The organism is Streptomyces sp. NPDC048419 (assembly GCF_043200415.1).
Taxonomy (GTDB): Bacteria; Actinomycetota; Actinomycetes; order Streptomycetales; family Streptomycetaceae; genus Streptomyces.
Window position 1 is genome coordinate 50,767 of the sequence record NZ_JBICXT010000011.1, and the last position, 57,671, is coordinate 108,437.

The window sequence follows — 57,671 nt, forward strand, 5'->3', positions numbered from 1 at the left end:
ACGAGGCGGTCGCAGTCGTCTCGGTCAGACGAGGCGGTCGCAGTCGTCTCGGTCAGACGAGGCGGTCGCAGTCGTCTCGGTCAGACGAGGCGGTCGCAGTCGTCTCGGTCAGACGAGGCGGTCGGACGAGGCAGTCAGCCGATGTAGGGGAACGTCCGGGTCCAGTCCATCGCGTGGTCGATGCGCAGGCGCATGGTCGGATGGATGTCGAGGCCGGACAGGTCGTCCGCGGCGACCCAGCGGACGGCGGGGGTCTCGCTGCTCGTACGGAGTGCGCCGCCCGTGGGACGCGCCCGGAAGCAGATGCTGAACTGCTGGCGGCCCTCCCCGTCGTCGTAGCGCATGACGTGGCCGGGATCGGTGTAGACCCCGGAGAGGCCGACGACCTCGACGTCGACCCCGGTCTCCTCCCGGACCTCGCGCACCACCGTGTCGCTGATGGACTCCCCCACCTCGTGCCCGCCTCCCGGCAGTGCCCAACGGCCGTTGTCGGAGCGCTGGATCATGAGCACGTAACCCGCACCGTTCTGCACGAACGCCACCACGGGGGGCACCACCGAGTTCGCCGGCGGGGCGGCGGGGTCGTGCAGGTAGTCGATCCGTCCCATACCGGGCAAGGTACCCCGGTTTGCCCGGGGCATGGCGAAACGGACGGTGGCTCGCAGCGATCCGGAGGCGCCCCCTGACCCTCTTGCTTAAGTCAATCAACTGACTTAGCTTGGGGCTGTCGCGCGCGCCCGACGCCCGTGCGCCCATGCCCGACGCCCAATGCCCACGGAGGCCCGGCCCATGTCCCACGCACTTCCCCGACCCGCCGAAGACGACGGGGTGGTGACCGCGGCGCCGCGGGTCAATGCCGTCGTAGCGGTCCTGGCCTTCGGCGGGATCGTGGTCGCGCTGATGCAGACCCTGGTGATCCCGATCGTCCCGGAGCTGCCGAAGCTGCTGGACGCCCCCGCGTCCGACACGGCGTGGGCCGTCACCGCGACACTGCTGGCCGCCGCCGTGGCCGTCCCGATGATGGGGCGGCTGGGAGACATGTACGGCAAGCGCCGCATGCTGCTGGCCAGCCTGGTGCTGCTGATCGCCGGTTCGGTCACGGCCGCGTTCAGCGACTCGCTGACCCCGATGATCGTCGGGCGGGCGCTGCAGGGCACGGCCAGCGGCGTGATCCCGCTCGGCATCAGCATCATGCGCGACGAACTGCCCGCGGAACGGCTCGGCTCGGCCACCGCCCTGATGAGCGCCTCCCTCGGCGTCGGCGGCGCGCTCGGCCTGCCGGCGGCCGCGCTGATCGCCGACAACTTCGACTGGCACGTCTTGTTCTGGAGCTCGGCGGGGATGGGCGTCGTGGCGCTCCTGCTCGTCCTGTTCGTGGTGCCCGAGTCGAAGGTGCGCACGGGCGGACGCTTCGACTTCGTCGGCGGTATCGGGATGGCGGCCGGCCTGCTCTGCCTGCTGCTGCCGATCTCCAAGGGCGGTGACTGGGGCTGGGACAGCGGCACCACGCTCGGCCTGTTCGCCGCCTGCGTCGTCGTCCTGCTGCTGTGGGGCTGGTACGAACTGCGCACCGACCAGCCGCTGGTCGACCTGCGCACCACCGCCCGCCGCCAGGTGCTGGTCACCAACCTCGCCTCGATCGCGCTCGGCTTCGGCATGTTCGCGATGTCGCTGGTGCTTCCGCAGCTCCTGCAGTTGCCCGAGGCGACCGGCTACGGTCTCGGCAAGTCGCTGCTCACCGCCGGCCTGGTCATGGCCCCGTCCGGCCTGGTGATGATGGCCGTCGCGCCGATCTCCGCGGCCCTCTCCAAGGCCAAGGGCCCCAAGGCCAGCCTGATGCTCGGCTCCCTCATCGTGGCCGCCGGCTACGGCCTCAACATCGTGCTGATGTCCGAGGTCTGGCAGTTCGTGCTGGTGTCCTGCGTCATCGGCGCCGGCATCGGCTTCACCTACGGCGCCATGCCCGCCCTCATCATGGGCGCGGTGCCGCCGTCGCAGTCGGGCGCGGCCAACAGCCTCAACACCCTGATGCGGTCCATCGGCACGTCGACGGCGAGCGCCGTCGCCGGCGTCATCCTCTCCCAGATGACCACCGACCTCGGCGGGGTCGCGCTCCCCTCGGAGGACGGCTTCAAGACGGTCCTCGCGGTGGGCGGCGGCGCGGCACTGCTGGCGTTCGTGGTGGCTTCGTTCATTCCGCGGCATGGGATGGGGGTGGCTGCGGAGAGGAGTGAGGCCGGGGTCGGGAGCGGGATGGAGGCCGGGGCCGATGTCTCGGGGGGCGCTCGGGGGCGTGACGAGGCGAGCGGCGCGGGCGGTGGTGGGCTGTCCGAGACGGGGGCCGGGGTCCTGGCGGCTGGTGCCGGTGTGCCGGTGGCCGGTGAGGGCGTGCCGGTGACCGGTGAGGGCGTGCCGGTGACCGGTGAGGGCGTGCCGGTGACCGGCGGGGGCATCCCGGTGAGCGGTCGTGTGCTGGGGGCGGACCGCGTCCCCGTCGCCGCGGCCGCGGTCACGCTGATCTCGCTGGGCGGGAAGCAGCTGAGCCGGTCGGTCGCGCGGAACGACGGTTCGTACGGCGTCGACGCGCCCGCCGCGGGTTCGTACGTCCTGATCGCCTCCTCCGAGGGCTACCAGCCGCAGGCCTCGACGCTCGTCGTCGACGGCGGGCCGGTCTCGTACGACGTCCTGCTCAGCGGCACGAGCAGCCTCGCCGGGCTGGTGCGGTCCGCGGACAGCGGGACGCCGGTCGCCGATGCCGTGGTGATCGTGACCGATGTGCGCGGGGACGTGCTGTCCACCGGACGGACCGACGTACTGGGCGAGTTCACAGTCACCGACCTGGTCCCGGGAGCGGTCACGCTCGCCGTCAACTCCCCCAAGCACCGCCCGCTGGCGGTGCCCGTGGAGATCGGCGGCAGCGGCACCACGCGTATAGAGGTCGAGCTCCGGCCGGGCGCCCATGTGCGGGGCACGGTGCGCGGTGCGGGCGCGCCGCTGGGCGACGCGCGGGTCACCCTGGTCGACGCCGCGGGCAACGTCGTCGCCACGACGAGGACCGGGCACGACGGCGCCTACGCCTTCTCCGACCTGGACAGCGGCGCCTACACGGTCATCGCGACGGGCTACCCGCCCCAGGCGGCCACGGTGACGGTCTCGGACACCGCCACGGACGACCACGACATCGAACTGGCCCATAGCGGGGAGTAGTTCCGCCGTACGCCGCCGAGAACCCTCGAAGAACGAAGGGGCCCCCTTCTACTCTGCGTCTCCGCAGCGTGGAAGGGGGTCCCTTTCTCAGCGCGGCGGCGCCGGGATGCGGACGTATCCCGGTACGTCGAACCGGGGAAGGCTGAGTCGGCAGATCCCGCGGCCCGGAGACGGCCTGCCCACGATGCGGCTGGACGGGTGTAGTTCGGCACTTGTCTCCAGCGCCGTTCGCCCGGAGTGGCGCACCGCCGGATTACATGGGCCTGCGCCTCGGCGCGGGGTGCGCCGGCGTCCTTCACGGCCCCGGATCCGACGAACGAAAGAGCGCAATGGCAGAGCGCGACCCTCGCAAACGCACTGGCCGCAGCCCGCTACTTCACGGACTCGCCGCTGCCGTGCTCGCGGCCGGCATGCTGGTGGCCTCAGCGGGACCCGGATACGCGACCGGCGCGGCCGCTCCGGCGCCCGGCGCACAGTTCACGCCGTTGACGGCGGCGGTGTTGACCGAACCGACGCCGTTCGTCGCCACGGACGGCAGGACGCACCTCTCGTACGAACTGCTCACCACGAGCTCACTGCCCAGCAGCCTGCCGTTGCGGCTCGATCGTGTCGACGTCCAAGACGCCCGCACGCACCGGGTCGTCGGCTCGCTGAGCGGGCAGGCGCTGGCCGAGGCCGCCAATCCGGTGGGCGACCCCCTGCCGGGTGCGGACGGGTACACCCCGGCGCCCCCGCCGCCGACGCCGACCGTCATCCAGGGCTCCCAGAAGTGGATCATCTGGCTCGACCTGACCCTCGACCGCGGTCAGCGGGTGCCCAGGGTCCTCGAACACCACCTCTCCGGTGCCGTCCTGGCCCCCTCCGGCCCCTCCGCCTTCGAGGAGACGGTGCAGGCCACCCCGACCTCCGGCATCCCGCCGTTGAACCTGAGCCCGCCGGTCCGCCCCGGCGCCTGGTACGCCAGCGAGTCGTGCTGCGGCAACACCCACCACCGGCGCGGCCTCGGCCCGATCAACGGTCGCTTCGACGTTCCGCAGCGCTTCGCGATCGACTGGTACCGGGTCGGCGAGCAAGGGCAGACCTGGGAAGGCGACCCCACACAGCTCACCAGCTACCTGAGCTACCGTCAGCCGGTCGTGGCCGCGGCCGGCGGCAGAGTGGTGGAGGTGCAGGACGGGGTCCCGGACAACCCGCCGCCCGTCACGCCGCCCATCCCGCCGATCGAGGACACTGTCGGCAACCACGTCACCCTGGAAGTCGCACCGGGCCGCTATCTGCTCTACGCCCACCTGGAACCCGGATCGCTCAACGTCCGGGAGGGCGAGCGCGTCCGATCCGGCCAGGTCCTCGGGCTGATCGGCAACAGCGGCAACTCCACCACGCCGCACCTGCACTTCCAGGTGATGACCACGGCCGAGTTCTTCCCGACCGACAGCCCGCCGTTCACCTTCCGGCAGTTCCGCGTCCTCGGACAGGTCGAACCCCGGATCTGGGACGACAACCTGGGCCTGCAGCCGACCGGCGTGCTGCCGATCACGCCCTCGCCGTACGAGGGCCTTCACCGGGCGCGGTATCCGCTCGACCGCGAGGTGCTGGAGTTCTGACCGGACTCCGTCGGGCGGTGGCCGGTGGCCCGTGGCCGGTGGCCAGCCGCCGGCCACCGCAGCACAAGACTCGATGCTCCGTTCCGGGGGGCCCAGGAGCGTCCCCTGGGCCATCCCGCCACGTTCCGCCTGTCAGCCCGGCGCCGTAATCGGTGAACGGGCGGGATGTCGAGGCCCTGCTGTACAGCAGCCAGATACGGCAACCCCGACGAGCAGTGGTCTCGGAACGCCAAAAGAGTCTGTGATCAGCATTGCTGCTGGTCACAGACTCTTTTGGAACTGTGGCGGCGCCAGGATTCAGATTTACAGCGGGCTCCACCCACCGTATTCGACCTGCGGTGTCCCCTGCGACTAGCTTCGTCGGGGGACACCTGGGGGAAGTAGTGCGTAGACGCGAGCTCAGCGATCCGGCTCCGCAGACATGACCCCAGGAGCTGTGCACAACCTCGTCGGCCCGGCTGGCCGAGCTGCAGTCTGGCGGCGTAAGGCTGGGTTCATCCTCCACATTTTCTAGAGCGGCACGTCCGGCAGCAGGCCGCGCACCAGCAAATTCTCCGGCGAGGCCGGCCGGGACAACACGTCCACCGACGCGCACAACGCAGCCGGGCGGCTGCAAGGAGTCTGACAGGGCCCGCTGCCGGTACGGCTCGCCCCTCCGGATCCGCGTCCCAGGTTGGAACCTCGTCCGCGGTCAAATCATCACACCAGCCCAGACCGGGCGGCAGCGTCCGCCCCATGCACCACCAGCGAACCCGTTCATTATCACGTCACATGAACGACCGGCTGCAGTACTTGGCTTAGCAGCGAGAACCTACTTCAGCCAGCCTTCTTCCGTATTTAGATGAAACGTGACCCGATAGTTTTCTTGCAGCAGTTTCCAAATCTCGTTCCTGCCAGCCTTAACCGCTTCAATGAATTTCTCCATGTCACCACTTTGGAGACTATCGAGAATCGCTTTCCTCACTTCGTAGGGCAGGTTAATATCAACGTCCTTGTTCGAACAAAACTCGAATATCGACGCGGCGGCCCTTTCAGCTCTCGCAGCGTCCAGCGACTTCTGCTCCTTCGTCACCTCTCGATCAGCCTTACCCCCTGACCGTTCAGGCTGGGCTCCGCCTTCCGAGAATTGGGTCGCGGTCCCAAGGAACTCGTCACAAGTTTGGATCCAGTTAACGCTCTCCCCAATGTAATTTGCATTGAAGAACTTTATGACCTTTCGCCGGTATTCCGTGGACTGCCATGCATCGTCCAATGTTGCCGGAGGGGCACTGCTTACACTCACATCCTTTTTCGTGAAGCCGAGCAATTTTCTAACATCGCCCTCGACAAAACCGCTGCCAGGATGAAGATGAACGGTGATGGAACCGCGCGAGAACTTCTTACCTTTCGAGGTCTTCTCCAAATACCCGACGACCTCCCTCGGACCGAGCCATCCCAGATCAGCATCTCCTATGACCAGGAGCACCTCGCCGTTAGGCAATCTCTGCAAGTCAAACTGTACCTTCCCTCCCTGCGGCACTTTTTTCAGTTGAGCCTTATTTGATTCCTCAAGCTGCCGCCTACGCTCCGGCGTGATTGTGCCCGTGAAAGCAGGCCGCTTCTCCTCGATAGGAGCCACGGAAAAACGACGTGCACTCGAATCGCGTCGGCGAGATTCGTCGTATGAACTAACAAACTCCCGCTGTTCCTCCTTCTCCGTCTTCTTCTGCTCCTGCTCCTTCCGCTCAGGCGGCAGCCCCTGTTCCTCCTGTTCCTGCTTCAGCGTCTTCTTCCGCTCCTTCTCCTTCCGCTCAGGCTGCACCCCCTGCTGCTGGCCCGAGGCTAGAGCAGTAGGCATGTCGTCCCTCTTCGGGTCCAGCGGACCACCTTCTGCATCGTCGGGCGGTGGGCTAGGAAAGGCCAGCATGTCAGGAGGTGGTGGAGGAGGTAGCAAGGGCACCTCGGGCCCGTGGGTCAGCGCGAAGGCAACGGCTTGTTGCAGGGACGCTTCATCGGTTTCGACGTGCTCTTCGGGTACCCGCTTTTCTTCATCAGCTGTCCGCTGTTCTTCCTCAACCCGCTCGTCGCCTGAGGATTTCGGCCGCGGCGTCTCATCCGACATCGTCGTCCTCCTCGTCTTCAGCTGCTCGTGAACGGCGCCGCGCGTGTAGACGGTATCTCTGGGTCATGAAGCGATGTCCTACGCCGCCGGCTGCGTCGACCGCCATGCAGGCCCCGCCCATCCCTGCAACGTCCTCATCAGTTTCCGCCCAGCACTGACCACGCGCATCTCGACAGCTTCTGTCAACGCACACACCGGCCGTGCGCCTCCGCGGGGCTCCGCGCCGGTCCTCTCCCGACAGGCCGGGTGCCGGCTGTGGGCGGCACGTGTGGTTCCGTGGTGCTCGGTTCAGCCACCGGCTGCAACTCCCCAGCCGCCCCGAAATCAGAATGTGCTCCGGCGGCGGAGGCGGCATCAACGACAACCGCGGCGCAGCGACACTCGACGACCCAGTGGCCCGAGTAAAACTTCCCCCACGGTCGTCAGCGGAGTGGTAATTGGGTCGCTGTCACAATCGTGGCCGTGATGGCACGGAGTCGTCTTGACGGACCAGGTTACGCTACACGCTACCGGTGGGCGGAGTGCCCATATTCCCGGTGACGGTGAAAGCGATCGATACCCCCTGAGCTAGTGTCGATGGAAACGGTGGCCTGCGCGGGGACTGGCGGCGCGACAGCATTAGCCCTGGTGGCGACAGGGACGGTGAACGCGCCCACCAGGGCAAGGACACCGAAGGAGGCAGGAAGCCGCCGATGGGAGCGGCGCGATGTCCCGCGCCGGAAAATAGAAAATTTCATGGCTAAGGGACCGTGCCGGCCAGTGAGCACCGATCTTCGAGCCGCCATAGTCATTTCTGTCGCGTTCTGTGCGTTAGGAGCAGTTGACACAGTTGTCCGGAATGTTGTAAATGACTTGAGAGAAGGTGTTGAGCGTCACCGTGCCGCTGCTGTTGTTGATGCCGCCACCGCCGTTCCTCGCCCTGTTGAGGGTGACGAGGGACATATCCAACGTAATGTCGCCAGCGAAATTGTTGATGCCGCCGCCGTTGTCGGACGCGGTGTTGCGGGAAACGATGGATTTGTCGAGCGTCAGTTGACTGGAGCTGTTGTTGTCGATTCCGCCACCGTCTCCTGCCGAAGCCCTGTTGTTGGCGACCTGCGAGTGAGTGAGGGTCACCGTACCGCCCGACACGCTCGCGTTTTCAATTCCCCCACCGCTGACAGTTGCGGTGTTGCGGCGGATTAGTGAGTTGCTAACAGTCACTTCTCCGCCGAAATTATAAATACCGCCACCGAAGGCCGCCGTATTTCTGGTGATCAGGGAATTTTCGACCGCGAGGGAACCCGTATCGTAGACACCGCCGCCCTCGCCCTCTGCCGGTGTGGTATTACCGGTAATCTGCGAGTTTTTGACTACAAGCGAACCGCCGCTATAAATACCGCCACCCTTCGTTGCCGCGTTGCGGGTGATCCGGGAGGTATTAAGCGTGAGAGACCCCTTCGCGCCTACGGTGATGCCGCCCCCATTTCCCATGTTTGCCCCGTTTCTGATAATGAGATTGGATAGTTGCACTTTCGCGCCGGTGATAGTGATCACGGGACCCGCGTGACCAGCATCGAGTACTGCGCCTGGGGACCCTTGGATGTTTAGGTCACCCTTAATGGTGAAGGTGCCTTCACAGAACCCGGTGACGGTCAGGGTCGGTGTCGTTCCCGCGGCGTTTTCAATGGCGTCGTCAATCGCCGTCTGGAGAGAGTCGCCCCTATTACAGTCGACAACCGCGTCGGCGTGGGCGGGGGTCCCGCCGACGAGGCTGAGTCCTGTGACTGAGGCAGCGACCGTGACCGTGGCCAGTGCTCGCCGAATCTGTCCAATGAAAGCTCTGTGCAACGACATGATGCTCCTTCGCTTGACCGGGCTCATACGACCCGTCGTTCTGTGCAAGCTAAGGCCACGAGCTCTGGTGACGGGGCACAACATCAGCGGTGTCCCCGAAATGCGCGGCAGTGCTGACCGAGATGGCCGTCTAATGCCGCGTGAACAACGCTTCATGTCAATACAGCTGGACTAGACTTCCCGGTCCCGCGTCGGTGCCGGCCGCCGCTCTGCGGGCGTTCCGGCAGTGCCGGGCACCACGCGCTCGAACAGCTCCCACAAACCGTGCGGCACCTTCCGCTCACCAAGCGAAGCAGTCACCGCCCCAGATGCCGCAAGATCACACCAAATGAAAATCGTGAGCTGCGAAGAGCGACGGTCACATCCCAAGTGCTGGTCGTTGCGTTCGCTGTGACTTGACGGTGGCAACGGAGTGCCCGGACCAGGCACCGCTGGGCTCTGCTGACGCCGCGCATGCGGACATCCATGGCTGGCTGTGGGGGGCGACCCGAGCAGGGTACGAGCAGTTGCGAGACAGGTGGGCGGCGTCGATGCGGGCCGAGATGGTCACGGCGCTTGAGACGCGCTCGCTTGTCGCTCGATCAGCCGAGGTCTGATGGCTCTGCGCGTTGCCCGGTGGTGTCGTGGAAAGCACCGGATCCGGGAGGACGATCAGATGGGCCGCCGAAGTCGGGTGTACGCAATGGCAGGGCTACCGCTCGTCGCCGCGACCGCTCTCGGATGCTCCGGCGGATCGGGGCCGTCTCCCGTGCCGACAGGCCCCGCGGCGACGTCCGCACCCGCGACGAATACACCGGCCGGCGCTCCACTCAGCAGGGCCCAGCTTGACGCCGCACGCCTCGAGATCGGTGACATGCCGACCGGATACGCCCAGTCCAACAGCAGCAGCGACAGCTCAGATCTGAAGACGGACGATGTGATCTGCCAGCAGCTGCTGGACACCCTCCGCGCCCGCCACAGCACATTTGCATCGAAATCAGGTGACGCGGAGTTCGAGAAGTCCACGGCGGGCCCCTTCGTCGCAAGCAGCGTTGCCGTCTACACCGGAAGGAGGGCTAAGGACGCGATGGCCAACGTCCGAGACTTCGCCCAGAAGTGCTCGCAATTCACGTCAAAGGTGGACGGCACAGACGTCTCCTTCACTGCGGGCCTACTATCGATTCCCGCCTACGGCGACGAGAGCGCAGCAATGCGATTCACAGGGGCGGTCGACAGTGTGACCGTCGGAGTGAACTTCCTGTTGATTCGCGTCGGGAGTGCCATCACCGCGGTTGAAATTGCCGACCTGGGCACCCCGGACGCGGATCTCACGCAGCAGATGGCCGCTCGAGCAGCCGACAAGTTGCACCAGGTTGAGGCGGGGCAGACGCCTGCCCCGTCACCGCCCTCGTGACAACGGGCGATAGCGCATCGCGGCCCGACTGACATCGAAGCGCGGGGCAAGCAAGTCGATCGACCACGACGGCGTCCGTGGGGCCTGTCGGCCACTACCAAGCCCGCCGCAGGCGATCACCGGGGGCAGGACACCAGCGTGACGCGACCGGCGTACGGCTGCTTGGAATGGCCAGATTTTTCTGAGGCAAGCATGGGTCAGGCAAAAGGACCACCGCAGGCGAGTGAACTCGAGGCACCTCGCGGCTGGCAGCTGTTCCGCAGCGTCGACGTCCAGTCGGAGGGTTGGGAGTATCTGCTCTACAGCGACTCAATGCTCATAGGGGAAGAAGAGGGGTCGGTGGGACCCTTCAGATTCTTTCTCACCGGTGCTGCCGTCGGATCCCAGCCCACGGGACAGCTCATCCTTCGGATTCGACATGCTCACCCTAAGCCAGAACCTACCGGTGGCGAGTTTCCAGCCGTTGCTCTTAAGCGCCGGAAGTGGTGGCTCGGTCTAGACCCGGACGAGGAGATCGCGGCGCTGCCCAGCCTCGCTCTGGGGATCCGGCTACGCTCCGGCGGCCCCGTCCGCCGATTTCGCCCGACCGAAGATCCGGCTGGTGTGCCGCACATGTATAAGCATCATGCTCCTGGGCTTGTACCCGTTCGTCACGGCCGTGTCCAGTACCCCCAGGTCCTCGACGCCTCTTACCCTCTGGCAAATGGCCTTAATTTTCTCCATAAGTACCGTAGTCTCGGGGCTGCGGATGCCTTCGTCCTCGCCAAGGCGGCGCGACAATTTGCAGATGCATTGTGGATCGCCGACAGTGATCCAGAACAGGCGTGGCTGCGGCTGGTGACCGCATTGGAGGTGGTTGCTGTCCACGTACAGACCGAAGAGATCGATGCTACGCAGGCATTCGAAGATGCGTATCCGGCGGCAGCACACTCGATGAAGTCGCTGGAGGGCGGTGCTGATGCCCTACCGTTGATTGCCAAGGAGTTCGAGAGACTGTTAGGAGCCGGTCAACGGCTTCGGAAGTTTTTTAAATCTACCGCCCAGACCCACCGGAAGCCCGGCCCCAAGCGGTGCATCAAGGTGACTGGGCACAGCTCGACGGCGCCATCAAGAAGATCTATAACCACAGGTCGAATGTGCTGCACGAGGGAATGCCATTCCCTCCCATGATGTACGACTCCGTGGAACAGGATGCAACTGGTCGCCCAGAGCGTCCGGATAAAACTGCCACCTATGTTCAGGGCGGCGCTGCCTGGAATCCTGACGAGGTCCCTATCTACCTGTGGTTCTTTACCAACATTGTTCGAGAGACTCTCTTGAAATGGTGTCCTGAATCCGTGTCGTGATCAGGCTCGATTCTTGGTGTTGGTGCCATTCCATGCTGGAAGGCTCTGCGGAACCAGAGCGGTCCCCGCTGCCATCCCGTCCGCCGTCGTCCCACACACGCCCCAGCCACCCACGACCGGCACCCGCGAACGGCGCCCCTTGCCATCCCAGAGTCAGAGCGCCCCCGCCGGAGGCGTCGTCTGTGCGGATTATGGCTGACACCTACCTCATGCCCCCGGTTCTGTCCCGCCTCCCATGGAGGCGGGCCCCTTTCGTGCCTGGAGAGCCATGCCCCTCACGTACGACGTCCGCATCTACAGCATCGAGACCCGGCGCGACCGCCCAAAGCCCTACCGCGTCCGCTGGCTCGTCGGAGCCCAGAAGCACTCCAAGAGCTACACCGTCAAGGCCCAAGCCGACGGGCGGCGTTCGGAGCTGATGACCGCGCTCCGCAAAGGCGAGCAGTTCGACGCGGAAACGGGTCTCCCTGCCTCTGAGTTGCGCGCGCAGAACGGCTCTGTGACTTGGTACGAGCACACCCGCGCCTACGTCGACCGCAGATGGGACCGCCTCCCCGCCAAGTCCCGTCGCAACGACGCCGATTCACTCGCCACAATCACGCCCGCACTCATGAAGAGCACGGCCGGCCGGCCGTCGCCCCGCACACTCCGCACCGCTCTGTACGGATGGGCGTACAACAAGAGCCGTTGGGACCAGGAACCGCCCGCTGAAGTAGCAAGCGCTCTGCGCTGGGTGGAGAAGAATTCTCTGCCGGTGTCCGCGCTCGAAGATCCCGCCACGCTCCGTCTAGCGCTCGATGCCCTGTCGACGCTCCTGAACGGCTCCCCCGCCGCTGGGCGTACGGCTCGCCGCAAGCGAGCGTGCCTGAGCGACGTTCTCGGGCTCGCGGTCGAACGGCGATACTTCAGCGTCCCCGTGAACCCGCTGTCCACGTTGAAATGGACAGCGCCGAAGTCCGCGGAGGAAGTCGACCCGGCGAGCGTCGCCAACCCCCGTCAGGTCCGGGAGCTGCTCGCCGCCGTGCGCAGGCAGGGTGAACGGGGCGCTCATCTCGAAGCCTTCTTCGGATGCCTCTACAACGCGCTCACGCGCCCGGCTGAGGCGACTGGCCTGACCGCTTCGCAGTGCCACCTCCCGGAAGACGGATGGGGCCACATCACGCTCCGCGGCGGCATCGTGCACGCCGGCCACGCCTGGACCGACGACGACCGAGCACACCAGGACCGCCACCTGAAGGCGCGCGCTGAGCGCGACTCACGGGTAGTGCCGATCCCTCCTGTCTTCGTCGCCATGCTCAGGTCGCACATCGAGCGCTTCGGCACCGCTCCCGACGGTCGTCTGTTCCGCACCAGCCGGGGCGGCGTGATCCAGGACACGGGCTATGGCGAGGTCTGGGCAGCCGCTCGCGAAGAGGCGTTGTCGCCGCACGAATTCGAATCGCCTCTGGCACGGCGTGCGTACGACTTGAGGGCCGCTGGAGTCTCTCTCTTGGTCTATCTCGGGGTCGATCCCATGGAGGTCGCGCGTCGCGCCGGCCACTCGGTGGCCGTACTTCTTCGCGTTTACGCCAAGATCCTCGCGCAAGCGCAGGAGCGAGCGAACCGCCAGATCGAGGCTGGCCTGCGCGAATGGGACGGCGATGCCCCGTCCCCCGGGGGACGCCTGGGGGACACGCCCTGATCAGGGCTGGTGCGCACCCGGGACTAAGTGAGACAAGTCGCGCATTTCGCCCTCTGGTCGGTCTGGCGCCTTCGAACAAAAAGAGACCCCCTCCGAACTATGTTTCCGCAGTTCGGAGGGGGTCTCTCTTAGGGTGGCGGCGCCAGGATTCGAACCTGGGAAGGCTGAGCCGGCAGATTTACAGTCTGCTCCCTTTGGCCGCTCGGGCACACCGCCGGGGTTGCTGCCCGTTCGAACCGTCTTTCGGCGGTGCTCCGTGGCAACGACGTAAACGATACCCGATGCCGGGGGGTGCTTCGCCACCTGATTGATCTGCGCCCGCAGGACCGCGGGTGGCTAGGCTTGTGCGGATGCGGCCCGGGAGCACGCCGGGCTCGGCGCCGCCCCCACGTACGCCGATACGCACCCGTACGCACCCCCGTTTACGCACCGATACAAGGAGCCACAGGACATGGCCGACTCCAGTTTCGACATCGTCTCGAAGGTCGAGCGGCAGGAGGTCGACAACGCCCTCAACCAGACCGCCAAGGAGATCTCGCAGCGCTACGACTTCAAGGGCGTGGGCGCCTCGATCTCGTGGTCCGGCGAGAAGATCCTGCTGGAGGCGAACTCCGAGGACCGGGTCAAGGCCGTTCTCGACGTCTTCCAGTCCAAGCTGATCAAGCGCGGGATCTCGCTGAAGTCCCTGGACGCGGGCGAGCCCCAGCTCTCGGGCAAGGAGTACAAGATCTTCGCGTCGATCGAGGAGGGCATCTCCCAGGAGAACGCGAAGAAGGTCGCGAAGATCATCCGGGACGAGGGTCCCAAGGGCATCAAGGCGCAGGTGCAGGGCGAGGAGCTGCGGGTCAGCTCCAAGAGCCGGGACGACCTGCAGACCGTGATCGCCCTTCTGAAGGGCAAGGACTTCGACTTCGCGCTGCAGTTCGTGAACTACCGGTGACCGGCTGACCGCCTGCTCGATGAGGAGAGGGCGTGACGAGGGCGGTCGTCCTCGTCACGCCCTCTCCTCATTCGCCGTCAACTCCCGCGGCGGATCCCGGCAATTGGCGTGACCTGATGGCCCGTCGCCGATGGTGGTGCCACGCTGGTGAGGAACCTGATTCCGCTGCCCGTCGGGCATGGGAGGTAGTTGTGGCCACAGAGTCGGTCGGCACGTCGGCGTCGGGAAGAGACGGGGAGCTCACACTCGAGCTGGCGCTGTACGGGCCCGACCCGGCACCGGAGCAGCTCGCCGAACTGCGCCGGGCACTGACGGCCGCGGGGGCCGCCCGTGTCGAGCGCACGCACCTCACCGCTCCGGAATCGGACCAGCGCGTGGCCGAACTGGTCGAGGTCACCACGCTGTTGGTCGGCGCGGCGGGCAACGTCGTGGCGATCGTGGAGACGGTACGGGCATGGCTCGCCCGGCGTCGGGAGGCGGCCGCGCACAGGCCCACCGCGTCGGGGGCGGACGCCGCCGCACCGCGGGTGATCGTGACGCTGGACGGCGAGACGCTGGAACTCGTCGACCCGCCCGAGCGGGCCATGAACGAGGCGATCGCCCGTTTCTACGACCGACACCGGCAGGACTGAGCGATGACGGTCCTCCAGGTCCGGGTGTCGGAGCCGCGGCGCGGGCGCACCCAGTACTCGTACGAACTCAAGTCCGGTGACGGGTCCGTGCTCGGGCCGCTGGAGCAGGAGCACACCGTCGATGTGAGCCAGGACCTGGTCAAGGACCTGTGCATGGAGATCGACGAGGTGCTCAAGAGCACGGACGCCGCGGCCGCCACGGAACTGCGCGAGAGCCTGGCGAGGCTGGGCAGTCTGCTCTACGACGCGCTCTTTCCGCAGGCCGGCCAGCCCGAGCTGATGCGGCGGCTGCGCGAGTCGACCGGGCCGCTGCTGGTGCAGAGCAACGAGGTGCTCATCCCGTGGGAACTCCTGCACGACGAGGGCGACTTCCTCGGGCTGCGGCATGACATGGGACGCCGGGCGAAGGTCGACCGTCCGGTGGTGACCGGACGCAGCATCGACCAGGTGCGCAGGGCGCTCGTCGTCGGCGACACCCTGGGGGATCTGGCCTCCGCGCGGGAGGAGACCGAGCGGATCAGCGCGTGGCTGAGTGAGAACGGGGTGGCGTGCACGGTGCTGACCGGCCGCGAGGCCACCCTGTCGAGGGTCGTCGGGGAGCTGGCGCGCGAGCAGCGGCCGTACGACCTCTTCCACTACTCGGGGCATGTATCCGGGGTGCCGGACGCGGCCGGGCTGATGGTGCACGACCGCAAGTTCATCGGGATGGACGCGCTCCAGCCGCTGGCTCGCAGGGGCGCGCCGCCCGTCGTCTTCATCAACGGCTGCGCCTCGGCGGACCCGATGCTCGACTCGGCGCCGCGGGCGCAGGCGGAGGCGGCGCAGACCATGAACGCCTGCATGGCCTTCATGGTCGTCGGCGCGAAGACGGTCGTCGGTACGCGTACGGCGGTCGGGGACGCCGGGGCGCTGCGCTTCGCCGAGGCGTTCTACGGGCAGCTGCGCGACCACATGGCGGCGGGCACGGCGGTGCGCAGGGCGCGGGCCCTGCTGGCGGAGCAGTCGGAGGGGGCGTGGGCGTCGTTCGTGCTGTACGGCGATCCAGGCGTCCGGATCACCACCACCGCGGAGCCCGAACCGATCCGTCGCGACGACCGGAAGAAGGCCGAGCCGGGGCGGCCGGGGTTCTCCGCGGAGGCGACCGGGCTGCTGCGGCGGACCAGGCGGTTCGGCTCGGTGCGCGGGATCGTCACGTCGGTCGACCTGCTGACCGCGCTGCTGGAGACGGAGAAGGTGCGGGAGCGGGCCGCGGCGCGGATCGGGGCGAAGCGGCTCCAGCTGCTGACCGAGGTGCTGCGGCAGCTGCAGAGCCATACGCCGGCCGCCGGTGACACGGGGTCGTTCCACACGGGCTCGTACGGCATGAACGGCACGAACGGCACGAAGGTCGGGGCAGGCCCGAAGCCGGACGGCGGCGGCATCGTCCTGTCCGACACCGTCGAGCGGGTGCTGGAGGGGGCCGAGGCGGCCGTGGTGCGCGACGGGCGCTCTGCGGTCGGGGTGGACGACATCTCGACGGCGTTCCTGGAGACGGGGGGCGGCAGTTGTGCGGAGCTGCTCCAGCTCTTCGGGATCCGGCCGGACCGGCTGCTGTCGCCGACGGTCGAGCGGCGGGGACCGCAGACGGGCGACGACGTCTTCAGCCTGGACGGGCTCTCCCCTGCGGTGGCGACGGCGGTGCGGTGCGCGCGGCTGCTGGCGGCGGTGAAGGGCGAGAAGATCAGTACGTACCTGCTGTTGCAGGCCTTCGCGATGACCGGCAGCGAGGTGCTGCAGGAGGCGCTGGCGGAGCAGGGCGAGGAGGGGACGGACGCGTATCACACGCTGGCGCCGCTCGGCGGGGCCCGGCCCCGGGACTTCTCCCGGCGCACCCTGGCCCGGCTGGAGCAGACGATCGCGGAGGCGGACGGCCCCGTCGGCGAGGAGGCGCTGCTGATCGCGCTCCTCACCGAGGAGGACGCCTCGGCCCGACGCCTGCTGCAGAAACTGGGCGTCGAGCCGGAACTGCTCATTCAGGCACTGCGGAATCCACTGGGCTGACGGGGTCGGGCGCGGGCGCCGGCTCGGCGGGCGCCGGCTGGACGGGCGCCGGCTCGGCGGGCGTCGGCTGGGCAGGGTCCGGCTCGGCGGAGACCGGCTCGGCGGAGACCGGCTGGGCGGGCGTCGGCTGGGCGGGGTTCAGCTCGGCGGAGGCCGGCTCAACAGGCACCGACTCGGCCGTCGGCGGCTCTGCGGATGCCGACCGGGAGGGCGCCGGCTGGGCGGACATCGGCGCCGCGGGCTGCGACTGGGCAGGGACCGGTGCTGCAGGCGCCGGTTGGCGCGGCTCGTCCGCGGGCCCGCTCGCCGACGTCAGGTGTGCGATGCCCTGGTGGGCCACCGGGTCGTTCGGGTTTCGGGTCAGGGCGAGGTGCCAGTGGTGGTGGGCCTCGGTGGGGGCGCCGAGGTGGTAGCAGGCCAGCGCCAGGGCGTTGTGGGCCTCCATGTCGTCCGGGTACCAGTGGACGATGGCGGCGAACCGGTCGCGGGCGGTGGCGTGGTCACCGGAACGGGCGGCGGCCAGGCCCTCGTTGAACAGGCGCGCCGCGTGGGCCGACAGCCGGACGTACGCCTGGAGCGGGGTGCCGCAGCGGCGGCAGCTGCCGGCCGTGGGTTCGTTCTCGGCACGGCAGCGGGCGATGGGGCAGACGACCGTCACCGCAGCCCACCGCCCGAGTACGACTCGCCGGTGACGATCGGGATGCCGACCTCGTCCGCACCGCCGTCGCCGAGGAGCAGGCGCGCGAGGTGACGCAGCCGCGCCATCAGCTTCCCGGCCTCCTGCATCACCCGCTCGGGGTCGGTCGCCAGTGACGGCGCCAGCTGCTCCAGCTTGTACCGGATCTCTTCCAGCTCCCGCTGCTCCGTCGTCCTGCCGGTACCGGCGGCCACCCGCAGCAGTTCCTGGCTCCCCTGCATTCCGGCCCGCACCAGCTCCTCCGCCCGCACCGCGGGGGTCAGCTCCGGGGCCGACTCGGTCCGCATCAGCTGCTCCAGGTACCGGTACATCCGGTGCAGCTGCTGGATGACCTCGCCGTACGCCCGCTGGTCGCTGTTGGCCCAGGCCCGCTCACCGCGCTGCCGCTGGTCCTCGATGGTGCGGGACATCTCGGGCGCGTCGAAGGTCTTGCCCTGCGGTACGCCGTTCTGGACGAGGTACGCGTGCAGGCTCTGGCATGCCTCGACCAGGTCGTCGAAGTCCTGCTTGGGCGGTTCGAGGCCGCGGGAGTGCTGGGTGGTCACGGAGTCCGCGAGCTGCTGGAGTTCCTGGAACTCGTGCACGGCCGAGGACACGTCACCGCTGCCGCGTGCCTCCTCGAAGGCCTTGCGCACCATGGTCCACTTCGTACGGGCGATGGTCTGCGGTCCGGCCGGGAGGTAGCCGGCGTTCTCCTCGAAGCCCCGGTACAGCGCGTCGATCTCCGTCTGCTCGGGCATCGGGCGCTCGTCGGGCAGCTCCACCGGCACGTCGAAGGACGTCTCGCCGATGGTGCCGCGCACGGTGATCGCGGCGTTCTCATGCATCGCCACGTTCAGCTGGATCAGGGTGCCGCGCGGTGTGGACGACGGCACCTCCACGGTGATCACCTGGATCGGCGTGCTCTGCTGGAACAGCCGCAGTTCGACCCGCTCCTTGCCGGGGTGCGTGAACTCGAAGTCCCGTTCGTACGGCAGCTGTTGCATCGCCGGCACCAGCCCGACCCGGTCCGTGCTGCCGTCCCCCAGAGCGACCTCCAGCTTCACGGCCTTGGCGTTGAGCGCGGCGCCGCCGGTGCCGCCGGTGGGCCGCTGCTCGCCCGAGCTGTGCGCCATCGGACGGCCGGCGACGGCGCGCAGGTCGCCGTAGGCGTCGTACACCTCGAAGGCGAGCTGGGTCTCGGCGTCCGGCTGCACGGGTACGTCCTGGAAGGCGAAGGTGCCGTCCGCAAGGAGGTCGGTCTCGTCCTCGAAGCCCGGGGTGGTCAGCCGGACCTGTCCGTCGGTGAGGTCAAGCCCCTCGACGAGTGCCTGGACGGTGCCGCCGACGGAGGTCTCGGCGCGGCCGGTGGCGGCGCTGCCGTGGAAGGAGACCCGGACCGTGCGCTGCTCGTCGTAGACGGCGAGTCCGCCGACGGCCGCCGCGCGGACCGCCGCGCCCAGCGCGACCACGGTGTCGACCTGCTCGTACACCGGCTCCGCGCAGGCGGCGCGGACCTGCCGCGGCGAGTCGGGGGCGGCCGGGCCGCACAGTTCGCGGGTCACCATCTCCCGCACCAGCGGCATATGAGTGGAGCCGCCGGCCAGGATGATGTGGTCGACGTCGGCGAGGGTGATGCCGGCGCGCTCCTCGGCGCGGCCGATCGCCTCGTCGCAGTAGGTGAAGGTGCGCTCGATGAGGGGTCCGGCGACCGCGTCGAGTTCAGCGCGCTCCAGGAGTGCCTCGACGACGACCGGGTCGCCCTGCTGGTCGATGAGCCGGCCCGCGTCCCGCAGCACGAACTCGGTGCGGTCGGTCAGTGCCTTCTTGGCGCCCTCGGCGAGCATCTTCAACTGGCTGAAGCGCAGCGCGTCCTCGGGATCCCGCTCGGGGTCGAGATCGAGGGCGTAGCCGTCGCGCCGCAGCATCTCCTGGAGGTGGCGGGCGAGGGCCGTGTCAATGTCGTCGCCGCCGAGCCGGTTGTTGCCGCTGATGCCGAGCACCTCGAAGGTGCCCGCGGTGCAGGGCAGCACGCTGACGTCGAAGGTGCCGCCGCCGAGGTCGTAGACGAGGAAGGTGCCGTTCTGGGTGGCGGTGCGCCAGCAGTAGTGGCTGGCGGCGGCGGTCGGTTCGTGCAGCAGTCCGAGCACTTCAAGGCCGGCCTGCTCGGCGGCCTCCCGGGTGGCGTCGATCTGCGGCTGGTCGAAGTACGCCGGCACGGTCACCACGGCGCGGTCCACGATCCAGCGCGCGGTCGGTGTGTCGAAGGCGGCGACGTCGGCCTCGATCTGCTGCTTCATCTCGCGCAGGATGGCGGCGGACACCTGCGGCGGGGAGAGTTCCTCGCTCCCGAGACGGGCCGTCCCGCGCGTGCCCATCAGCCTTTTCACCGAGGTGACCGGTTCTGGGGTGCTGCCCTTCCTGGCGAACGCCTTGCGGCCGACGACGAGTTCACCGCCGCTCGGGGCGCGCCAGACGCAACTGGGCGTGGTGGCGGACTTGGTGACCGGGTCGCGGTGCAGGACGATCTCGCTGTCGGCGGGATTCATGACCGCGACCGCGCTGTTGGTGGTGCCCAGGTCGATCCCGACGGCCTTGCTGACGATCTGCTGCGTCATACCCTCGTGTCCGTTTCTTCGCGTTCTTCGCGCGTCGTGTGCGGTGTGTGCCGGGTGCGGCGTGTGCCGGGTGCGGCGTGTGCCGGGTCTACGGCGCTTCCGGTTCGGGGCAGCCCATGACCACCCGGGCTCGCCGGACGACCTTGTCGTCGTCCGTCCCGTCGTCCTCGCGGCCGTGGTGGAACACGGCCGGCTCGATGGTCTGCGCCACCACCTCGGCGGTGAACTGGGGGCCGCTGCGCCAGTGGACGACGTCCGCCCACTCCGCCACCTCGTCGTGGCCGCGGCCCAGCGGGTCGCGCACCTCGATGCCGCGCTGCCGCAGCTCTTCGAGCATCTGGTTCTTCAGGACGCGCAGCAGGTCGTGCAGGCGTTTGTTGCCACCCTCCACCAGCGGCGCCTCGGCGCGGGCCAGCTGCAGCTCCAACTGGCCTGTGAGGGCGGCCAGTTCGTAGAGGGTGCCGAGGACGGCGGCCGCCTCCTGCGCGGCTCTGCCGCGGTCCTTGGCCAGGTCGTCGCGGGAGCGCTGGAGCACTCCGGCCAGTTCGTGCGAAAGGTGGACGGCCTGGCCGAGCCCCTCGGGGACCGGGCGTTCGACGAACGCGTCCCAGCCCGGTGGCCCGGTGGGCTCCACCGTCGCGGGGTCCGGCCGTCCGCCGGTCTCCTGCTCGGCCGAAGTCGGGTCAGCCGAAGAGGACATCGCCCACCTCCAGGTCGGGTTCCGGGTCGCCGGCCACCGGCGACCGGTCCTCCAGGACGGCGTGGGTGCCGTCCGGAAGGGGCCGCAGCAGTTCCCGCAGGACTCTGCGTACGGCCTCGGTGACGTCGAAGTCGTCCGGGCCGAGCGGCTGTGCCCGCGGGCCGGCCGGGACGGCGCGGTGCCGGCGGGCGAACTTGTCCCAGCGCCGGCCCCGGTAGTCGGTGCCCGGCGGTTCGGTGAGCGCGTGGCGTTGCCGGGTGAGCTCGTTGCCGATGAGCTCGCGCATGGCCCAGTCGTACAGTTCGCGCTCCGCCTCCGGCGCGGTCTTCAGGCCGTCCTCGCCGCGTTCCACGATGGTCTGCCGGTCGGCGTCGACCGGCAGTGCCAGTACGTGGAAGGGGTTGGGCCTGCGTGATGCCGCCGTCATGGCCGCATCCCAAGGCCGCCGGGCCCGTACAAGTCCCCGGCGCGGGGCGGGGGTTCAGTAGTCGCCATAGTGGCCGAGCCTCCTGATGATGTCCTCGGCGGCGGACAGGTTGTCCCGGGCCGCCGTCAGATCGGGGTCGATGCGCAGGGCCTCGCGGAAGTGGTGCATCGCGGTGCGGACGTTGGCGGTCTCCTCGCGCAGGGTCGGCCCGAAGCCGCTGCCGGGGAGGTTCCCGATGCGGTCCATCGCCTGCTCGACGAGGGTGACGCCCTGCGCATTGCGCGACCTGGCGACATCCTTCAGGGCCTGCTCGGCGTCCTGGCGCAGCTTGCCGTCCACCGCACGCATGGCGCCGGCGATGCCCCGGGCGTCATGGATACGGGCCTCGGCCTCGCCGAACCGGCTCTGCCGCATGTCGACGTAGCCCTGGTTGATCAGGGTGGTGGCCCGCATGGTGTCGAGGAGGTCCTGGGTGGACGCGTTCCGCGGGATCCGGTCCAGCTCGGCCAGGGCGCGTTCGTAGCGCTTGGCGCGGATGTGCTCCAGCGCCTTGCCGAACAGAGCCTCCCTGCGGGCCTGTTCGAGCAGTTTGTCGACGCTGGGGTTGGCGGGGTCCCATGCCTTGGCCCGCTCCAGGAGCCGGACGCTGTCCTCGGTCGACCTCTCCAGCAGGCCGCGGTCGACGAAGTGCATGCCGAGCGCCTGGTTCTCGCGCGCGTACGGGCGCCCCTCGGTGGAGCGCTCGGCCAGCAGATCGGCGGTACGGGCGGCCTTGCGTGCCACCTCGCGCATCCGGTCCCGCTCGTCGAGTTCGTACAGGCGGGTCTGCCACCTGTTGTGCCACTCCAGCACGGTGCACAGCACGGAGGTCGGCGCGAAGCCCTGCCGGACGGCGGTGTTGAGCATCTCGATGCCCGCCTCGTAGTCGCCGTCGATGCCGCGCGGGAGCCGCTTCAGGGCCGCGGGGTCGTCGACGCGCCGGGTCGCGGTGCGCACCAGCTCGGTGGCCCATTCGTCCAGCAGGACGCCGGCCCGCGCGGCGATCTGGGCGAACAGCTCCTCGTCGACGTCGGCCGGGGCGACGAAGCCGAGCGGCCCGTCGGCGAGCAGCCCGCGGACGGCGGTGGGACCGTCCCGTACGGCTTCCAGGCAGCGCAGATGCATCCGGGCGGCCTTCTCCTCCTGCCGGTCCAGGCAGCGCGCGCCGTGGGTGCGGTGCAACTCCAGCAGCTCGTCGGCGAGTTCCCTGCGCAGCTGGGCGATGTCCGCGTCGGGCGTGCCTGTCTCCTGCCAGAAGCCGGGGTGAGCCAGCAGCAGGGTCCACAGGGCGGTCGCGGAGACCAGTTCGGGTCCGGCGGTCCCGGTGCGGGCCACGGCGCCGAGGGCCGCCTCCCGGTAGACCGCGGCGAAGACGTGCGCCAGCGGGATGTCCTGGCCGTGGTTGCCGAGGCAGCGGTCCAACTCGCTTACGGTGACCGGCTCGTCGTCCTCCCCCAGGGCCCTCCACAGCGCCGGGCGGCCGGCCGCGAGGTCCTCGAGCAGGCGGTAGCGTCCCCGGCGTTCGAGGCCCGCGACCGCGTCGGGCAACAAGACCGCGAGGAGGGCGTCGACGCGGTCGTCCCGCTCCAGGGCCGCCGTCTCGGCGTGCACGGGGTCGTCCGCGGGCAGCAGCGGGGCCGCCTTGCGCAGCAGTTCCAGCGCGCCGGTCCGGTCCCCGTCCGCGTACGCCGCCACCGCTCGATGGCAGAGATAGGCGCCGTACTCCTCGCCCGCCTCGGGCGCCTGCAGCAGCGCCCGCCGCCACAGGTCCCCGGCGGTGTCGTGGTCGCCGACGACCGCGGCACACCGCACCAGGGTCAGCAGGGCGGCGCCGTCGGCGTCCGCCGCGTCGGCGGCCTGCCGTCGTACGGCGGCCCTGAGCGCGTCGGCCGAGCCGCCGCCCCGCTTGCCCCGCGCCACCCGGGCGCACAGGGCGGGCAGGGCGCGGCCCAGGTCCACGAGCCCCGCCACGTCGTGCTCGGCCAGGGCCCGGGTGAGGACGTCGGCGGCCCGCGGCGCGTCGGTGCGTACGAGTCCGGCGGCCCGGGCGACGAGCAACGGCGCCGCGAGCCCCGGCACACCGTCGGCAGGCGGTTCCCCGTCGGGCGGGTCCCCCTCCAGCGCCGCGGCGAGGAAGCCGGCGACCCGCCGGGCCCGCGCCTCCTCGGGGCCTGCGCCGTCATCCGGCGTACGGGGCGGGACGACCTGCCCGGCGAGCGGCGTGGCGGAGGGGACGCGACCGTCCCTGTCCGCCGGCGCTTCGGACCTTGCGGATCCGTTGCCACTCACCGGAGCGGATTCGTTGCCACCCACCGGAGCGGATTCGTTGCCACCCACCGGAGCGGATTCGTTGCCACCCACCGAAGCGGATTCGTTGCCACCCACCGGAGCGGATCCGTTGCCACCCACCGAAGCGTCCTCCCGTACCCGCACGGCCCGTTCCGTCCGGCCGTTCAGGGGCGGGGGCCCGCTCGCATGGTCCGCCGCGGCCGCCCGCAGCAGGCGTACGGCCGCGTCGTGGCGGCCGGTTGCGAGTGCGGGCAGGGCCGCCTCCAGGGCGAGGACCGGATCGACTCCGGCCTGGTCCGCGGTGTCCGGCTCCACTCCCGTGGACAGCGCGGCGAGGCGGGCCGTGGTCAGGGCCGCGCGACGGACCTCGGGGACGGGGTGCAGCTCGGCCAAGTGGGCGAGCGCCGCGGCCAGTTCCGACCTGGTGTCCGGGTCGGCGGCCAGGGCGCGGCTGCGGGCCAGGGCGGCGGCGAGCGGCCCGGCCTGGCCACGGCCGGTCCACTCCGTCAGCGCCTCCGCCAGGACCGGCTCGACGTGCTGGGGTTCGGCCAGCAGCTGGGAGAAGCCGAGGAGCCGGCCGGTGCGTGCCCGGTGCCGTACGGCCCGCCAGGGCGAGGGGCCGGTGCCGGGGCGGGCGGCGCGCTCGGCCAGCAGGCGGGCGGCCCGGGACAGCGCCGGGGCCTCGTCGGGCACCGGTGGCAGGGCGTCAGCCCCGGTGACCGCCGCGTCGGTGAGCCGGGCCGCCGCCTGCTCCGCGTACCGCACGGCCTCGTCCGCCCGGCCGGCCGCCCAGTACACGGCGGCCTGCCGCAGCCCGAGCACCCCGGCGGCGTGCCGGGCCCGGGGCAGGCCGCGCCGCACCAGAGCGGTCAGCCGTTCTCCGGCGGCATCGTTCCTGCCCTCGAGCATCTCCGCCTGCGCCCGCAGGAGTTCCGCCTTACGGCCTCGTACGCCGTGCAGCAGTGCCGTCACGTCCGCGGTGCGGCCGGCCCGCAGCTCCAGCACCGCCAGGAGCACCCCGGCCCGGTCGCGGCCCCGGTCGCGCGCCGTGTGGAGCAGTTCGCGGGCCCGCTCCGGGTCCCCGGGCAGGGCCAGCACACCGTGCCACAGCAGGCGTTCGGCGTGCGGGAGCCGTCTGAACAGCGGCAGCCAGGTGAGCCGCTGGGCGGCCTCCGGGCGCCCGCGCGCGATCTCGACGCCGAGCATCGTGCGCAACGCCTCAAGCAGGTACGGCAGTCCGGCGCCCCGCGTGTCCAGCCCGTCCCACTCGGGCAGGGCGGGCGGCCGCCATCCGGCGGTCATGCGCAGCCGCGCCTGCGCGAGCGGGGCGAGCCCTCCGGCTTCGGCGGCGAGCTCGGCGGAACGGTCGCCGGGCAGCGCCAGGTCGGGGTCGGCGTCGAGCAGCAGGCAGACCAGGGCCCAGCCGCCGGGCCGGCCCAGCCGGTCGAGGCAGCGCTCGGCGGCCGCGTCCGGCTCCCCGCCGAGCAGCTGCGCCCAGGCCGCGTGGTAGGCGATGTCGGCCCGCCCGGGCAGCCTCTCGGCCAGCGGCACCAGGTGCTGCCGGGCGCGCACATGGTCGCCCTCCAGCAGATACGCCCGCCCGAGCGCGTACGGGTGCCAGGGCCCGGTGTCGGGGCCGTGCTCGGTCGCGGCGAGCAGACCGGCCGTCAGCGGGGGCGGCACCTGGTCGCCGGCCGCGCCGGGTACCTCCTCCAGCCAGGCCAGCATCCGGCACAGGTCGAGCAGTTGGGCCGCGCGCGGGGTGAGCAGGTGGCCCCGGCCCGCCGCCGCGCCGGCCGCCCGGGTGAACTCGCCGGAGTGCAGCCGCGCGGACAGCAGTCCGTGCAGCGCCGACGCGTCGTTCGGGTCGGCCCGCAGGGCTGTCTCGAAGCGCTCCGCGGCCTCGGCCGGCCGGTCGTGCAGCAGCAGTTCGCCGTAGCCGAGTGTCCGCTCGACGCCGGGCAGGGGGCGAGTGGCCGCAAGCCGCCGGGCCAGCTCCTCCGCGCGCCCGATCCGTTGCGCCGGGTCGGCGAAACCCGCCGCGAGCAGTCCCACGACCTGGTCGACCACCTCCTGCGGCGGCCGTGCGTGGCGGGCCAGCAGGTCGGCGTACACATCGAGTGGGGCGTCGCCGTCCGCGCCCCAGCGGGCGAGCGTGGCCGCTGCGCCGACGCGGGCCTCCTCGAAGGCTCGGTCGGAACGGTAGAGCCGCGTCAGCAGGTCCTCGGCCCACCGCCGGTCACCGGAGCGGTCGCGGGCCGCGACCGCTCCGGCCAGCGGGAACCAGGACTGCTGGAGTCCGGTCTGTGCGGTGCCGGCCATGCTCGCGCCGAGGTCCCGCAGCCGGTCGAGGTCGGCCTCCTCGAGCAACGGCAGGAACGGGCCGTTCAGCAGGGACTCCTGGAACGACAGCCATAAGCCGGCCGTCTGCTCCGGCCGCTCCTCGAAGCGCGGCAGCAGTTCGCGCAGCCGGGTCAGTCCCCGGCCGGCGTCGCTGTCGGCGAGGCCGGCCGCCCAGGCGTTCTCCAGCCGTCCCAGGAAGGTGAGGTTGTTGCGGACCGACCGCTGCGGCTGCATCCGTCACCCCCGGCCCTGCTCGCCGCCGGACAGCCGGGCGAAGTGGTCGGCCTGGAAGCGGTTGCCCGCCTGCCGGAACGCCCGCTCCGCGCGCCGGGCCAGGTCGGCGCGGACCGTCCCGTCCGACATCCGGGCGCCCGCCCGGACCAGGTCGTGCGCCTTCGCCCAGTGCGCGGCGGCGTCGTCGTACGTCCCCTGCTGCTCCAGCGCCTCCGCCAGCTCGGCCAGCACGGACGGTAAGAGGTCGCGCGCCGCGCGGCCGTCCTCGGCCAGCGGCCGCAGCAGCGACACGGCCTGCGCCGCCCTGCCCTCCGTCCGCGCCCGCCGCGCCTCGGCGAGCTCGCGGGTCCCGGGCGGCGCCGTCGGCCGTGCGGAGGCCACGGCGGCCGCCGGCCTGGCCTCCGGCAGCGCGTCCAGGGCGGCCATCACCTCGCCCGCGCCCCGGAAGCGGCGGGCGGGCCTTACCTCCAGACAGCGCAGGACCAGCGCGTCGAGTTCCGGCGGGACCGAGTTGTTGAGCGCGGACGGCGGGACGGGCAGAGCCTTGAGCTTCTGCTCCTGCAGCCACTCCCCGTGCGCCCGCCCGGGCAGTGACAGCGGCGGAACCAGGTGGTCGTAGGCGTGCCGGCCGGTGAGGCCCTCGTACATCAGCAGGCCCAGCGAGTAGAGGTCGGAGGCGGGCACGCTCGCCCCCGCCGCCGTCTCCGGCGCCATGTACTGGATGGTGCCGGCCGTGCCCGGGACCATGCCGCCGTCCAGCATGCGGGCGGCGAGCCCGAAGTCGATCAGCCGGACCGAACGGTCCGTGCCCAGCAGGACGTTGTCCGGTTTGAGGTCGCGGTGCAGCAGGGGCGGGACCAGGCCGTGCAGCCCGCGCAGCGCCAGGCAGATCTGCCGGGCCCACTTGACCATGAGCCGTGCGGGCACCCGCTGGAGCCTGGCGAACTCGGCGGCGAGGGTGCTCCCCTGCACGTACTCCATGACCAGGAAGGCCCTGCCGCCCAGGTCGCGGGCCAGCCCGCCGTCGTAGACGTGCACCAGATGGTGGCGAGCCTCGGTGTCGGCCATCGTGCCCATCGCCTCCGCGAGCAGCAGCACGTCGGCGAACAGGTCGGCGGCCGTCGCCTCGGTGATGCCCGTGCGCCGGGACAGCTTGCACGCCACCTGGCGCACCGGATTGCCGAGGATGTACTGCTCGCTGCGGTAGACCGCGCCGAAGCCGCCCCCGCCCAGCCAGTCGCGCAGTACGTAGCGGCCGTCGACCGTCCTGCCGGTCAGACCCCGCATGCCGGACTCATCGGTCGGGATCACGCCTCACGCACTCCTCTCCGGTCCGGGATCGGTCAACGGTCCGGGATCGGGCAACTCCCCTTCCGCATACGACACTTCGGAGCCCGCTCGCGGTTCCGGGGGAAGGAATCGGACCTCTGTGCCGGGTGTCCCCGTACCGAGGGCGACGTCCGCCGGACCGGTCCGGGAGAGGCCGACCACGACCCGGCCGCACGCGCGGTACTCCTGCGGACTCGCCTCGGCCGCCGCGAGGGCCGGGTTGTCCACCCAGTCCGTGAGGATCCGCCGCATCACCCGCCCGCCCTCCCGGCCCCGGGCCTCGCGGTCGAGCCGGTGACCCAGCTCCGCCGCCCGGTCCAGCAGCTCCGCCGAGACGACCAGCTCCTTCTCCCGGCGCTGACGCCAGCGTTCCTGCCACTGGTTCAGGATCTTGCGCCCGATGCCGTGCATGGCCGCCCGGTCGAGCTGGCGGAAGACGACGATCTCGCGGATACGGGCCAGGAACTCCGGTGTGAAGACCGGCTCCCCCTGCCGGTGCCGCACCTCGGCGAGGCGCTCGCGGACGGCCTTGGAGATGTCCTCGTCGGCGCTGTCCGGGCCCATCCGTGAGATGACCTCCTGCCCGGCGTTCGTGGTGAGGATGAAGATCGCGCGGTCGCCGTGCGCCTTCTCCCCGCGCTGATCGGTGATCCAGCCCTCGTCGAAGAGGTTGAGGAAGGGGCGCAGCACCTCGGGGTGCGCCTTCTCCGCCTCGTCGAGCAGGACCACGCAGTACGGATCGGCGTTGAGCTCCCCGATGAGCCGGCCGCCGCGGTCGAACCCCGCGTAGCCGGGCGGCGAGCCGAGGATGCTGGCCACGCTGTGCGGCTCGGTGAAGTTCCCCATGGTGTAGGTCTGCAGCCGCTTGGACGCCGAGTAGAGATCCGCGACCGCCTTGGCCAGCTCGGTCTTGCCGACCCCGGTCAGCCCGGCGAACAGCAGCACGGACGCCGGTCCCGAGGTGTCCGCCAGGCCCGCCTTGATGCGCCGCAGCTCGCCGGCGACGGTCCGCACCGCCCTTTCCTGACCGACCACTTGGGCGGTGAGCGCCGCCTCGTAGTCGATGCCGTCCTCGCCCGTCCCCGCGATCTGGCCGCGCGGCACGCGGGACAGCTCCGCGACCGCGTCGACGACCTCCGCCTGGGTCACCGCCTCGCGCTCGTCGCCCTGCTGGGTCCGGGCGTAGTGCAGGTCCTCGAAGGCGCGGCCGAGCACCCGGACCGCGGACAGCGGCAGCCGCTGGTGCTGGATGAACTCGCCCGCCAGCAGCACCGCCCGGCCCACCGCGTGGTCCTCGGCCGGGATGCCGAACTCCTCGGTCAGCCCGTCCGCCGCCAGACGCGCCATGTCGCACGCCGTCTCCCGGTCCGGCTCCCTCATCTCGATCCGGGTGGTCAGCTCCTGCAGGGCGTGGTCGGCGGCGACGAGGTCGTCGTAGTCGTGCACGGACAGCGCGCCGACCAGATGCATACGGCGTTCCTTGAGCGCCCGGCGCAACTGGAGCAGATGGTCGGTTCCGTGCGGGCCCCGCAGCAGTCCCCCGAGCCCGTCCAGGCAGACGACCAGGTCGGTGCGGCCGGAGACCTGCGCCACCAGCGCGGCGAGCTGGTCGCCGCTCTTCTCGGCCGCTACGTCACGGCAGTCGACCCGCAGGAACCGCTTGCGCCGCAGGAACGGGATCTCCCCCGCCGCCGCCCGCCGGGCCAGCTCGCGCAGCAGCGTCGTGGTGCCCACGCCCGGCAGGCCGGTGATCAGCACATGGTTGTTCTCGGTCCGGTGCAGCGCCCGGCACAGCGGATCGAAGTACCCGTCGAGGTGGCAGGCCGGTGTGATGCCGCCGGTGCGGGCGAGCCAGGTGAGGTCCTCGGAGGGCGGCAGGAACGCGGGCAGCGTGTACGCCGTCTCGCGAGGAGTGGTGCTGCGCGACTCCTGCAGCACCTCCCGTACGTGGGCCCGCAACCGGTCCGGATCGAGGCGCAGCGGGTCCGCGCGCAGGACCCCGGTCAGCCGGGGCGAGGGGTCGTCGAGGAGTGCGGCCAGCAGGTGCGGGGTGTCGATCCGGTCGGCGTCCCAGAGCGCGGCCGTGCGGCGGGACGCGAGCAGCAGGGTGTGGAAGGCGTCGCCGCATTCGTCGCGGTGCAGACGCGGTGGCGCCGGGCGGCCCCGCTCCGAGAGCCGGAAGGCCGCGGTGATGATCTCCGTGGCCTTCACCAGGCCGATCTGCGGGGGCAGTTGGAGTCTGAGCAGCCGCTCCGCGAGGCCCTCGGTCTCGCCGAGCAGGGCGAGCAGACAGTGCGGTGGCAGCAGCCGGTCGTAGCCCAGTTCGGCGGCCCGCTCGGCGGCCCGCTCCAGGACGGACCAGACGTCCGCCGTGAACTCCTCCGACCGCAGCCGCCCCGAGTTCTCGTCGAACAGCTCGGGCAGCGGCTCCAGTTGGACCCGCGCCCGCTGCCGTAACGCCTCGGCGGCCCGGGGCAGGTCCAGTACCTCGCCCAGGAACTGCCGGTCCTGCTCGTCCGGATGCTCGAGCACACAGGCCAGGAGCAGTTCGAGGGTCACCTCGCGGAGGCCGGGCGACGACGCGGACGTGGACGTGGGAGCGGCGGCCGTCTTGTCGGCGTGACCGGCGTACTCCGCGGCGAAGTCGGCGAACGCCGCCGTCAGTTCCGGGGCGATACGGCCGGGCGAACCGTCGAAGCCGTAGGCCGTGCCGGGCGGGTCGTAGACGTCGATCGCTTCCATGAGGTGCTGCGGTGCGGCACCCTCGGCGAGCGCCGCCTCCAGCGCGGGCAGCACCGCCGGGTCCCGGCCGGCCAGCACGGCGAACAGCACGTCGCCGGGCCTCAGCCGCTCGGACGCCCGCTCGGACGCCGCTCTCAGGACGTCATGGGTCCGCCGGTCCCCGCACGCCCCGGGGTCGAGGACACCGTCGGTGAACAGCAGCGGTGACAGTACGGACCCGGGCCTGCTCGGTGCCATGACTGAAGGGTCGTGCCGTGCGGAGTCTTCTGACTGCATACCTGTGCCCGCGGCTCCGCCCTGTACAGGTACCGGGCCCGCGAACCCACCTCCCCGTTGACGAAATGCTTCCACACGAGGACCCGTGTGACTCCCGCATCCGTCAAAAAGCACATGCCCCACCGCTCCGCCGGGAAGTGTGCACGAATCGAGGTGGCCGGCGATCAGGGACCGGGCGCGGCGGGGACCGGTGGCCGGCGGAGGGTGGTCGCCCGTCGACGCCCACCCTCCTTGCTGCTGGCCGCAGTCGGGGGCGTGCTCAGTTGCGCGAGTTGCCGAACAGGATGCGGTACGCGATCAGCAGGACCAGCGAACCGCCGATCGCAGCGGCCCAGGTCGCTCCGTCGTGGAAGCTCTTGGCGATGGGGTGGTCCAGCCAGCGCGACGAGATCCAGCCGCCGATGAACGCGCCCGCGACGCCTATGAGGGTCGTACCGATGAAGCCGCCCGGGTCCCGGCCCGGCAGCAGGAACTTGGCGATGGCTCCGGCCAACAGCCCCAGGATGATCCAGCTGATGATGGTCATGCCCTCAACCTGCCCTTCCGCGCTGTGCATGCACTTTCCGGACAGTGTGCATTCGGTCAAGATCCGCTGCGCTTCGCGCCTCGTGCCTGCCCTTTCGATGAACAGGACGTCACGACGGCGCTGTCCGGTTGCAGTGATCAGTGGTGTGCGGGCCATGACACCGACCGGTGCCGCCCCAGGGCTGCGGCGCACACTCGGCGCCGGCGACGCGGTGGTCTTCGGGCTCGCTCGATGATCGGGGCGGGCATCTTCGCCGCCCTGGGACCCGCGGCGCGGGCGGCCGGGTCCGGGCTGTTGCTCGGCCTCGCCATGGCCGCGGTCGTCGCCGACTGCAACGCCCTCGCCTCGGCACGCCTGGCCGCCCTGTATCCGGCCTCGGGCTGCACGTACGGGTACGGGCGCGAACGCCTCGGCCCGTTCTGGGCTACCTCGCGGGCTGGTCGTTCGTGGTCGGCAAGACCGCCTCGTGCGCGGCGATGGCGCTCTCTGTGGAGGCCTACGTCTGGCCCGGGCAGGCGCACGCCGTGGCGGTCGCAGCCGTGGTCGCGCTGACCGCGGTGAACTACGGCGGGCTGACCGCAGTCGCCGCGGCGTCGCGGGAGCCGCGGTGGACGGCGTCGCGGCGGACGGCGTCGCGCAGGACTAGGACGCTCGCCGTGTCTCCGTGCGTATGCGGAAATCGGCCCAAGGGGCCATCTCCAGCTCCTCGTTCGTCTCCTCGTACCAGCCCGTGCCGTCCAACCAGGTGCTCAGCCAGGCCGTGAGGCTGGGGGCGTCGACGTACCAGGCGTGGTCGGACTCGTCGGCGTTCGGCTCGAAGAGCAGGACGGGGGCCTCGGGGGCGCGGCAGTCCACGCATGCGTACATCGCGCAGCCCCAGTGGGATATCGGCAGGACGCCCTCGGGCCAGGGCCAGTCGGGATCCTTGCGGCCGCTCTCGCGGTTGGCGAGGTACTGCGCGACGGCGGCGGGCTCGCCGGCGGGCGGGCTGTCGAGCAGGGGCAACAGGCCGTACTCCGGGCCGAATCCGCCGTCGCCTATGCGCAGATAGAGATCGGCGAGCAGGGGAGGCAGGGCGAAGCCCAGGGCGGCCTCGGCACGGGCCAGGATCGACGCGTCGGCCGGCTCGGGCAGTGAAGGCCAGCCCCATGGACGGGTGCTGCGTGCCTTGGCCGCGACCCGCGCCAGCAACTGCTCGTTCTCGCTCATGGGTTCATGATGCAAGGCGCCACTGACATTCGGGCCGGCCTGTGGACAACCACCGGACTGTGGAAAAGCCGGTGCTTCGTCCAGCCTTCACCGCGGTCGGTCAGCGAGCCGCGAACGGCTCGTCCGTCCGCACGATTTCGCGGCCGAGCGGCAGCAGCGAGACCGGGATCAGCTTGAAGTTGGCGATGCCGAACGGGATCCCGATGATCGTGACGCACAGGGCGATGCCGGTGACGATGTGCGCGAGCGCCAGCCACCAGCCCGCGAGGACCAGCCACAGGACGTTGCCGATGCAGGAGGGCGCACCGGCGTCTCGGCGCTCGACCGTCGTGTACCCGAAGGGCCACAGGGCGTAGACGCCGATGCGGAACGCGGCGATGCCGAACGGGATCCCGATGATCGTGATGCACAGCAGGAGGCCCGCGGCCAGGTATCCGAGGAACAGCCAGAAGCCGCTCAGGACGAGCCAAATGACGTTCAGGATGGTTTTCACTGCTGACGACCTGCCATCTTCTCGAGCCGGGCGATGCGCTCTGCCATCGGCGGGTGTGTCGAGAACATCTTGGACAGTCCCTGCCCCGGGCGGAAGGGATTCGCGATCATCATATGGCTGGCGGTTTCGATGCGCGGCTCGGGCGGCAACGGCAACTGCTTGGTGCCCGCTTCGAGCTTGCGCAGCGCACTGGCGAGCGCGATCGGATCGCCGGTCAGCTGGGCGCCGGACGCGTCTGCCTCGTACTCCCTGGAGCGGCTGATGGCCAGCTGGATGAGGCTGGCCGCGAGCGGGCCCAGGATCATGATCATCAACATGCCGAAAATGCCCGGGCCGTCGTCGTCGTTCGAGCGGCCCACGGGGATCAGCCAGGCGAAGTTGACCAGGAACATGATCACGGAGGCCAGGGCGCCGGCGACCGACGAGATGAGGATGTCGCGGTTGTAGACGTGGCTCAGCTCGTGGCCGATCACGCCGCGCAGTTCGCGCTCGTCAAGGAGGCGCAGGATGCCTTCCGTGCAGCACACGGCGGCGTTGCGCGGGTTGCGGCCCGTCGCGAAGGCGTTGGGTGCCTCCGTCGGCGAGATGTACAGGCTGGGCATGGGCTGGCGGGCCTGGGTGGAGAGCTCGCGGACCATGCGATAGAGAGCGGGGGCCTCGAACTCGCTGACCGGCCGGGCACGCATCGCGCGCAGCGCCAGCTTGTCGCTGTTCCAGTACGCGTACGCGTTCGTGCCCAGTGCGATCACAACCGCGACGACGAGCCCCATGCGGCCGAAGAAACTGCCGATGACGATGATGAGGGCGGACAATCCTCCGAGGAGTACTGCGGTCCTTAGCCCGTTGTGCCGGCGGTGCACGGTACGCCCTCCAAGTGGTGCAGCAGGGGAACCCTTTGCTTACGGAGCTTGCTTGCTGTCTCGGGTACCACCGGTGCCGTGATTTCACGTCCAGTGGACCCTCCCGCACTGGTCAACGCCAGGCGAGGGTCACTAGTTCCCTTGTGCGTTCGGCGCCCCGCCTCGGCCGAGCGGGTGACGGCGGTCCGGGCGGCCGAGGTGCTCGGCCGGAGATCTCAGAAGAGGGTCGTGTCGGCGAAGCGCAGGATCAGCTGGGGTGCTCCGGAGAGGGCGACGGCGAGAACGCCGGTGAGGGTGATGGCCGCGGTGAGGGGCGCCGGGAGCCGGTGCTTGACGGGTTCGCCCTCGGGGGCGCGGAACAGCAGCGCCGTCCACTGAAGGTAGTAGAAGAGGGCGATCACGACGTTGACGGCCATGAGCACGGCCAGCCAGCCGAGTCCCGCGTCGACCGCCGCCGAGAACACGGTGACCTTGGCGAAGAGGCCGATGATGCCCGGGGGCAGTCCGGCCAGGCAGAGCAGGAAGAACGCCATCAGCAGGGCGGCGAGCGGGTTCGTCGCGTAGAGGCCGCGGTAGTCCGTGATGCGGTTCGCGGTCCTGGTGCGGCCCACCACTGCGGCGACGGCGAAGGCTCCGAGGTTCACCGCCGCGTACATGAGGGCGTAGGCGACCGTGGAGCCGATGGAGCGCTCGGCGTCGTCGGAGTAGGCGGCCGCGGCGATCGGCACGAGAAGGTAGCCGGCCTGGCCCACCGACGACCAGGCCAGCAGCCGTACCGCGCTGTACGCGCGCGTGGCCTGCTGACGCAGGGCGCCGACGTTGCCGACTGTCATGGTGAACGCGGCCAGGGCGGCGAGCGCGGGGCCCCAGACGTCGGCGTACGACGGGAACGCGACGACGGTGACGAGGATCAGGCCGGAGAAGCCGACCGCCTTGCCGACGACCGAGAGGAAGGCGGCGATCGGCAGGGGCGCCCCCACGTAGGTGTCCGGGACCCAGAAGTGGAAGGGCACGGCGGCCGTCTTGAAGGCGAAGCCGACCAGGGTGAGGACCACTCCGGTCTGGGCGAGCGTGTGCAGCTGTCCGTCGACGTGCTGGATGCGGCCGGCGACCTGGGTGAGGTAGAGGGTGCCCGTGGAGGCGTACACGAAGCTGATGCCCATGAGGCTGACGGCGGTCGCGGTGACCGACGACAGGAAGAACTTCAGGGCCGCCTCGGAGGACTTCTTGTCGCCGTACCGGAGCCCGACGAGCGCGAAGGCGGGCAGGGAGGCGACCTCCAGGGCGACGATCAGGGTCGCGAGGTCGCGGGAGGCGGGCAGCAGGGCGGCGCCGGCCGCGGAGGACAGCAGCAGGAACCAGTACTCCCCTTCGGGAAGCTGCTTGTCGGCGTCCTTCAGGGCGGTCACCGACAGCAGGGCGGCGAGGAGGGCGCCGCCGAGCACCAGGAGCTGGATGACGAGGGTGAACCGGTCGGCCGTGTAGCTGCACGCGTGCGTGCCGTGCACGCAGAAGGTGCTGCGGTCGCCGTCCAGCAGCGGCAGGAGCATCAGCCCGGCGGCGGCCAGGCCCGCGACGGAGGTCCAGCCGAGGAGGGGCTTGCGCGACTCGGGCACGAACAGGTCGGCGACGAGGACCAGGAGCGCCACCACGGCGGCGATCGTCGGCGGCGCGACGGCGAGCCAGTCGACGGACTGGACGAGGTTCGCGGCCAGCGGCTGGGCCAGGGAGCTCATCGGGTGCCTCCTGCGAGGAGCTGCTGGACGGCCGGGTCGGTCAGGCCGAGGAGGGTCCTGGGCCACAGCCCGGCGACGACGGTGAGGGCGACGAGCGGGGTCCAGGCCGCGAACTCGTACGCGTGGACGTCGGCGAGCTGCGGTGCTTCCTGCGGTGCGGCACCCATGCAGACGCGGCGGACCACGACGAGCATGTACGCGGCCGTCAGGAGCGTGCCGAAGGCCGCGATCGACATGAAGGTGAGGAAGGCGGGGCGGCTGAGGTCGGCGGCCGGATCGAACGCGCCGAACATTGCCAGCATCTCGCCCCAGAAGCCGGCCAGGCCCGGCAGGCCGAGCGAGGCGACCGCGCCGAAGGCGATCAGCCCGCCGAGGCGGGGGGCCTTGCCGTAGAGCGCGGCGCCGGTCTTGTCGGCGAGGGTGTCGAGGTCGGTCGTGCCCGTGCGGTCCTTCAGCGCGCCGACCAGGAAGAAGAGCAGGCCAGTGATGAGGCCGTGGGCGATGTTGGCGAACAGTGCGCCGTTCACGCCGGTCGGCGTCATGGTCGCGATGCCGAGCAGGACGAAGCCCATGTGGCCGACGGAGGAGTAGGCGATGAGCCGCTTCAGGTCGCCCTTCGCTCCCTGCTTGGCGAGGGCCAGGCAGGCCAGCGATCCGTAGATGATCCCGACGACGGCGAATGCGGCGAGGTAGGGCGCGAAGGTGTGGAAGCCGTCCGGCGCGATCGGCAGGAGAATCCGGACGAAACCGTACGTACCCATCTTCAGCAGGACACCCGCCAGCAGGACCGAGCCGACGGTCGGCGCGGAGGTGTGAGCGTCGGGCAGCCAGCTGTGCAGCGGCCACATCGGCGTCTTGACCGCGAGCCCGAGCCCGATCGCCAGAACGGCGATGACCTGCACGGACGAGGTCAGCGACCGGCCGTTGTCAGTGGCGAGTGCCACCATGTCGAATGTGCCGGCCTTGATCCCGATCAGGAGCAGGCCGAGCAGCATGACGACCGAACCGAGCAGCGTGTAGAGGATGAACCGCCAGGCGGCCCGGGTCCTGCCCTCGCCGCCCCAGCGGGCGATGAGGAAGTACATCGGGATGAGCACCATCTCGAACGCGAGGAAGAACAGCAGCAGATCGAGGACGGCGAAGGTCGCGAGGGTGCCGGACTCCAGGACGAGCAGCAGTGCGACGAAGGCCTTCGGGGTCGGGCCCGCGGGCATCTTGAAGTACGAGTAGAGCGCGCAGAGGAAGGTCAGCAGCGCGGTCAGGACCAGAAGGGGGAGGGAGATGCCGTCGATGCCGAGGTGGATCCGCACGTCGAGTGCGGGGATCCAGCTGATGTCGGTCGTGGCCTGCATCTTCGACGGATGGTCGTGGTCGAAGCCGAGCGCGAGGACGATCGCGGCGATGAGGACCACGCCGGTCACTGTCACGCCGTGCCGCAGCACGGCCTGCTCGGGCGACTTCCCCTTCAGCCCGGGCGGGGCCGGCAGGAGAGCGGCGAGCGCGCCGAGGAGCGGCACGACGACGATCAACGCCAGAAGGACCTGCATCACGGACTCGCTGATATCGATCACGCCTGCTCACGCTCCCGTGGCGACGAGGACGACGGCGACCGCGAGGACGACGGTGCCGGCGAGCAGCGCGCTCACATAGGTCTGCACATTGCCGGTCTGGGCGCGCCGTACGGCGCCACCCAGCAGGCGGGGTAGGGCGCCCGCACCGCGTACGTAGGTCTCGACGACCTCGCGGTCCAGGAACCGGACGAGACTCGCTCCGGCCTGGACCGGGCGGACGAAGAGTGCCGCGTACACGGTGTCCAGGTGGAAGCCGACGGCGGCGTGCCGGTGCAGCGGCCCGAGCAGCAGCCGCCCGGGGTCCGCCGGGTCGGGCGCGGAGGCGACGTCGCCGTACGCGGGCGCGTGGGTGGCGATGGCCTCGGCCTCGACGAGTCCGGCGTCGCCCTCGGGGTGGGCCGCGACCGCACCCAGCGGGACGCGGGCCGCGAGTGCCGTGCTGTGCCGCCAGGCGGCGTAGGTGACGATGCCGCCGATCAGGGCCACGCCCGTGCCGAGCACGGAGGTGGTGAGGGTCGGGGCGAGGTCGCGGCCGTCGAACCAGTCGGGCAGCGAGCGGTAGGCGAACCCGCCGAAGGCGAGGGACGGCACGGCGAGCACCCACAGCACCACGGTCATGGTGAGCGGCTGGCGGCCGTGGTCGGGGGCCTCGGCGCCGTGGCCGCGGAAGGTGAGCAGCCACAGCCGCATCGCGTACGCGGCGGTGAACGCGGCCGTGATCAGGCCGGCGACAAGGGTGATCCAGCCCGCGGCGCCGGGGGCGTGCTCGGTGTGGCCGGTGGCGACGTGCTCGGCGGCGCCGAGCACGGACTCCTTGGAGAAGAAGCCGCTGAAGGGTGGGATCGCGGCGAGCGCCAGCAGCGCCACAGTCATCGTCCAGAAGGCGTCGGGAACGCGGTCGCGCAGGTTGCTCATGCGGGACATGGCGGCCAGGGAGTTGGTGCCGGCGGCATGGATGATCACGCCGGCCGCGAGGAACAGCAGCGCCTTGAAGGCGCCGTGGGACAGGAGGTGGAAGACGGCGGCGGAGCGGTCGCCGACGGCGAGGGCGCCGGTCATGTAGCCGAGCTGGCCGATCGTCGAGTAGGCGAGGACGCGCTTGATGTCGTCCTGGGCGAGTGCGGCGAGGCCCGAGCCGAGCATCGTGACGGCGGCCATGACGGCCATGACCACCATCGCGGCCGCGGAGGCCTCGAAGACCGGGAGGAGACGGGCGACGAAGTAGACACCGGCGGCGACCATGGTCGCGGCGTGGATCAGCGCGGAGACGGGCGTCGGGCCCGCCATCGCGTCGGGGAGCCAGGTGTGCAGCGGGAACTGCGCCGACTTGCCCGCCACGCCGGCCAGGAGCAGCAGGGCGATCAGCGTCGGGTGGCCGAGTCCGCCGTGCGCGACGGTGCCGAGGACCTTCGTGATACGGAAGGAGCCGGCGTCGGTGGCGAGGGCGAACAGGCCGATGAGGAAGGGGACGTCACCGAGCTTGGTCACCAGGAAGGCCTTGATGGAGGCGGCGCGGGCCTCCGGTGTCTCCCAGTAGTGGCCGACCAGGAAGTACGAGCAGATGCCCATGATCTCCCAGCCGACCAGCAGCACGATCAGGTCGCCGGAGTAGACGACGAGCAGCATCGCGGAGGTGAAGAGGGAGACGAGAGCGGCGTACGAGGGGTAGCGCGGGTCGTCGCGCAGATAGCCCGTCGAGTAGATCTGCACACAGGTGGCGACGACGCCGACCAGGACGGCGACGAGGGCGGCGAAGCCGTCGATGTGCAGGGCGAGTTCGATCGGGACCGAGCCGGTGGGCGTGAGTTCGGTGTGCGAGTCGACGGCCTGGCCGCCGCCCTGGCGCACGGCGACCAGCACGGCCGCCGCGAAGGCGGCGAGGGTCGGCAGGACGGCGAGCGGGCGGACGAAGCCGGGGGCCGTGCGCCCCAGGAGCAGACCGGTCACGGCGCCCAGGAACGGCAGGAGGGGGACGAGGACGGCGAGGGTGGTCGTGGTCACGCGGTGGCCTCAGCCTTCCCGGTCTGATCCGCCGCCGGGACGCCGTCGTCGGGGCCGTCGCTCTCGTGGCCCTCGGCGCTGTCGCGGAGCTTGTCGATGTCGGAGGTGCCGCGGTTGCGGTAGACGGCGAGGACGATCGCCAGGCCGATGCCGATCTCTGCGGCGGCGATGGCGATGGTGAACAGGGTCAGTGCCTGGCCGGAGTGCAGCGTGTCGCGGGCGGTCCTGCTGAGCCAGACGTCGAAGGCCACGAGGTTGAGGTTGACGGCGTTGAGCATCAGCTCGACGGACATCAGGACCAGGATCGCGTTGCGGCGGGCGAGGACGCCGTACAGGCCGGTGCAGAACAGGAGGGCGGAGAGTACGGCGGGATAGGCGAGGTGCATCAGCGGACACCTTCCTTCGCGCTCCGGCTGCCCGGTACGGCCGGGGTGCCCGCGGCACCGGACGCCGCGTCCGCCTTGGCCTTGCGGGACAGGACGATGGCGCCGACCAGGGCGGCGAGCAGGAGGACGGAGAGGGCCTCGAAGGGGAGCACCCAGTTCTGGAAGAGGCTCGCTCCGGTGACGGCGGTGGAGCCCGCGGCCGGGCCATCCAGGTCGATCCAGGTCGTACGGAAGGCGTCGACGACGACCCAGACCAGGGCGGCGGCCGCGGCGACGGCCACGGTGAGGGCGGCCCAGCGGTTGCCCGAATCGGCGTCCGGGGAGCGGCCGATCGGGGCCCTGGTGAGCATCAGGCCGAACAGGAGGAGGACCACGACGGAGCCGACGTAGATGAGGACCTGCACCCAGGCGATGAACTCGGCGGTGAGCAGGAGGTATTCGACGGCGAGGCCGCCGAGGGCGACCACCAGCCACAGGGCGGCGTGCACCAGCTGCCGGGTGGTGACGGTGACCAGGGCCGCGCCGAACGTGACCAGGCCGACGAGGAGGAAGGCGATCTCCACGCCGGTCGGGGAGAGGAAGCCGTGAGCGTCGGCGGCGACGGTCGTGGCGTGGGCCGCGGTGGCGGCTGCGGCGGGGCTCACGACTCTCCTTCCTGCGGTTCCGCCTGGGCGGCCGCCAGCTTCTCGGCGGTCTTGCGGGCGGCGGCGATCTCCTTCGGTTCCTCCGCGCCGGGGTCGAGGGCCGGCGGGGCGGGGACCGTCCACATCCACTCGCGGAGCTTGTCGCTCTCGTGGGTGAGCTCGTGGATGTCGGTCTCGGCGTACTCGAACTCCGGGGACCAGAACAGGGCGTCGAAAGGACAGACCTCGATGCAGATACCGCAGTACATGCACAGGGCGAAGTCGATGGCGAAGCGGTCCAGGACGTTGCGGCTGCGTTCGCGGCCGCCCGGGGCCGCCGCCGGGACCGTCTCCTTGTGGGAGTCGATGTAGATGCACCAGTCGGGGCACTCGCGGGCGCACAGCATGCAGACCGTGCAGTTCTCCTCGAACAGGCCGATGACGCCGCGGGTGCGGGGCGGCAGCTCGGGCTGGACGTCCGGGTACTGCTCGGTGACGGACTTGCGCGTCATCGTGCGCAGGGTGACGGCGAGGCCCTTGGCCAGGCCGGAGCCGGGGATGCGGGACCGCGTGGAGGGCAGCGGCTCAGCCATCAGGAGATCACCACCTTGACGATGCCGGTGAGGGCGATCTGGGCGAGGGAGACGGGGACGAGGAGGGTCCAGGAGAGCTTCTGGAGCTGGTCCTCGCGCAGACGGGGGTAGGTCACGCGGAGCCAGATCACGAGGAAGGCGAGCACGGCGGTCTTCAGCAGGGTCCAGACCCAGCCGAGGCCGTCGGCGCCCCAGGGGCCGTGCCAGCCGCCGAGGAAGAGGACGGTGGTCAGGCCGCACAGGACGATGATCCCGGCGTACTCGGCGAGGAGGAACAGGGCGAAGCGCAGGCCGGTGTACTCGGTGTACGCGCCGAAGATGATCTCCGAGTCGGCGACGGGCATGTCGAAGGGCGGGCGCTGGAGCTCGGCGAGTCCGGCGACGAAGAAGACGACCGCGCCGACGATCTGCCAGGGCAGCCACCACCACTCGAAGGCGTCGAGGATGCCGGGGAGGGAGACGGTGCCTGCCGCCATGGCCACGGAGGCGGCGGCGAGGAGCATCGGGAGTTCGTAGGCGAGGAGTTGCGCGGCGGTGCGCAGGCCGCCGAGGAGGGAGAACTTGTTGGCGGAGGCCCAGCCGGCCATGAGTGAGCCGAGGACGCCGACGCCCATCACCGCGAGGACGAAGAAGATGCCGGCGTCGAGGACCTGGCCGACCGCGCCCTCGCCCGGGCCGATGGGGATGGCGAGGAGGACGATCAGGTACGGCAGGAGGGCGACGGCGGGGGCGAGCTGGAAGACGCGGCGGTCCGCGCCCGCCGGGACGATGTCCTCCTTCTGCGCGAACTTCACGCCGTCGGCGACGAGTTGGGCCCAGCCGTGGAAGCCGCCGGCGTACATCGGGCCGAGGCGGCCCTGCATGTGGGCCATGACCTTGTGCTCGGTCTGGCCGACGATCAGGGGGAAGGTCAGGAAGACGACGAAGACGATCAGGAGACGCAGGGTGACGTCCAGGGCGTCGTTCACTGCGTGCCTCCTGCGGGGTCTTCGGGGTTCGCGGCCGGGTCGTCGGGGTTCGGGGACTTCTTGCCGGCGGGGGGCTTGCCGCCCGGAGCCTCCTCGGAGGAGGCCGGCTCCGAAGGGGGCTCACCCTCGCCGGGGGCTCCCCCGGGCGCGCCCGAACCGGCGTCGGCCGCGCTCGACTTCGCCTCCGGCTTCCGCTCCGCCTGCGGCTTCCGATCCGGCTCCGGCTTCCGCTCCGGCTCCGGCTTCCGCTCCGGCTCCGGCTCCGGCTCCGGCTCCGGCTCCGGCTCCGGCTCCGGCTCCGGCTCCGGGCCAGGCTTCGCCTCCGCTTCCGATCCCGCCTCCGCACCCGGTTCGTCGAACGCCGGGCGGGCGTGGTGCCACGGGGCGTCCGAACTGCGGGGGGCGGGGCGGGTGTTCTGGGTTTCGGGTGCCGGGGTGCCGGCCGTCTGCGCGGACGGGTCTTCGCCGGACGCGGTCTCCGCCTCACCGGACTCGGCGGCCTGCCTCTGGCTCGCCGACCCCTCCCCGGCCGTACGCGCACGTCGGGGCCCGGCCGCAGCGTTGCCACCGGACGCCGAATCCGTCGGCCGGCTCTCGGAGCCCTCCCCCGCCGCACGCGCGGGTCGCGGCGCAGCCGCAGCCCCGCCCGCCGCGGGAGTCGCCGCCTGACTGGCAGAGCCCTCCGCCGCCGAACGTGAACGCCGCGCCGCACCGGTACCCGCACCCTCGCCGGCCGCCGGCGCAACCGCCTGACTCGCGGACCCCTCCGCCGCCGAACGAGAACGCCTCGGCGCACCCGCTCCCGCACCCTCGCCCGCCGCCGGAGCCACCGGGCTCGCCGTCTGACCGGCAGAGCCCTGGGCGGCAGAGCCCTGGCCGGCCGACCCCTCCCCCGCCGTCCGTGCGCGCCGGGCCGGGCGTTCGCCCGGCGTTCGGGGTGCGCCTCGGGCCTGGCGGGCCGGGGCAGGGGGGAGTTGGCCCTTGAGAGGGCCCCACTCGTTGGGGTCGGGGACGCCCGGGGGGAGCATCTGGCGGCGCTTGGGGCCGCCGTGCTCGGACTCGCCCGGTTCCTTGGCGCCCGGCCAGGCCTTGGCGACGCGGGCGGCGAGTACGAAATCCTTGCGCAGGGGGTGGCCTTCGAAGGTCTCCGGGAGCAGGAGGTGGTCCAGGCCGGGGTGGCCTTCGAAGACGACGCCGAACATCTCGTGGGTCTCGCGTTCGTGCCAGCCGGCGCCCGCGTAGACGCCGACCGCGGAGGGCAGCGCCGGTGCCTCGTGCGGGACCGTGGTGCGCACCAGCAGCCGGCGCACCGGCGACAGGGACACCACGTGGGCCGAGACGCGGAAACCCGTGCCAGGTTCGTCGACCGCGCTCAGCCAGTCGAAGTAGGTGCAGGTCAGCCGGTCGCGCGCCACCTCGAGCGCGGCGAGCCAGGACCCCGGCGGGACATCGACCGTCAGGAGCTCGTACGACTCCTCGGCCGTGGCGTCCGTACCGAAGAGTTCCGCTGCGGAGGCGGGCAGCCAGCCGACCGTGCTCATCGCCCCTCCCCGGACGGGGGCTCGGCGGCCGGCGGCTCGACCAGACCGCTCTGCAGGGCCGCGGCCGACGGGCGTGAGGTGCCGTACCGCTCGCCCAGCGACTCCCGGGCGATCTTCTCCTGGAGCTTCAGGATTCCCTGCAGCAGGGCCTCGGGGCGGGGCGGGCAGCCGGGGACGTAGACGTCGACCGGGATGATCTGGTCGACGCCCTTGGTGACGGAGTAGGAGTCCCAGTAGGGGCCGCCGCAGTTGCTGCACGCGCCGAAGGAGATGACGTACTTGGGTTCCGGCATCTGCTCGTACAGGCGCTTCACGGCGGGGGCCATCTTGTCCGTGACCGTGCCCGACACCACCATCAGGTCGGCCTGGCGCGGCCCGGGCGCGAACGGGATGACGCCGAGCCGGATGAAGTCGTGGCGGGCCATCGAGGCGGCGATGAACTCGATCGCGCAGCAGGCGAGGCCGAAGTTGAAGACCCACAGGGAGTAGCGGCGGCCCCAGTTCAGGACCACCTTCATCGGCTCCGGCGCGAGGCGGGCCAGCGCGCCCAGCCTCTTCGGCTCCGGCAGCAGAACGGGCTCCGCCGGCTGCCCGTCGGTGTCTGGCGTCGTCACGTCCATGCCAGAACGCCCTTCTTGTATGCGTACAGCAGGCCCACGGTCAGGAAGCCGAGGAAGATGAACATCTCGACGAGCGTCGTCGCGCCGTAGCCGGGCGCGGCGAAGACCGTCGCCCACGGGAACAGGAAGATCGAGTCGACGGCGAAGATGACGTACAGGAAGGCGTAGACGTAGTAGCGGACCTGGGTGTGGGCCCAGCCCTCGCCTACCGGGTCGACTCCGCACTCGTACGTCAGAAGCTTCTCGGGAGTGGGCACCACGGGCCGCAGCAGGCGGCCGGCCCCGAAGGCGACCGCGACGAAGAGCACGCCGACGAGGGCGAGCAGTCCGACGACGGAGTACGACTGGAAGTAGTCCGCCGCGACGACGGTCGGTTCCCGCACGTCCGTCCCCTCGCTCCCTGACTCGGCCCGCCCCTGACCTGCGGCCCTGATGAACACTGCTGTCCGACGATCTGTACGCACGGGAGTCTAGGCCCTGATAAAGGGACGGTAAGCAGCCCGTCACGCCTTGAGATGCGCTTGAGATGCCGGGCCGGATGCCGGGGTGGGGTTTTCCCCAGGGAACGACGCCTGCCGACCTCATGGCGCCGGCGCCCGGCGCGCGGCACGCTAGCCCATATGACCGAACGACTCTCGCGCCCGATGGGGACTCCGGAAGGTGACGGCGACCGTCTGCCGCCGCCCCGTTTCGCCTACGACCGGCAGACCTGGAAGGAGATCGCGCACCTCCTGGCGAACTTCCCCGTGGCACTGCTCGGCTTCGTCTACGTCGTGACGGTGCTGTTCACCGGCGTCGGGCTCACCGTGACCGTCATCGGCCTCCCGCTCCTCGCGGCAGGCCTGGCGGGCTCCCGGGTGCTGGGCCGGATGGAGCGGGGACGGGCCAGGAGGCTGCTCGGGCTGCACATCGACGAGCCGAGCCCGCTGCCCGGACGCGGATCCGGCTTCCTCCCCCGGATGTGGATGCAGCTGAAGGACCCGGTGGGCTGGCGGACGGTGCTGTACGACTTCATCCGGCTGCCCTGGGGCGTCTTCACCTTCGCCATCACGCTGACCTCGCTGTTCGTGCTGTGGCCGGTGCTGCCGTTCACCGCGCGCCTGCTCACCAACGCCGACCGGGCGATGGTGCGCGGGCTGCTGTCGCCCTCCGACGAACTGGAGCGGCGGATCGCGGAGCTGGAGTCGGACCGCGGGGTCGTGGTCGACACGGCCAACGCCGACCTGCGGCGGATCGAGCGCGATCTGCACGACGGGGCGCAGGCCCGCCTGGTCAATCTGGCGATGGGGCTCGGCCTGGCCAAGGAGAAGCTCCTGGAGGACCCCGACTCGGCGGCGGAGATGGTCGCGGAGGCGCACGGCGAGGTGAAGCTCGCGCTCCAGGAACTGCGGGACCTGGCCCGGGGCATCCATCCGGCCGTACTGACCGACCGCGGTCTCGACGCCGCCCTGTCCGCGGTCGCCTCGCGCTGCACCGTGCCCGTGAAGGTGACGGTCGACCTCGCCGCACGGCCCGCCGCGGCCATCGAGGGCATCGCCTACTTCACCGTCTCCGAGCTGCTGCAGAACGTCAGCAAGCACAGCGCGGCGAAGACCGCATCGGTCGAGGTGTGGCGGGCGGCGGACCGGCTGCTGATCCAGGTGGAGGACGACGGCCGCGGAGGCGCGAGCCTCGACGCCGGCACCGGGATGAAGGGGCTCGCCGACCGGCTGGGCGCCGTCGACGGGCTGTTCGTCATCGACTCGCCGCCAGGCGGGCCGACCGTCGTCACGGCGGAGCTGCCGTGGCGCGACCGCGCCGAGGGCCAGGGGTAGGGAAAACCCCCCTTCCAAGACGCCGACGTACTCCATGGATCGCGGACCTGCGGCGGAGGACCGTGGAGGTAGGGCGGGACAGCCGCAGGGATGGGCAGGACGAGTAGAACGGACGACGCCGATGGCCACGCAGTACGGACAGGGCTACGGGCACGGTTACGACGACGGGTTCGGCCGCGGCGAGCGGCGGCGGCTGCCCGCCGGACTGCGGGCGCCGTTCGAGGCGCGCAGCTGGCGCGAGTTCGCGTATGTGCTGCTGAGCCTGCCGATCGGCATCGCGCTGTTCGTCTACGCCGTCACGATGGTCTCGCTCGGTGCCGGTCTGCTGGTGACGTTCCTCGGCGTCCCGGTGCTGGCGGCGGGGCTGGCGGGCTGCCGGGGCATCGCGGCGCTGGAGCGGACCCGGGCGCGCGCGCTGCTGGGCCTCGAGGTGGGCGACCCCGAGCCGCTGCGGATGAAGAAGTCCGGCGTGATGGCCTGGATGGGGGCGGTGCTGAAGAGCGGCACGTCCTGGCGGTCGCTGCTGTACGCGCTGCTCCAGTTCCCGTGGTCGGTGTTCTCGTTCGTCGTCGCGGTGAACTTCTGGGCCTACGGCTGGGCCCTGCTGACGTATCCCCTGTGGTTCTGGCTCTTCCCCATGTACGGCGGCCAGGACGGACTCCAGCTCTACGGCGACTCGACCCACAGCATCTACCTCGACAACCCCTTCGAGATCACCGTCACCGCGCTGGTGGGACTGATCTTCACGCTGGCCACGCCGTGGATCGTGCGGGCGCTGACCACCGTGGACCGGCTGATGGTGCACGGGCTGCTCGGCCCGTCGCAGCTGTCGGCGCGCGTGGTGGAGCTGGAGTCGGACCGCGGTGTCGTGGTGGACACGGCGGCCGCGGACCTGCGGCGGATCGAGCGGGACCTGCACGACGGGGCGCAGGCCCGGCTGGTGGCGCTCGCCATGGATCTGGGTCTGGCGAAGGAGAAGCTGACGGAGGATCCGCAGGCGGCGGCGCGGATGGTCGACGAGGCGCACGGCGAGGTGAAGACGGCGCTCCAGGAGCTGCGGGACCTCGCGCGGGGCATCCACCCGGCCGTGCTGACCGACCGCGGTCTCGACGCCGCCCTGTCCGCGGTCTCCTCGCGGTGCACCGTGCCGGTGCAGGTGGAGGTGGACCTCGCCGAGCGGCCGGCGCCGGCGATCGAGGGGATCGCGTACTTCACGGTGTCGGAGCTGCTGCAGAACATCAGCAAGCACGCGCGGGCCACCTGGGCGGCCGTGGACGTGTGGCGGGTGGAGGACCGGCTGATGGTGCAGGTCATGGACAACGGGGTGGGCGGCGCGAACGCCTCCGGCGGTTCGGGGCTGGCCGGACTCGCGGAGCGCCTCGACGCCGTCGACGGGATCCTCGTGGTGGATTCGCCGGCCGGCGGACCGACCCGGGTCACGGCGGAGCTGCCTTGGCGCGGGGAGCGGTCGCTCGCGTGAGGACGGGGGCTGCCCCGACCGGTTTTCGCGGGCTGAAAGACGCCCTGCGCTGCACACTTTCCCGCTGATTCCCGCTCCTCCGGCGCAGTCCGGTCCGAATGCTGGAATGCTGGACTACTGGCATACGGAATCGGGCTGGGGGGACCGGACATCGTGGAGGACAGGGTGCGGGTGGTCATCGCCGAGGATTCAGTTCTGCTCAGGGAGGGGCTGACCCGGCTGCTGACGGACCGCGGGCACGACGTCGTCGCCGGAGTGGGTGACGGGGACGCGCTGATCAAGACCATCACCGAGCTGGACGGGCAGGGCGAACTGCCGGACGTCGTGGTCGCGGACGTGCGGATGCCGCCGACACACACGGACGAGGGCGTGCGGGCCGCGGTGCAGCTGCGCAAGGCGCATCCGGGGCTCGGCGTGCTGGTGCTGTCGCAGTACGTGGAGGAGCGCTACGCCACCGAACTGCTGGCCGGTTCGAGCCATGGCGTCGGCTATCTGCTGAAGGACCGCGTGGCCGAGGTCCGGGAGTTCGTGGACGCGGTGGTGCGGGTGGCCCGGGGAGGCACGGCACTGGACCCGGAGGTGGTCGCGCAGCTGCTCGGCCGCAGCCGTAAGCAGGACGTGCTGGCGGGGCTGACGCCCCGGGAGCGGGAGGTCCTGGGGCTGATGGCCGAGGGGCGGACCAATTCGGCCATCGCGCGCCAGCTCGTGGTCAGCGACGGCGCCGTCGAGAAGCACGTGAGCAACATCTTCCTGAAGCTAGGGCTCTCCCAGAGTGACGGGGATCACCGGCGTGTTCTCGCGGTACTCACCTATCTGAACTCATGACGGGCTGACACTGGGTCAGAAGACGGCCGTTCGTCCGTCGCTCGGCCGTCCGTCCGGATCACGGCCAGCCCTAGAACCGAACAAATGCGGGGAGCGTCTTCAAGGGCAGCGCCGGGGGGCGGGAAATCATGACAAGTCTGGGTGTCACGGCGTCTCGGATTCGTGTCCATCATGCGAATGGCCACGGGAAGGCGACCCTAAGCGACGTAGGGTTGATCCTGGGAGGGCCTGCGGGAAGGCCGGTCCCGGACAGTCGCCTCGAGGGAGGTCCAGTTCAGTGACCAGCCAGGTCAGCAGGACAGCGGAGCAGGCAGACGGAACCGTCGTCGGAGAGCAGCGCGAGCCGGTCGGGACAAAGGACGTACGCAGGCTGGACCGGGTGATCATCCGGTTCGCGGGTGACTCCGGTGACGGGATGCAGCTCACCGGTGACCGCTTCACCTCGGAGACGGCGTCCTTCGGAAACGACCTGTCCACCCTTCCCAACTTCCCGGCCGAGATCCGGGCCCCTGCCGGGACCCTGCCGGGTGTCTCGTCGTTCCAGCTGCACTTCGCCGATCACGACATCCTCACCCCGGGTGATGCGCCGAACGTGCTGGTGGCGATGAACCCGGCGGCGCTGCGGGCGAACCTGGCCGATCTGCCGCGCGGCGCGGAGATCATCGTGAACACGGACGAGTTCACCAAGCGGGCGATGCAGAAGGTCGGCTACAGCGCCTCTCCGCTGGAGGACGGCTCGCTGGACGGCTACAGCCTGCATCCGGTGCCGCTGACGACGCTGACGGTGCAGGCGCTGAAGGAGTTCGACCTGTCCCGCAAGGAGGCCGAGCGCAGCAAGAACATGTTCGCCCTCGGCCTGCTGTCGTGGATGTATCACCGGCCCACCGAGGGCACGGAGAAGTTCCTGCGCACCAAGTTCGCGAAGAAGCCGGAGATCGCCGAGGCGAACCTGGCGGCGTTCCGGGCGGGCTGGAACTTCGGGGAGACGACGGAGGACTTCGCGGTCTCCTACGAGATCGCGCCCGCCACGACCGCGTTCCCGGCGGGCACCTACCGCAACATCTCCGGGAACCTGGCGCTGGCCTACGGTCTGATCGCCGCCTCCCGGCAGGCGGACCTGCCGCTGTTTCTGGGCTCGTACCCGATCACGCCGGCCTCCGACATCCTGCACGAGCTGAGCAAGCACAAGAACTTCGGGGTGCGCACCTTCCAGGCCGAGGACGAGATCGCCGGGATCGGCGCGGCGCTGGGCGCGGCGTTCGGCGGCGCGCTGGGGGTGACCACCACCTCCGGGCCCGGCGTGGCCCTCAAGAGCGAGACCATCGGTCTGGCGGTCTCGCTGGAGCTGCCGCTGCTGGTCATCGACATCCAGCGCGGCGGGCCCTCCACCGGATTGCCGACCAAGACCGAGCAGGCCGACCTGCTGCAGGCCATGTTCGGCCGCAACGGCGAGGCCCCGGTCCCGGTCATCGCGCCGATGACGCCGGCCGACTGTTTCCAGGCGGCGCTGGAGGCGGCCCGGATCGCGCTGGCCTACCGCACCCCGGTGATGCTGCTCTCGGACGGCTACCTGGCCAACGGCTCGGAGCCCTGGCGCATCCCCGAACTCGACGAACTCCCGGATCTGAGCGTGCAGTTCGCGCAGGGCCCGAACCACACCCTGGCCGACGGCAGCGCGGTCTTCTGGCCCTACAAGCGCGACCCGCACACCCTGGCCCGCCCCTGGGCGATCCCGGGCACACCGGGCCTGGAGCACCGCATCGGCGGCATCGAGAAGCAGGACGGCTCCGGCAACATCTCCTACGACCCGGCCAACCACGACTTCATGGTCCGCACCCGCCAGGCCAAGATCGACGGCATCGACGTGCCGGACCTGGCCGTCGACGACCCGCACGAGGCCCGCACCCTGGTGCTCGGCTGGGGCTCGACGTATGGGCCGATCACGGCGGCGGTGCGGCGGCTGCGCGCGGCCGGCCGGTCCATCGCGCAGGCCCACCTGCGCCACCTCAACCCCTTCCCGCGCAACCTGGGTGACGTCCTGGGGCGCTACGACAAGGTGGTGATCCCCGAGATGAACCTCGGCCAGCTCGCCACCCTGATCCGGGCGAAGTACCTGGTGGACGCCCACTCCTACAACCAGGTCAACGGAATGCCGTTCAAGGCCGAACAGCTCGCCACGGCTCTCAAGGAGGCCATCGATGGCTGAGACGTCCACGGAAGGCACGGGCACGATCGAGGCGCTTTCTCTCGTCCCCAAGGCCGAGGCCCGCCAGTCCATGAAGGACTTCAAGTCCGACCAGGAAGTGCGCTGGTGCCCGGGCTGCGGTGACTACGCGATCCTGGCCGCCGTCCAGGGCTTCATGCCGGAACTGGGCCTGGCCAGGGAGAACGTCGTCTTCGTCTCCGGCATCGGCTGCTCCTCCCGCTTCCCGTACTACATGAACACCTACGGCATGCACTCCATCCACGGCCGCGCCCCGGCCATCGCCACGGGACTTGCGACCTCGCGCCGCGACCTGAGCGTGTGGGTGGTCACGGGCGACGGGGACGCGCTGTCCATCGGCGGCAACCACCTCATCCACGCCCTGCGCCGCAACGTCAACCTCAAGATCCTGCTGTTCAACAACCGGATCTACGGCCTGACCAAGGGCCAGTACTCGCCCACCTCCGAGGTCGGCAAGATCACCAAGTCGACGCCGATGGGCTCCCTGGACGCGCCCTTCAACCCGGTCTCCCTGGCGATCGGCGCGGAGGCCTCCTTCGTCGCCCGCACCATCGACTCCAACCGCAAGCACCTCACCTCGGTCCTGCGCCAGGCCGCCGCCCACCCCGGCACCGCCCTGGTCGAGATCTACCAGAACTGCAACATCTTCAACGACGGCGCCTTCGAGGCCCTCAAGGACAACCAGCAGGCCGAGGAGGCCGTGATCCGCCTCGAACACGGGGCCCCGATCCGCTTCGGCGCCGACGGCGCCCGCGGCGTGGTCCGCGATCCGGCGACCGGCGACCTGAAGGTCGTCACCGTGACGCCGCACAACGAGGCCGACATCGTGGTCCACGACGCCCACGCCGCATCCCCGACCACCGCCTTCGCGCTGTCCCGGCTGGCCGACCCCGACACCCTGCACCACACTCCGATCGGCGTCCTGCGCTCCGTCGACCGGCCCGTCTACGACACGCAGATGGCCGACCAGCTCGACACCGCCGTCGAACAGCACGGCAAGGGCGACCTCGCCGCCCTCCTCGCCGGCGGCGACACCTGGACCGTCGCCGGCTGACGGAACGGGATCAGGAGGAGGCGGCGGCACCCCGGCGGGTGTCGTACGCCTCCCGCGCGTCCTGCACCGCGCCCATCCGCTTCTCGGTCCACAGCGCCAGCCCCCGCACCTGCTCCGCCGCCTCCCGGCCGAGGTCGGTCAGGGAGTAGTCGACCCTGGGCGGGATCACGGGCTTGGCGTCGCGGTGCACCAGTCCGTCGCGCTCCAGGGTCTGCAGGGTCTGGGTGAGCATCTTCTCGCTGACGTCACGGCCGTAGCCGCTGATGGCCCGGCGCAGTTCGCTGAAGCGGTAGGGGCGGTCGAGGAGTTCGATCAGGACCAGGACGCCCCAGCGGCTGGTGACGTGTTCCAGGACGAGCCGATAGGGGCACATCGCCTCGACGACTGCCTCGGTTCTACTTACTGCCATGCCAGTACCTTACTTCAAAGTTGGTACTTTCCAATAGTTAGCGCATCTCCTAGGGTAAGTGTCATTCGCACCCCACAAGGAGTTCTGCATCATGAGCATCGTCGTCACCGGCGCCACCGGACACCTCGGCCGTCACGTCGTGGAACAGCTGCTGGAGAAGGTCCCGGCCGAACAGATCACGGCGGTCGTACGGGACGAGGCCAAGGCCGCCGACCTCGCCCGGCGCGGGGTGAAGCTCGCGGTCGCCGACTACAACAGCCCCGAGACCTTCGGCAGCGTCTTCTCCGCCGGGGACAAGGTGCTGCTCGTCTCCGGCAACGAGTTCGACAAGGGCCGCGTCGGCCAGCACAAGGTGGTCATCGAGGCCGCGAAGGCCGCCGGTGTCGCACTGCTCGCCTACACCAGCGCCCCGGGCAGCCTGACGGCCGCGCTCGCCGACGACCACCGCGGCACGGAGGAGGCCCTCCTCGCCTCCGGCGTGCCCTACGCGCTGCTGCGCAACGGCTGGTACCACGAGAACTACACCGAGAACCTGGCCCCGGTCCTGGAGCACGGCGCCGTCGTCCAGGCCGCCGGCGAGGGCCGCATCTCCTCCGCCTCGCGCGCCGATTACGCGGCCGCCGCGGTCGCGGTCCTGACCGGCGAGGGCCACGAGAACAAGACGTACGAGCTGGGCGGCGACGAGGCCTGGGGCTTCGCCGAGTACGCGGCCGAGCTGAGCCGGCAGACCGGCAAGGAGATCGCCTACAACCCCGTCCCGGTCGAGACCTACGCCGGCATCCTGACCGGCGCCGGGCTGCCCGGCCCGTTCGCCGCGATCCTCGCGGGCGTGGACGCCTCCATCGAGAAGGGCGAACTGGTGGTCTCCACCGGTGACCTGTCCCGGCTGGCCGGCCGCCCGACCACCCCGCTCGCCGACGCGATCGCCGCGGCGGTCAAGGGCTGACGGACCGGCGCCGGCTCCCTCGGCGGCCCGCCGGGCACGCCACCCCTGCCTGTCATGACCGTATGGCGATACGGACATGACAGGCAGGGGTGCTTGGCGCTACCTTCTGCCTGGCACGCGTGTGCGACAAGGCGAGGAGGGGGCCGTGAGCGGGAAGTCGGGTGGCGAACGCACGGGACTGCTGAACGGCGTCGCGGCATACGGGATGTGGGGCCTCGTCCCCCTCTTCTGGCCGCTGCTGAAGCCCGCCGGCGCGGTGGAGATCCTGGCCCACCGGATGGCCTGGTCCCTCGTCTTCGTGGCCGTCGCGCTCCTCGTGACACGGCGCTGGGCCTGGGCAGGCGAGCTGCTGCGGCAGCCGCGCAGGCTGGCGCTCGTAGCGGTCGCCGCGGCCGTCATCAGCATCAACTGGGGCGTCTACATCTGGTCCGTGAACAGCGGGCACGTGGTCGAGGCCTCGCTCGGGTACTTCATCAATCCGCTGGTCACCATCGCCATGGGCGTGTTGCTGCTGAAGGAGCGGCTGCGGCCCGTGCAGTGGGTGGCGGTCGCGACCGGCTTCGCCGCGGTGGTCGTGCTCACCGTGGGGTACGGGCAGCTGCCGTGGATCTCGCTCACGCTCGCCTTCTCGTTCGCCACGTACGGGCTGGTGAAGAAGAAGGTCGCGCTCGGCGGGGTGGAGTCGCTGGCCGCCGAGACCGCGATCCAGTTCGTGCCCGCGGTCGGCTATCTGCTGTGGCTGTCCTCGCAGGGCCGGTCGACGTTCGCGACGGAGGGCGCGGGGCACGGGGTGCTGCTCGCGGCGACCGGAGTGGTCACCGCGATTCCCCTGGTCTGCTTCGGGGCTGCGGCCATCCGGGTGCCGTTGTCGACGCTCGGGCTGCTGCAGTATCTGGCGCCGGTGTTCCAGTTCCTGCTCGGGATCCTCTACTTCCACGAGGCGATGCCGGTGGAGCGGTGGGCCGGGTTCGGGCTGGTGTGGGTGGCGCTGTGCCTGCTGACCTGGGACGCGTGGCGCGCCGCGCGCAGGCTCGGCCGGGTCCGCCGGCCGGCGCGGGTCGAAGCGGCGCCCGCCGCCGCGGTGGACGCGGGCTGAAAGATGCCGACCGGCACGCGCAAGGTGCCGACGCCGCATATAAGTGGTTCATGACAGAAACTCCCGTGCACTGGAAACTCGTCATCGACGCCGCCGATCCGCATGCGCAGGCCGAGTTCTGGGCCGCCGCGCTCCGCTACGAGGTGGAGGACAACGCCGCGTTCATCGAACGGCTGCTGGAGCTCGGGGCGTTGCCGGACGCGGCCACGGTCGACTTCCACGGGCGTCGTGCCTTCCGGGATCTGATCGCCGTACGGCATCCGGACGACCCGTACGACGCGGAGAAGGGGGTCGGGCTCGGGCGGCGGCTGCTGTTCCAGCGGGTGCCGGAGCCGAAGAGCGTCAAGAACCGGCTCCATCTCGATCTGCACCCCGGCGAGGGGCGGCGGGACGGCGAGGTCGAGCGGCTGGAGGGGCTCGGGGCGAGCGTGCTGCGGCACGTGAAGGAGCCGGCCGGGGAGTGGGTGGTGATGGCGGATCCGGAGGGGAACGAATTCTGCGTCGCATAGACGCGCGGCTCGGCGTCCGGTATGTGAACCGCCTGTCCTGATACCGCTCTTGACGCGTAGTTAGTAAAGAGTTCACCATCCTGGGACCCCATTCATTGCGGAATCCCCGTGGTTCCCAAGGAAATCGGAGCCCCCCACATGAAGTTCTCCGTTTCCGGGCGTACGGCTGCCACCGGTGTGGTCGCAGCCGCCGTCTCGACTGTCATGCTCCTGACCACCGGGTCGACGGCCGGCGCGGCACCCGCGCCGGCCGCGCCCGACATCCCGGTGGCGAACGTCAAGGCCCACCTCGCCCAGCTCCAGTCCATCGCCACCGCCAACGGCGGCAACCGCGCACACGGCAAGGCCGGTTACAAGGCCTCCCTCGACTACGTGAAGGGCAAGCTGGACGCGGCCGGATTCACCACCACCGTCCAGTCCTTCACGTCCTCGGGGAGCACCGGCTACAACCTGATAGCCGACTGGCCGGGCGGGGACGCGAACCACGTCGTGATGTCCGGGTCCCACCTGGACAGCGTCAATGCCGGGCCTGGCATCAACGACAACGGCTCCGGCTCGGCCGCCGTCCTGGAGACCGCGCTCGCGGTCTCGCGGGCCGGCTACAAGCCCACCAAGCACCTGCGGTTCGCCTGGTGGGGCGCGGAGGAGCTGGGCATGGTCGGCTCCCGCAACTACGTGAACGGCCTCTCCACCGCGAACCGCTCGAAGATCAGCGACTACCTGAACTTCGACATGATCGCCTCACCCAACCCCGGCTACTTCGTCTACGACGACGACCCGGCGATCGAGAAGACGTTCAAGGACTACTTCACCGGCCTGAACATCGCCACCGAGCCCGAGACCGAGGGCGACGGCCGCTCCGACCACGCGCCGTTCAAGAACGCCGGCATCCCGGTCGGCGGCCTGTTCAGCGGCGCCGACTACATCAAGACGGCGGCGCAGGCCACCAAGTGGGGCGGTACCTCGGGGAAGGCCTTCGACCCCTGTTACCACCGCTCCTGCGACACCTCGTCCAACATCGACGACACCGCCCTGGACCGCAACAGCGACGCCATCGCGCACGCGGTGTGGGAGCTGTCCTCCTAGCTCGCCTGCTACTGGGCCGACTTGCGGGCGCGTTCCGTGAGCCGGCCCATGCGGGCGCGGGCCGACTCCAGCTGCTCGATGTCGTCGGCGGCCGGGCCGTCCTCGGCGGTGAGCTCGGTCCACAGGCCGATCAGATCGCGGCCCAGTTCCAGGCCCAGCTGCGGGTCGCGCACGGCACGCCACGCGGAGGCCGCGCTCTGGACGTTGCCGTAGGCGGCCTCGGCGTCCCGGGTGCGCCGGCGGATCCGGGCGAGATCCAGCGAGAGCCGGAAGGAGCGCACCGGGTCCCCCGCCAAGTAGGCGATGTACGCGGTGAGTTCGCGCAGCCGCAGCACCTCGTCGTGGTCCGGTCCGAGCGTCGCCGACGCCTCCCCGACCGCGCCCTCGGCCAGTCCCGCCGCCGTCTCTATCCGGCCCGCCTTCACGGCCTCGTTGATCTGTGCCATCGGCTCGACGAGGAAGCTGGTGGTGGCCGGCGGTTCGTCGCCGAGCACGGCCTCGGCCACGGCGTCGAAGCCGCGGGCCGGGGTGGGCTTGGGGTCGGGGTCGGCGGCCGGGTCCAGGTCCGGCGGCATGATGGTGAGGGAGGTCGACGGGCGCGCGGGTGCGGGTTCCGGCCGCGGCGCGGGTGCGTCCTCGGGTTCGGGGTGGCGGTGCGGCACCGCGTCCATCGGCGGGGGCGGGCCGAACTCGCCCTTCGGTGCCGCGACCGTGCCGGGGGCCCGGTCCTGGACCTGCTCCGGCTCGGGCACCGCGCGCAGCGCGAACGTCGGCGAGACGCCTCCCGACTCCCCCGGCTCCGGAACGGCCCGCAGGGGGAACGTCGGCACGTTCTCGCCCAGCGGCTGCGGCTCCGGCACCCCTCGCAGCGGGAAGGTCGGCGCGGTCTCCCGGTGAGGTTCGGAGGCCGCCCGCAGGACGTGCGTCGGCTTGTCGCGCCGGGGCTGTTCGGAGTCGGCCTCGGACTGCCGCGGTTCCTCGGCGGCCGCGGGAGCCTCCGGCTCGGCGGGCGGCGCGGGCGGCAGCGGCGAGGGGGCCGGGAACGAGGACGGCGCCGGTGACGGGGCCGGAAGCGGCGCCGGAGCGGGCGGCGGAAGCGGCGCCGGAGCGGGCGGCGGGGGCGGAGGCACCTGCACCGCCTTGGCCGGGTCCGTCGTAGGGGCCATCTGCGCGGGCTCCGCCGTGAAGCCACTGGCTCCGTCGGTCTCCACCTGGAGGTGGACGACGTAGCCGATCCGCTCGTCGTGGACCGTGACCCGGACGGGCCGGCCGGTGGCGAGGGCGATGCGCGTGAGGTGGTTCAGGACGGCCTGCTGGATCTCCTCGCCGGCGGCCGCCCCGACGGGCACACCGCCGACCCAGGCGCCCACCGGTCCTGCCGCGGGGACCCGGACGTCGATCGGTGCCGCCGCAAGGGGCGCCGAGCCCGCGACGTGGTTCTGTTCCCGCTTCTTGTCGCGGCTGAGTCGAGACATCGCTTCCCTCACTCGGATGCGTCGGGGAGTCCATGGACGGCGCGTCCGGCTTCCATGGTGCTCCCTCCCGCCGTCGGACTTCCGCTCCCCCGGCGTCAAGATCCGGTTCTGCACGTACTGTCGAGTCTCTCCGGTCGCTCCCGGTTCTCACGTCACCGTGGCGTCACAGCATCGTCCCAGGTGCTGCGCACGCCCTCGCGTGACCGTACCGGTGTCATGAGGATCAGGGGGCGTGACGAGGGAGGAGAGCGGGCATGCGGACGGATGTGCAGCAGGGACCGGAGATATGGCTCCGCGGCCCGGTCGCCGTACCTGGACCGGGACCGCGGGAGAGCGCCCATGCCCACGCCACCGCCCGGCGCTATTCCTTGGTCGGCACCCACGGCGGCGCCGGCGTCACCACCCTCGCCGCCGTCTTCGGCGGTCACGACTGCGGCCGTGACTGGCCGGGCCCCGAGGACGCAGCGTCCGTGCTGCTCGTGGCCCGTACGCACGCGTCGGGGCTCGCGGCCCTGCTCCGTGCCCTGGAGGTGTTCCGGCTCGGGGAGGCCCCGCCCGGGCTCGACCTCGACGGCGTCGTGCTCGTCGCGGACGCGCCGGGGCGGCTGCCGAAGCCGCTCGACAAGCAGGTCCGGCTGATCGAGTCGATCATCGACGTGTACCGCGTGCCCTGGGTGACCGACTGGCGCCTGGGCGACCTGAGCGGCCGGCCACCCCGCGAGACGGAGTCCCTGGCCCGGCTCACCGGAGCGGCCGAACGCCGCCGGTGACCGGCGGGCCGGGGCCCGCACCCGGCCTTCAGGCCGTGATGTCCTTCGTCGTGAACCGTGCCCATGCCGCCGAGCCGAACACCGCCGCGTACAGGGCCTGGAGGCCGAGGTTCCTGGTCAGGTCGTCCCAGTACACCGGCTCACGCATCAGGTCGGCGAAGGACAGCCAGTAGTGGGAGAAGAAGTACGGCTGGATGGCGTGCAGTTGGGGGATCTGGTCGAGGATCTGGACGGTGATCAGCAGTCCGACGGTGGTCGCCATCGCCGCGATGCCGCTGCTGGTCAGCGTCGAGACGAACAGGCCGAGGGCGGCGACGCCCACCAGGGACGCGGCGACGACCAGGGCGATCAGCAGGGCCCGGCCCAGGCCCTCGGCGAAGCTGATCTGGGTGCCCGAGATCGT

At 70.7% G+C, this 57,671-nt stretch carries 45 protein-coding genes, 1 tRNA gene and 1 pseudogene (1 of these 47 running past the window's edge); 19 read left to right on the top strand and 28 right to left on the bottom strand.

The annotated features are described in order from the left end of the window. Positions 1-134: 134 nt before the first annotated feature. On the bottom strand, positions 135-608 hold the full coding sequence (locus tag ACGFYN_RS23125; RefSeq protein ID WP_393867715.1) for an NUDIX hydrolase: 474 nt from the start codon (positions 606-608) through the stop codon (positions 135-137). A 181-nt stretch (positions 609-789) separates the two neighbouring features. Here ACGFYN_RS23125 and ACGFYN_RS23130 point away from each other — a divergent pair, with 181 nt between their 5' ends. Both ACGFYN_RS23130 and ACGFYN_RS23135 read left to right on the top strand, forming a co-directional pair. After that, positions 790-3,207 carry an MFS transporter gene (locus ACGFYN_RS23130; RefSeq protein WP_393867716.1) on the top strand — a complete coding sequence of 806 codons (2,418 nt, stop codon included), beginning with the start codon at positions 790-792 and terminating at the stop codon, positions 3,205-3,207. A 329-nt stretch (positions 3,208-3,536) separates the two neighbouring features. Continuing rightward, positions 3,537-4,811, top strand: coding sequence for a M23 family metallopeptidase (locus ACGFYN_RS23135; protein ID WP_393867717.1), 1,275 nt, complete (start codon positions 3,537-3,539; stop codon positions 4,809-4,811). A gap of 811 nt (positions 4,812-5,622) precedes the next feature. Here ACGFYN_RS23135 and ACGFYN_RS23140 read toward each other — a convergent pair. Both ACGFYN_RS23140 and ACGFYN_RS23145 read right to left on the bottom strand, forming a co-directional pair. Further along, positions 5,623-6,912: a hypothetical protein gene (locus ACGFYN_RS23140; protein WP_393867718.1), complete on the bottom strand. Its 1,290-nt coding sequence runs from the start codon at positions 6,910-6,912 to the stop codon at positions 5,623-5,625. Positions 6,913-7,722: 810 nt separating this feature from the next. Beyond that, positions 7,723-8,748 (bottom strand): hypothetical protein, encoded by a 1,026-nt coding sequence (locus ACGFYN_RS23145; protein ID WP_393867719.1) that lies wholly within the window; start codon positions 8,746-8,748, stop codon positions 7,723-7,725. 853 nt (positions 8,749-9,601) lie between these two features. Between ACGFYN_RS23145 and ACGFYN_RS23150 the strand changes: the two genes are divergently transcribed. From ACGFYN_RS23150 to ACGFYN_RS23160, 3 genes are all read left to right on the top strand, one after another. Further along, positions 9,602-10,141 (top strand): hypothetical protein, encoded by a 540-nt coding sequence (locus ACGFYN_RS23150; protein WP_393867720.1) that lies wholly within the window; start codon positions 9,602-9,604, stop codon positions 10,139-10,141. A gap of 138 nt (positions 10,142-10,279) precedes the next feature. After that, positions 10,280-11,311: a hypothetical protein gene (locus ACGFYN_RS23155; protein WP_393867721.1), complete on the top strand. Its 1,032-nt coding sequence runs from the start codon at positions 10,280-10,282 to the stop codon at positions 11,309-11,311. A gap of 444 nt (positions 11,312-11,755) precedes the next feature. Beyond that, on the top strand, positions 11,756-13,168 hold the full coding sequence (locus tag ACGFYN_RS23160) for a tyrosine-type recombinase/integrase (RefSeq protein WP_393867722.1): 1,413 nt from the start codon (positions 11,756-11,758) through the stop codon (positions 13,166-13,168). Positions 13,169-13,302: 134 nt separating this feature from the next. Here the strand turns inward: ACGFYN_RS23160 and ACGFYN_RS23165 are convergent. Then, a tRNA-Tyr gene (locus ACGFYN_RS23165) sits at positions 13,303-13,384 on the bottom strand. A gap of 235 nt (positions 13,385-13,619) precedes the next feature. Here ACGFYN_RS23165 and ACGFYN_RS23170 point away from each other — a divergent pair. The 3 genes from ACGFYN_RS23170 to ACGFYN_RS23180 all read left to right on the top strand — a co-directional run bounded on the left by ACGFYN_RS23170 (position 13,620) and on the right by ACGFYN_RS23180 (position 16,780). After that, the gene (locus tag ACGFYN_RS23170) at positions 13,620-14,108 is read left to right on the top strand and encodes a YajQ family cyclic di-GMP-binding protein (protein ID WP_393867723.1); all 489 of its coding nucleotides are present in this window, start codon (positions 13,620-13,622) and stop codon (positions 14,106-14,108) included. A gap of 191 nt (positions 14,109-14,299) precedes the next feature. Next, positions 14,300-14,740, top strand: coding sequence for a hypothetical protein (locus tag ACGFYN_RS23175; RefSeq protein WP_393867724.1), 441 nt, complete (start codon positions 14,300-14,302; stop codon positions 14,738-14,740). Between the two features lie 3 nt (positions 14,741-14,743). Next, positions 14,744-16,780 (top strand): CHAT domain-containing protein, encoded by a 2,037-nt coding sequence (locus ACGFYN_RS23180; RefSeq protein WP_393867725.1) that lies wholly within the window; start codon positions 14,744-14,746, stop codon positions 16,778-16,780. On the opposite strand, the gene ACGFYN_RS23185 is transcribed toward ACGFYN_RS23180, so the two are convergent. From ACGFYN_RS23185 to ACGFYN_RS23220, 8 genes are all read right to left on the bottom strand, one after another. Next, positions 16,749-17,438 (bottom strand): hypothetical protein, encoded by a 690-nt coding sequence (locus ACGFYN_RS23185; RefSeq protein ID WP_393867726.1) that lies wholly within the window; start codon positions 17,436-17,438, stop codon positions 16,749-16,751. The genes ACGFYN_RS23180 and ACGFYN_RS23185 overlap by 32 nt on opposite strands. After that, positions 17,435-20,074 carry an Hsp70 family protein gene (locus ACGFYN_RS23190; protein WP_393867727.1) on the bottom strand — a complete coding sequence of 880 codons (2,640 nt, stop codon included), beginning with the start codon at positions 20,072-20,074 and terminating at the stop codon, positions 17,435-17,437. The genes ACGFYN_RS23185 and ACGFYN_RS23190 overlap by 4 nt, the downstream gene beginning before the upstream one ends. 88 nt (positions 20,075-20,162) lie before the next feature. After that, complete coding sequence (locus ACGFYN_RS23195) at positions 20,163-20,774, bottom strand: hypothetical protein (RefSeq protein WP_393867728.1); 612 nt, start codon at positions 20,772-20,774, stop codon at positions 20,163-20,165. Continuing rightward, positions 20,758-21,201, bottom strand: coding sequence for a hypothetical protein (locus ACGFYN_RS23200; RefSeq protein WP_393867729.1), 444 nt, complete (start codon positions 21,199-21,201; stop codon positions 20,758-20,760). The genes ACGFYN_RS23195 and ACGFYN_RS23200 overlap by 17 nt, the downstream gene beginning before the upstream one ends. Positions 21,202-21,255: 54 nt before the next feature. Continuing rightward, positions 21,256-26,106: a hypothetical protein gene (locus tag ACGFYN_RS23205; RefSeq protein WP_393867730.1), complete on the bottom strand. Its 4,851-nt coding sequence runs from the start codon at positions 26,104-26,106 to the stop codon at positions 21,256-21,258. Between the two features lie 3 nt (positions 26,107-26,109). Further along, positions 26,110-27,417 (bottom strand): serine/threonine-protein kinase, encoded by a 1,308-nt coding sequence (locus ACGFYN_RS23210; RefSeq protein ID WP_393867731.1) that lies wholly within the window; start codon positions 27,415-27,417, stop codon positions 26,110-26,112. A 3-nt stretch (positions 27,418-27,420) separates the two neighbouring features. Further along, positions 27,421-30,414 carry an AAA family ATPase gene (locus ACGFYN_RS23215; protein WP_393867732.1) on the bottom strand — a complete coding sequence of 998 codons (2,994 nt, stop codon included), beginning with the start codon at positions 30,412-30,414 and terminating at the stop codon, positions 27,421-27,423. 298 nt (positions 30,415-30,712) lie between these two features. Next, the gene (locus ACGFYN_RS23220; RefSeq protein WP_393867733.1) at positions 30,713-30,979 is read right to left on the bottom strand and encodes a GlsB/YeaQ/YmgE family stress response membrane protein; all 267 of its coding nucleotides are present in this window, start codon (positions 30,977-30,979) and stop codon (positions 30,713-30,715) included. Positions 30,980-31,133: 154 nt separating this feature from the next. Between ACGFYN_RS23220 and ACGFYN_RS23225 the strand changes: the two are divergent. After that, a pseudogene (locus ACGFYN_RS23225) lies at positions 31,134-31,578 on the top strand (amino acid permease); the annotation flags it as partial. 43 nt (positions 31,579-31,621) lie between these two features. Here ACGFYN_RS23225 and ACGFYN_RS23230 read toward each other — a convergent pair. The 13 genes from ACGFYN_RS23230 to ACGFYN_RS23290 form a co-directional block, all read right to left on the bottom strand. Continuing rightward, complete coding sequence (locus ACGFYN_RS23230; RefSeq protein WP_393867734.1) at positions 31,622-32,188, bottom strand: SMI1/KNR4 family protein; 567 nt, start codon at positions 32,186-32,188, stop codon at positions 31,622-31,624. Between the two features lie 100 nt (positions 32,189-32,288). Beyond that, on the bottom strand, positions 32,289-32,681 hold the full coding sequence (locus tag ACGFYN_RS23235; protein WP_393867735.1) for a YccF domain-containing protein: 393 nt from the start codon (positions 32,679-32,681) through the stop codon (positions 32,289-32,291). Continuing rightward, a complete protein-coding gene (gene htpX, locus ACGFYN_RS23240) occupies positions 32,678-33,541 on the bottom strand; it encodes a zinc metalloprotease HtpX (RefSeq protein WP_393867736.1) in 864 nt (287 codons plus the stop codon). The genes ACGFYN_RS23235 and htpX overlap by 4 nt, the downstream gene beginning before the upstream one ends. Before the next feature lie 215 nt (positions 33,542-33,756). After that, complete coding sequence (locus ACGFYN_RS23245) at positions 33,757-35,277, bottom strand: NADH-quinone oxidoreductase subunit N (protein WP_393867737.1); 1,521 nt, start codon at positions 35,275-35,277, stop codon at positions 33,757-33,759. Continuing rightward, complete coding sequence (locus ACGFYN_RS23250; protein ID WP_393867738.1) at positions 35,274-36,848, bottom strand: NADH-quinone oxidoreductase subunit M; 1,575 nt, start codon at positions 36,846-36,848, stop codon at positions 35,274-35,276. Before ACGFYN_RS23250 ends, ACGFYN_RS23245 begins: the two co-directional genes overlap by 4 nt. A gap of 6 nt (positions 36,849-36,854) precedes the next feature. Next, positions 36,855-38,849 carry an NADH-quinone oxidoreductase subunit L gene (locus tag ACGFYN_RS23255; protein WP_393867739.1) on the bottom strand — a complete coding sequence of 665 codons (1,995 nt, stop codon included), beginning with the start codon at positions 38,847-38,849 and terminating at the stop codon, positions 36,855-36,857. Further along, positions 38,846-39,235, bottom strand: coding sequence for an NADH-quinone oxidoreductase subunit NuoK (nuoK, locus tag ACGFYN_RS23260; protein ID WP_393867740.1), 390 nt, complete (start codon positions 39,233-39,235; stop codon positions 38,846-38,848). Before nuoK ends, ACGFYN_RS23255 begins: the two co-directional genes overlap by 4 nt. Then, on the bottom strand, positions 39,235-39,879 hold the full coding sequence (locus ACGFYN_RS23265) for an NADH-quinone oxidoreductase subunit J (protein WP_393867741.1): 645 nt from the start codon (positions 39,877-39,879) through the stop codon (positions 39,235-39,237). The genes nuoK and ACGFYN_RS23265 overlap by 1 nt, the downstream gene beginning before the upstream one ends. Then, positions 39,876-40,451 carry a NuoI/complex I 23 kDa subunit family protein gene (locus tag ACGFYN_RS23270; RefSeq protein ID WP_393867742.1) on the bottom strand — a complete coding sequence of 192 codons (576 nt, stop codon included), beginning with the start codon at positions 40,449-40,451 and terminating at the stop codon, positions 39,876-39,878. The genes ACGFYN_RS23265 and ACGFYN_RS23270 overlap by 4 nt, the downstream gene beginning before the upstream one ends. Then, positions 40,451-41,419 carry an NADH-quinone oxidoreductase subunit H gene (locus tag ACGFYN_RS23275; RefSeq protein WP_393867743.1) on the bottom strand — a complete coding sequence of 323 codons (969 nt, stop codon included), beginning with the start codon at positions 41,417-41,419 and terminating at the stop codon, positions 40,451-40,453. The genes ACGFYN_RS23270 and ACGFYN_RS23275 overlap by 1 nt, the downstream gene beginning before the upstream one ends. After that, positions 41,416-42,960 carry an NADH-quinone oxidoreductase subunit C gene (locus ACGFYN_RS23280; protein WP_393867744.1) on the bottom strand — a complete coding sequence of 515 codons (1,545 nt, stop codon included), beginning with the start codon at positions 42,958-42,960 and terminating at the stop codon, positions 41,416-41,418. The genes ACGFYN_RS23275 and ACGFYN_RS23280 overlap by 4 nt, the downstream gene beginning before the upstream one ends. After that, positions 42,957-43,580, bottom strand: a complete 624-nt coding sequence (locus tag ACGFYN_RS23285) for an NADH-quinone oxidoreductase subunit B (RefSeq protein ID WP_393867745.1) — start codon at positions 43,578-43,580, stop codon at positions 42,957-42,959. The genes ACGFYN_RS23280 and ACGFYN_RS23285 overlap by 4 nt, the downstream gene beginning before the upstream one ends. Further along, positions 43,571-43,963 (bottom strand): NADH-quinone oxidoreductase subunit A, encoded by a 393-nt coding sequence (locus ACGFYN_RS23290; protein ID WP_393867746.1) that lies wholly within the window; start codon positions 43,961-43,963, stop codon positions 43,571-43,573. The genes ACGFYN_RS23285 and ACGFYN_RS23290 overlap by 10 nt, the downstream gene beginning before the upstream one ends. A 237-nt stretch (positions 43,964-44,200) precedes the next feature. On the opposite strand from ACGFYN_RS23290, the gene ACGFYN_RS23295 reads away from it, so the two are divergent. From ACGFYN_RS23295 to ACGFYN_RS23315, 5 genes are all read left to right on the top strand, one after another. After that, positions 44,201-45,394, top strand: coding sequence for a sensor histidine kinase (locus ACGFYN_RS23295; protein WP_393867747.1), 1,194 nt, complete (start codon positions 44,201-44,203; stop codon positions 45,392-45,394). 121 nt (positions 45,395-45,515) lie between these two features. After that, entirely contained in the window at positions 45,516-46,874 is a 1,359-nt protein-coding gene (locus tag ACGFYN_RS23300; protein ID WP_393867748.1) for a sensor histidine kinase, read from the top strand. A gap of 165 nt (positions 46,875-47,039) precedes the next feature. Continuing rightward, a complete protein-coding gene (locus ACGFYN_RS23305) occupies positions 47,040-47,699 on the top strand; it encodes a LuxR C-terminal-related transcriptional regulator (protein WP_393867929.1) in 660 nt (219 codons plus the stop codon). Positions 47,700-47,976: 277 nt separating this feature from the next. Continuing rightward, positions 47,977-49,905 carry a 2-oxoacid:acceptor oxidoreductase subunit alpha gene (locus ACGFYN_RS23310; protein ID WP_393867749.1) on the top strand — a complete coding sequence of 643 codons (1,929 nt, stop codon included), beginning with the start codon at positions 47,977-47,979 and terminating at the stop codon, positions 49,903-49,905. Beyond that, positions 49,898-50,977 carry a 2-oxoacid:ferredoxin oxidoreductase subunit beta gene (locus ACGFYN_RS23315; protein WP_393867750.1) on the top strand — a complete coding sequence of 360 codons (1,080 nt, stop codon included), beginning with the start codon at positions 49,898-49,900 and terminating at the stop codon, positions 50,975-50,977. The genes ACGFYN_RS23310 and ACGFYN_RS23315 overlap by 8 nt, the downstream gene beginning before the upstream one ends. A gap of 10 nt (positions 50,978-50,987) precedes the next feature. Here the strand turns inward: ACGFYN_RS23315 and ACGFYN_RS23320 are convergent, their stop codons facing one another. After that, positions 50,988-51,386 carry a winged helix-turn-helix transcriptional regulator gene (locus ACGFYN_RS23320; RefSeq protein ID WP_393867751.1) on the bottom strand — a complete coding sequence of 133 codons (399 nt, stop codon included), beginning with the start codon at positions 51,384-51,386 and terminating at the stop codon, positions 50,988-50,990. A gap of 91 nt (positions 51,387-51,477) precedes the next feature. Here ACGFYN_RS23320 and ACGFYN_RS23325 point away from each other — a divergent pair, with 91 nt between their 5' ends. The 4 genes from ACGFYN_RS23325 to ACGFYN_RS23340 all read left to right on the top strand — a co-directional run bounded on the left by ACGFYN_RS23325 (position 51,478) and on the right by ACGFYN_RS23340 (position 55,023). After that, positions 51,478-52,332, top strand: a complete 855-nt coding sequence (locus tag ACGFYN_RS23325; protein WP_393867752.1) for an SDR family oxidoreductase — start codon at positions 51,478-51,480, stop codon at positions 52,330-52,332. A 145-nt stretch (positions 52,333-52,477) separates the two neighbouring features. Further along, the gene (gene rarD, locus ACGFYN_RS23330; RefSeq protein WP_393867753.1) at positions 52,478-53,428 is read left to right on the top strand and encodes an EamA family transporter RarD; all 951 of its coding nucleotides are present in this window, start codon (positions 52,478-52,480) and stop codon (positions 53,426-53,428) included. Between the two features lie 50 nt (positions 53,429-53,478). Beyond that, positions 53,479-53,937, top strand: a complete 459-nt coding sequence (locus ACGFYN_RS23335; RefSeq protein WP_393867754.1) for a VOC family protein — start codon at positions 53,479-53,481, stop codon at positions 53,935-53,937. Between the two features lie 138 nt (positions 53,938-54,075). Beyond that, positions 54,076-55,023: a M28 family metallopeptidase gene (locus ACGFYN_RS23340; RefSeq protein ID WP_393867755.1), complete on the top strand. Its 948-nt coding sequence runs from the start codon at positions 54,076-54,078 to the stop codon at positions 55,021-55,023. 8 nt (positions 55,024-55,031) lie between these two features. Here ACGFYN_RS23340 and ACGFYN_RS23345 read toward each other — a convergent pair whose 3' ends face one another. Beyond that, positions 55,032-56,498 (bottom strand): tetratricopeptide repeat protein, encoded by a 1,467-nt coding sequence (locus ACGFYN_RS23345; protein ID WP_393867756.1) that lies wholly within the window; start codon positions 56,496-56,498, stop codon positions 55,032-55,034. A 254-nt stretch (positions 56,499-56,752) separates the two neighbouring features. On the opposite strand from ACGFYN_RS23345, the gene ACGFYN_RS23350 reads away from it, so the two are divergent. Further along, positions 56,753-57,268, top strand: coding sequence for a DUF6668 family protein (locus ACGFYN_RS23350; protein ID WP_393867757.1), 516 nt, complete (start codon positions 56,753-56,755; stop codon positions 57,266-57,268). 28 nt (positions 57,269-57,296) lie between these two features. Here ACGFYN_RS23350 and ACGFYN_RS23355 read toward each other — a convergent pair whose 3' ends face one another. Further along, positions 57,297-57,671, bottom strand: partial view of an ABC transporter permease gene (locus ACGFYN_RS23355; protein WP_393867758.1) — the end only. The gene runs 504 nt beyond the window's last position; the window shows 375 of its 879 coding nt (coding positions 505-879); its start codon lies off the right edge, out of view — the gene reads right to left on this strand; the stop codon is at positions 57,297-57,299.

What these genes read in the sequence shown, in the direction of transcription:
- ACGFYN_RS23130 (WP_393867716.1), top strand. Translation starts at nt 790, where the DNA reads ATGTCCCACGCACTTCCCCGACCCGCCGAAGACGACGGGGTGGTGACC.
- ACGFYN_RS23150 (WP_393867720.1), top strand. Translation starts at nt 9,602, where the DNA reads ATGCCGACCGGATACGCCCAGTCCAACAGCAGCAGCGACAGCTCAGAT.
- ACGFYN_RS23160 (WP_393867722.1), top strand. Translation starts at nt 11,756, where the DNA reads ATGCCCCTCACGTACGACGTCCGCATCTACAGCATCGAGACCCGGCGC.
- ACGFYN_RS23125 (WP_393867715.1), bottom strand. Translation starts at nt 608, where the DNA reads ATGGGACGGATCGACTACCTGCACGACCCCGCCGCCCCGCCGGCGAAC.
- ACGFYN_RS23350 (WP_393867757.1), top strand. Translation starts at nt 56,753, where the DNA reads ATGCGGACGGATGTGCAGCAGGGACCGGAGATATGGCTCCGCGGCCCG.
- ACGFYN_RS23345 (WP_393867756.1), bottom strand. Translation starts at nt 56,498, where the DNA reads ATGTCTCGACTCAGCCGCGACAAGAAGCGGGAACAGAACCACGTCGCG.
- nuoK (WP_393867740.1), bottom strand. Translation starts at nt 39,235, where the DNA reads ATGCACCTCGCCTATCCCGCCGTACTCTCCGCCCTCCTGTTCTGCACC.
- ACGFYN_RS23295 (WP_393867747.1), top strand. Translation starts at nt 44,201, where the DNA reads ATGACCGAACGACTCTCGCGCCCGATGGGGACTCCGGAAGGTGACGGC.
- ACGFYN_RS23200 (WP_393867729.1), bottom strand. Translation starts at nt 21,201, where the DNA reads ATGACGGCGGCATCACGCAGGCCCAACCCCTTCCACGTACTGGCACTG.
- ACGFYN_RS23245 (WP_393867737.1), bottom strand. Translation starts at nt 35,277, where the DNA reads ATGAGCTCCCTGGCCCAGCCGCTGGCCGCGAACCTCGTCCAGTCCGTC.
- ACGFYN_RS23230 (WP_393867734.1), bottom strand. Translation starts at nt 32,188, where the DNA reads ATGAGCGAGAACGAGCAGTTGCTGGCGCGGGTCGCGGCCAAGGCACGC.
- ACGFYN_RS23280 (WP_393867744.1), bottom strand. Translation starts at nt 42,960, where the DNA reads ATGAGCACGGTCGGCTGGCTGCCCGCCTCCGCAGCGGAACTCTTCGGT.
- ACGFYN_RS23220 (WP_393867733.1), bottom strand. Translation starts at nt 30,979, where the DNA reads ATGACCATCATCAGCTGGATCATCCTGGGGCTGTTGGCCGGAGCCATC.
- ACGFYN_RS23215 (WP_393867732.1), bottom strand. Translation starts at nt 30,414, where the DNA reads ATGGCACCGAGCAGGCCCGGGTCCGTACTGTCACCGCTGCTGTTCACC.
- ACGFYN_RS23300 (WP_393867748.1), top strand. Translation starts at nt 45,516, where the DNA reads ATGGCCACGCAGTACGGACAGGGCTACGGGCACGGTTACGACGACGGG.
- ACGFYN_RS23190 (WP_393867727.1), bottom strand. Translation starts at nt 20,074, where the DNA reads ATGACGCAGCAGATCGTCAGCAAGGCCGTCGGGATCGACCTGGGCACC.
- ACGFYN_RS23180 (WP_393867725.1), top strand. Translation starts at nt 14,744, where the DNA reads ATGACGGTCCTCCAGGTCCGGGTGTCGGAGCCGCGGCGCGGGCGCACC.
- ACGFYN_RS23285 (WP_393867745.1), bottom strand. Translation starts at nt 43,580, where the DNA reads ATGGACGTGACGACGCCAGACACCGACGGGCAGCCGGCGGAGCCCGTT.
- ACGFYN_RS23170 (WP_393867723.1), top strand. Translation starts at nt 13,620, where the DNA reads ATGGCCGACTCCAGTTTCGACATCGTCTCGAAGGTCGAGCGGCAGGAG.
- ACGFYN_RS23335 (WP_393867754.1), top strand. Translation starts at nt 53,479, where the DNA reads ATGACAGAAACTCCCGTGCACTGGAAACTCGTCATCGACGCCGCCGAT.
- ACGFYN_RS23315 (WP_393867750.1), top strand. Translation starts at nt 49,898, where the DNA reads ATGGCTGAGACGTCCACGGAAGGCACGGGCACGATCGAGGCGCTTTCT.
- ACGFYN_RS23205 (WP_393867730.1), bottom strand. Translation starts at nt 26,106, where the DNA reads ATGCAGCCGCAGCGGTCGGTCCGCAACAACCTCACCTTCCTGGGACGG.
- ACGFYN_RS23340 (WP_393867755.1), top strand. Translation starts at nt 54,076, where the DNA reads ATGAAGTTCTCCGTTTCCGGGCGTACGGCTGCCACCGGTGTGGTCGCA.
- ACGFYN_RS23135 (WP_393867717.1), top strand. Translation starts at nt 3,537, where the DNA reads ATGGCAGAGCGCGACCCTCGCAAACGCACTGGCCGCAGCCCGCTACTT.
- ACGFYN_RS23195 (WP_393867728.1), bottom strand. Translation starts at nt 20,774, where the DNA reads ATGTCCTCTTCGGCTGACCCGACTTCGGCCGAGCAGGAGACCGGCGGA.
- ACGFYN_RS23145 (WP_393867719.1), bottom strand. Translation starts at nt 8,748, where the DNA reads ATGTCGTTGCACAGAGCTTTCATTGGACAGATTCGGCGAGCACTGGCC.
- ACGFYN_RS23320 (WP_393867751.1), bottom strand. Translation starts at nt 51,386, where the DNA reads ATGGCAGTAAGTAGAACCGAGGCAGTCGTCGAGGCGATGTGCCCCTAT.
- ACGFYN_RS23325 (WP_393867752.1), top strand. Translation starts at nt 51,478, where the DNA reads ATGAGCATCGTCGTCACCGGCGCCACCGGACACCTCGGCCGTCACGTC.
- ACGFYN_RS23140 (WP_393867718.1), bottom strand. Translation starts at nt 6,912, where the DNA reads ATGTCGGATGAGACGCCGCGGCCGAAATCCTCAGGCGACGAGCGGGTT.
- ACGFYN_RS23270 (WP_393867742.1), bottom strand. Translation starts at nt 40,451, where the DNA reads ATGGCTGAGCCGCTGCCCTCCACGCGGTCCCGCATCCCCGGCTCCGGC.